Origin of the sequence: Peribacillus asahii (assembly GCF_003570725.1) — a bacterium.
GTDB classification, from domain to species: Bacteria; Bacillota; Bacilli; order Bacillales; family DSM-1321; genus Peribacillus; species Peribacillus asahii.
This window is the reverse complement of record NZ_QWVS01000016.1, coordinates 1-57,671: the sequence shown is the minus strand read 5'-3', so window position 1 is coordinate 57,671 and position 57,671 is coordinate 1. Positions and strand designations below refer to the sequence as shown.

At 37.5% G+C, this 57,671-nt stretch carries 57 protein-coding genes, 1 tRNA gene and 2 pseudogenes (1 of these 60 running past the window's edge); 25 read left to right on the top strand and 35 right to left on the bottom strand.

What is annotated here, in order from left to right; translation table 11 throughout:
* A protein-coding gene (locus D1953_RS09920) for a LysM peptidoglycan-binding domain-containing protein (RefSeq protein ID WP_245980019.1) crosses the window boundary here: on the bottom strand, positions 1 to 1,094 show its 5' portion. The gene continues 412 nt to the left of window position 1, outside the view; only the first 1,094 of its 1,506 coding nucleotides appear in the window; it begins with the start codon at positions 1,092 to 1,094; its stop codon lies off the left edge, out of view.
* Positions 1,095 to 1,254: 160 nt separating this feature from the next.
* Here D1953_RS09920 and D1953_RS09915 point away from each other — a divergent pair, with 160 nt between their 5' ends.
* Positions 1,255 to 1,419 (top strand): DUF4083 domain-containing protein, encoded by a 165-nt coding sequence (locus tag D1953_RS09915; RefSeq protein WP_119117019.1) that lies wholly within the window; start codon positions 1,255 to 1,257, stop codon positions 1,417 to 1,419.
* Positions 1,420 to 1,467: 48 nt separating this feature from the next.
* Here the strand turns inward: D1953_RS09915 and D1953_RS09910 are convergent, their stop codons facing one another.
* Together D1953_RS09910 and D1953_RS09905 are read right to left on the bottom strand one after the other, a co-directional pair.
* Complete coding sequence (locus D1953_RS09910; protein WP_110928937.1) at positions 1,468 to 1,665, bottom strand: cold-shock protein; 198 nt, start codon at positions 1,663 to 1,665, stop codon at positions 1,468 to 1,470.
* A 206-nt stretch (positions 1,666 to 1,871) separates the two neighbouring features.
* A complete protein-coding gene (locus D1953_RS09905) occupies positions 1,872 to 2,351 on the bottom strand; it encodes a hypothetical protein (protein WP_119117018.1) in 480 nt (159 codons plus the stop codon).
* 189 nt (positions 2,352 to 2,540) lie between these two features.
* On the opposite strand from D1953_RS09905, the gene spx reads away from it, so the two are divergent.
* Positions 2,541 to 2,936 (top strand): transcriptional regulator Spx, encoded by a 396-nt coding sequence (spx, locus tag D1953_RS09900; RefSeq protein ID WP_119117017.1) that lies wholly within the window; start codon positions 2,541 to 2,543, stop codon positions 2,934 to 2,936.
* A 42-nt stretch (positions 2,937 to 2,978) separates the two neighbouring features.
* Here spx and D1953_RS09895 read toward each other — a convergent pair whose 3' ends face one another.
* The 3 genes from D1953_RS09895 to D1953_RS21215 all read right to left on the bottom strand — a co-directional run bounded on the left by D1953_RS09895 (position 2,979) and on the right by D1953_RS21215 (position 5,496).
* On the bottom strand, positions 2,979 to 4,409 hold the full coding sequence (locus D1953_RS09895) for a HAMP domain-containing sensor histidine kinase (RefSeq protein ID WP_119117016.1): 1,431 nt from the start codon (positions 4,407 to 4,409) through the stop codon (positions 2,979 to 2,981).
* A complete protein-coding gene (locus D1953_RS09890) occupies positions 4,393 to 5,088 on the bottom strand; it encodes a response regulator transcription factor (RefSeq protein WP_119117178.1) in 696 nt (231 codons plus the stop codon). Before D1953_RS09890 ends, D1953_RS09895 begins: the two co-directional genes overlap by 17 nt.
* A gap of 264 nt (positions 5,089 to 5,352) precedes the next feature.
* Positions 5,353 to 5,496 (bottom strand): hypothetical protein, encoded by a 144-nt coding sequence (locus D1953_RS21215; RefSeq protein ID WP_182480563.1) that lies wholly within the window; start codon positions 5,494 to 5,496, stop codon positions 5,353 to 5,355.
* Between the two features lie 159 nt (positions 5,497 to 5,655).
* Here D1953_RS21215 and D1953_RS22180 point away from each other — a divergent pair, with 159 nt between their 5' ends.
* Positions 5,656 to 5,787, top strand: coding sequence for a YjcZ family sporulation protein (locus tag D1953_RS22180; protein WP_119117015.1), 132 nt, complete (start codon positions 5,656 to 5,658; stop codon positions 5,785 to 5,787).
* 23 nt (positions 5,788 to 5,810) lie between these two features.
* Here D1953_RS22180 and D1953_RS09880 read toward each other — a convergent pair whose 3' ends face one another.
* Entirely contained in the window at positions 5,811 to 6,407 is a 597-nt protein-coding gene (locus D1953_RS09880; RefSeq protein WP_119117014.1) for a DedA family protein, read from the bottom strand.
* Between the two features lie 303 nt (positions 6,408 to 6,710).
* Here D1953_RS09880 and D1953_RS09875 point away from each other — a divergent pair, with 303 nt between their 5' ends.
* The 3 genes and pseudogenes from D1953_RS09875 (at position 6,711) to D1953_RS09865 (ending at position 10,454) form a co-directional block, all read left to right on the top strand.
* Complete coding sequence (locus D1953_RS09875) at positions 6,711 to 8,246, top strand: spore germination protein (protein ID WP_119117013.1); 1,536 nt, start codon at positions 6,711 to 6,713, stop codon at positions 8,244 to 8,246.
* Positions 8,247 to 8,308: 62 nt separating this feature from the next.
* Positions 8,309 to 9,342, top strand: a pseudogene (locus D1953_RS09870) (GerAB/ArcD/ProY family transporter).
* The gene (locus D1953_RS09865; RefSeq protein ID WP_119117012.1) at positions 9,339 to 10,454 is read left to right on the top strand and encodes a Ger(x)C family spore germination protein; all 1,116 of its coding nucleotides are present in this window, start codon (positions 9,339 to 9,341) and stop codon (positions 10,452 to 10,454) included. The pseudogene D1953_RS09870 and the gene D1953_RS09865 overlap by 4 nt, the downstream one beginning before the upstream one ends.
* A 215-nt stretch (positions 10,455 to 10,669) precedes the next feature.
* On the opposite strand, the gene D1953_RS09860 is transcribed toward D1953_RS09865, so the two are convergent.
* From D1953_RS09860 to D1953_RS09845, 4 genes are all read right to left on the bottom strand, one after another.
* On the bottom strand, positions 10,670 to 12,052 hold the full coding sequence (locus D1953_RS09860; RefSeq protein ID WP_119117011.1) for an allantoinase: 1,383 nt from the start codon (positions 12,050 to 12,052) through the stop codon (positions 10,670 to 10,672).
* Positions 12,053 to 12,056: 4 nt separating this feature from the next.
* A complete protein-coding gene (locus D1953_RS09855) occupies positions 12,057 to 13,310 on the bottom strand; it encodes a pyridoxal-phosphate-dependent aminotransferase family protein (RefSeq protein ID WP_182480562.1) in 1,254 nt (417 codons plus the stop codon).
* A gap of 15 nt (positions 13,311 to 13,325) precedes the next feature.
* Complete coding sequence (gene allC, locus D1953_RS09850) at positions 13,326 to 14,570, bottom strand: allantoate deiminase (RefSeq protein ID WP_119117009.1); 1,245 nt, start codon at positions 14,568 to 14,570, stop codon at positions 13,326 to 13,328.
* A gap of 212 nt (positions 14,571 to 14,782) precedes the next feature.
* Positions 14,783 to 15,835, bottom strand: coding sequence for an aromatic ring-hydroxylating dioxygenase subunit alpha (locus D1953_RS09845; RefSeq protein ID WP_245980017.1), 1,053 nt, complete (start codon positions 15,833 to 15,835; stop codon positions 14,783 to 14,785).
* A 202-nt stretch (positions 15,836 to 16,037) separates the two neighbouring features.
* On the opposite strand from D1953_RS09845, the gene D1953_RS09840 reads away from it, so the two are divergent.
* The 4 genes and pseudogenes from D1953_RS09840 (at position 16,038) to uraH (ending at position 18,983) form a co-directional block, all read left to right on the top strand.
* Positions 16,038 to 17,654 (top strand): PucR family transcriptional regulator, encoded by a 1,617-nt coding sequence (locus D1953_RS09840; protein ID WP_119117008.1) that lies wholly within the window; start codon positions 16,038 to 16,040, stop codon positions 17,652 to 17,654.
* Between the two features lie 212 nt (positions 17,655 to 17,866).
* A pseudogene (locus D1953_RS09835) lies at positions 17,867 to 17,968 on the top strand (solute carrier family 23 protein); the annotation flags it as partial.
* Positions 17,969 to 18,075: 107 nt separating this feature from the next.
* Entirely contained in the window at positions 18,076 to 18,627 is a 552-nt protein-coding gene (gene uraD / locus D1953_RS09830) for a 2-oxo-4-hydroxy-4-carboxy-5-ureidoimidazoline decarboxylase (protein WP_119117007.1), read from the top strand.
* Complete coding sequence (uraH, locus tag D1953_RS09825) at positions 18,624 to 18,983, top strand: hydroxyisourate hydrolase (protein ID WP_119117006.1); 360 nt, start codon at positions 18,624 to 18,626, stop codon at positions 18,981 to 18,983. Before uraD ends, uraH begins: the two co-directional genes overlap by 4 nt.
* Before the next feature lie 67 nt (positions 18,984 to 19,050).
* On the opposite strand, the gene ggt is transcribed toward uraH, so the two are convergent.
* Positions 19,051 to 20,625 carry a gamma-glutamyltransferase gene (gene ggt, locus D1953_RS09820; RefSeq protein WP_119117005.1) on the bottom strand — a complete coding sequence of 525 codons (1,575 nt, stop codon included), beginning with the start codon at positions 20,623 to 20,625 and terminating at the stop codon, positions 19,051 to 19,053.
* A 220-nt stretch (positions 20,626 to 20,845) separates the two neighbouring features.
* Here ggt and chrB point away from each other — a divergent pair, with 220 nt between their 5' ends.
* Both chrB and chrA read left to right on the top strand, forming a co-directional pair.
* Positions 20,846 to 21,442, top strand: coding sequence for a chromate efflux transporter ChrB (chrB, locus tag D1953_RS09815; protein WP_119117004.1), 597 nt, complete (start codon positions 20,846 to 20,848; stop codon positions 21,440 to 21,442).
* Positions 21,439 to 21,978, top strand: a complete 540-nt coding sequence (chrA, locus tag D1953_RS09810; RefSeq protein WP_119117003.1) for a chromate efflux transporter ChrA — start codon at positions 21,439 to 21,441, stop codon at positions 21,976 to 21,978. Before chrB ends, chrA begins: the two co-directional genes overlap by 4 nt.
* A 65-nt stretch (positions 21,979 to 22,043) precedes the next feature.
* Here the strand turns inward: chrA and chrS are convergent, their stop codons facing one another.
* Both chrS and D1953_RS09800 read right to left on the bottom strand, forming a co-directional pair.
* Positions 22,044 to 22,517 carry a chromate efflux transcriptional regulator ChrS gene (chrS, locus tag D1953_RS09805; protein ID WP_245980016.1) on the bottom strand — a complete coding sequence of 158 codons (474 nt, stop codon included), beginning with the start codon at positions 22,515 to 22,517 and terminating at the stop codon, positions 22,044 to 22,046.
* Positions 22,518 to 22,969: 452 nt separating this feature from the next.
* Positions 22,970 to 23,914 (bottom strand): DMT family transporter, encoded by a 945-nt coding sequence (locus D1953_RS09800; RefSeq protein ID WP_245980015.1) that lies wholly within the window; start codon positions 23,912 to 23,914, stop codon positions 22,970 to 22,972.
* A gap of 125 nt (positions 23,915 to 24,039) precedes the next feature.
* Between D1953_RS09800 and D1953_RS09795 the strand changes: the two genes are divergently transcribed.
* Complete coding sequence (locus D1953_RS09795) at positions 24,040 to 24,930, top strand: LysR family transcriptional regulator (RefSeq protein WP_119117001.1); 891 nt, start codon at positions 24,040 to 24,042, stop codon at positions 24,928 to 24,930.
* 93 nt (positions 24,931 to 25,023) lie between these two features.
* Here the strand turns inward: D1953_RS09795 and D1953_RS09790 are convergent, their stop codons facing one another.
* A complete protein-coding gene (locus tag D1953_RS09790; RefSeq protein WP_119117000.1) occupies positions 25,024 to 25,821 on the bottom strand; it encodes an enoyl-CoA hydratase/isomerase family protein in 798 nt (265 codons plus the stop codon).
* Positions 25,822 to 26,219: 398 nt separating this feature from the next.
* On the opposite strand from D1953_RS09790, the gene D1953_RS09785 reads away from it, so the two are divergent.
* Complete coding sequence (locus tag D1953_RS09785) at positions 26,220 to 27,077, top strand: manganese catalase family protein (RefSeq protein ID WP_119116999.1); 858 nt, start codon at positions 26,220 to 26,222, stop codon at positions 27,075 to 27,077.
* Positions 27,078 to 27,172: 95 nt separating this feature from the next.
* Entirely contained in the window at positions 27,173 to 27,832 is a 660-nt protein-coding gene (locus D1953_RS09780; RefSeq protein WP_119116998.1) for a biosynthetic peptidoglycan transglycosylase, read from the top strand.
* A 355-nt stretch (positions 27,833 to 28,187) separates the two neighbouring features.
* Here D1953_RS09780 and D1953_RS09775 read toward each other — a convergent pair whose 3' ends face one another.
* Together D1953_RS09775 and pssA are read right to left on the bottom strand one after the other, a co-directional pair.
* Entirely contained in the window at positions 28,188 to 28,406 is a 219-nt protein-coding gene (locus tag D1953_RS09775; RefSeq protein WP_142920446.1) for a hypothetical protein, read from the bottom strand.
* A gap of 218 nt (positions 28,407 to 28,624) precedes the next feature.
* Positions 28,625 to 29,116, bottom strand: coding sequence for a CDP-diacylglycerol--serine O-phosphatidyltransferase (gene pssA / locus D1953_RS09770; protein WP_119116996.1), 492 nt, complete (start codon positions 29,114 to 29,116; stop codon positions 28,625 to 28,627).
* Positions 29,117 to 29,250: 134 nt separating this feature from the next.
* Between pssA and D1953_RS09765 the strand changes: the two genes are divergently transcribed.
* Entirely contained in the window at positions 29,251 to 29,766 is a 516-nt protein-coding gene (locus D1953_RS09765; protein WP_342769242.1) for an efflux RND transporter permease subunit, read from the top strand.
* Positions 29,767 to 29,933: 167 nt separating this feature from the next.
* On the opposite strand, the gene D1953_RS09760 is transcribed toward D1953_RS09765, so the two are convergent.
* The 3 genes from D1953_RS09760 to D1953_RS09750 form a co-directional block, all read right to left on the bottom strand.
* Complete coding sequence (locus D1953_RS09760) at positions 29,934 to 31,352, bottom strand: SpoVR family protein (protein WP_119116995.1); 1,419 nt, start codon at positions 31,350 to 31,352, stop codon at positions 29,934 to 29,936.
* Positions 31,353 to 31,433: 81 nt separating this feature from the next.
* Entirely contained in the window at positions 31,434 to 31,748 is a 315-nt protein-coding gene (locus D1953_RS09755; protein ID WP_245980014.1) for a DUF3889 domain-containing protein, read from the bottom strand.
* 48 nt (positions 31,749 to 31,796) lie between these two features.
* Positions 31,797 to 32,780 (bottom strand): M14 family zinc carboxypeptidase, encoded by a 984-nt coding sequence (locus tag D1953_RS09750; protein ID WP_119116994.1) that lies wholly within the window; start codon positions 32,778 to 32,780, stop codon positions 31,797 to 31,799.
* 132 nt (positions 32,781 to 32,912) lie between these two features.
* Here D1953_RS09750 and D1953_RS09745 point away from each other — a divergent pair, with 132 nt between their 5' ends.
* The gene (locus D1953_RS09745) at positions 32,913 to 33,158 is read left to right on the top strand and encodes a YhdB family protein (RefSeq protein ID WP_119116993.1); all 246 of its coding nucleotides are present in this window, start codon (positions 32,913 to 32,915) and stop codon (positions 33,156 to 33,158) included.
* Positions 33,159 to 33,308: 150 nt separating this feature from the next.
* Here D1953_RS09745 and D1953_RS09740 read toward each other — a convergent pair whose 3' ends face one another.
* Complete coding sequence (locus D1953_RS09740) at positions 33,309 to 33,836, bottom strand: NADPH-dependent FMN reductase (protein WP_119116992.1); 528 nt, start codon at positions 33,834 to 33,836, stop codon at positions 33,309 to 33,311.
* Positions 33,837 to 34,095: 259 nt separating this feature from the next.
* Positions 34,096 to 35,826 (bottom strand): phospho-sugar mutase, encoded by a 1,731-nt coding sequence (locus tag D1953_RS09735; protein ID WP_119116991.1) that lies wholly within the window; start codon positions 35,824 to 35,826, stop codon positions 34,096 to 34,098.
* Positions 35,827 to 36,181: 355 nt separating this feature from the next.
* Here D1953_RS09735 and D1953_RS09730 point away from each other — a divergent pair, with 355 nt between their 5' ends.
* On the top strand, positions 36,182 to 36,649 hold the full coding sequence (locus tag D1953_RS09730; protein ID WP_119116990.1) for a thioredoxin family protein: 468 nt from the start codon (positions 36,182 to 36,184) through the stop codon (positions 36,647 to 36,649).
* A gap of 138 nt (positions 36,650 to 36,787) precedes the next feature.
* Here D1953_RS09730 and D1953_RS09725 read toward each other — a convergent pair whose 3' ends face one another.
* Positions 36,788 to 37,204, bottom strand: a complete 417-nt coding sequence (locus tag D1953_RS09725) for a DUF5365 family protein (protein WP_119116989.1) — start codon at positions 37,202 to 37,204, stop codon at positions 36,788 to 36,790.
* A 230-nt stretch (positions 37,205 to 37,434) separates the two neighbouring features.
* Between D1953_RS09725 and D1953_RS09720 the strand changes: the two genes are divergently transcribed.
* A complete protein-coding gene (locus tag D1953_RS09720; protein ID WP_425454267.1) occupies positions 37,435 to 38,340 on the top strand; it encodes an RluA family pseudouridine synthase in 906 nt (301 codons plus the stop codon).
* Between the two features lie 47 nt (positions 38,341 to 38,387).
* Here the strand turns inward: D1953_RS09720 and D1953_RS09715 are convergent, their stop codons facing one another.
* On the bottom strand, positions 38,388 to 39,854 hold the full coding sequence (locus D1953_RS09715; protein WP_119116987.1) for an alanine/glycine:cation symporter family protein: 1,467 nt from the start codon (positions 39,852 to 39,854) through the stop codon (positions 38,388 to 38,390).
* A gap of 484 nt (positions 39,855 to 40,338) precedes the next feature.
* The gene (locus D1953_RS09710; RefSeq protein ID WP_119116986.1) at positions 40,339 to 41,169 is read right to left on the bottom strand and encodes an aldo/keto reductase; all 831 of its coding nucleotides are present in this window, start codon (positions 41,167 to 41,169) and stop codon (positions 40,339 to 40,341) included.
* Between the two features lie 277 nt (positions 41,170 to 41,446).
* Between D1953_RS09710 and D1953_RS09705 the strand changes: the two genes are divergently transcribed.
* The 4 genes from D1953_RS09705 to ald all read left to right on the top strand — a co-directional run bounded on the left by D1953_RS09705 (position 41,447) and on the right by ald (position 45,691).
* A complete protein-coding gene (locus D1953_RS09705; RefSeq protein ID WP_119116985.1) occupies positions 41,447 to 42,067 on the top strand; it encodes a DUF47 domain-containing protein in 621 nt (206 codons plus the stop codon).
* Between the two features lie 16 nt (positions 42,068 to 42,083).
* The gene (locus tag D1953_RS09700; RefSeq protein ID WP_119116984.1) at positions 42,084 to 43,082 is read left to right on the top strand and encodes an inorganic phosphate transporter; all 999 of its coding nucleotides are present in this window, start codon (positions 42,084 to 42,086) and stop codon (positions 43,080 to 43,082) included.
* Between the two features lie 108 nt (positions 43,083 to 43,190).
* The gene (locus tag D1953_RS09695; RefSeq protein WP_119116983.1) at positions 43,191 to 44,441 is read left to right on the top strand and encodes a PucR family transcriptional regulator; all 1,251 of its coding nucleotides are present in this window, start codon (positions 43,191 to 43,193) and stop codon (positions 44,439 to 44,441) included.
* A gap of 116 nt (positions 44,442 to 44,557) precedes the next feature.
* Positions 44,558 to 45,691: an alanine dehydrogenase gene (ald, locus tag D1953_RS09690; protein ID WP_119116982.1), complete on the top strand. Its 1,134-nt coding sequence runs from the start codon at positions 44,558 to 44,560 to the stop codon at positions 45,689 to 45,691.
* Positions 45,692 to 45,815: 124 nt separating this feature from the next.
* Here the strand turns inward: ald and proC are convergent, their stop codons facing one another.
* Positions 45,816 to 46,625: a pyrroline-5-carboxylate reductase gene (proC, locus tag D1953_RS09685; protein WP_119116981.1), complete on the bottom strand. Its 810-nt coding sequence runs from the start codon at positions 46,623 to 46,625 to the stop codon at positions 45,816 to 45,818.
* Positions 46,626 to 46,743: 118 nt separating this feature from the next.
* Between proC and D1953_RS09680 the strand changes: the two genes are divergently transcribed.
* Positions 46,744 to 47,352, top strand: a complete 609-nt coding sequence (locus tag D1953_RS09680) for a DNA-3-methyladenine glycosylase (protein WP_119116980.1) — start codon at positions 46,744 to 46,746, stop codon at positions 47,350 to 47,352.
* Positions 47,353 to 47,448: 96 nt separating this feature from the next.
* Here the strand turns inward: D1953_RS09680 and cobT are convergent, their stop codons facing one another.
* The 8 genes from cobT to queG all read right to left on the bottom strand — a co-directional run bounded on the left by cobT (position 47,449) and on the right by queG (position 56,689).
* Positions 47,449 to 48,483 (bottom strand): nicotinate-nucleotide--dimethylbenzimidazole phosphoribosyltransferase, encoded by a 1,035-nt coding sequence (gene cobT, locus D1953_RS09675; protein ID WP_119117174.1) that lies wholly within the window; start codon positions 48,481 to 48,483, stop codon positions 47,449 to 47,451.
* 224 nt (positions 48,484 to 48,707) lie between these two features.
* Positions 48,708 to 49,877, bottom strand: a complete 1,170-nt coding sequence (yhbH, locus tag D1953_RS09670; RefSeq protein ID WP_119116979.1) for a sporulation protein YhbH — start codon at positions 49,875 to 49,877, stop codon at positions 48,708 to 48,710.
* A gap of 305 nt (positions 49,878 to 50,182) precedes the next feature.
* Entirely contained in the window at positions 50,183 to 50,476 is a 294-nt protein-coding gene (locus D1953_RS09665) for an SCP2 sterol-binding domain-containing protein (RefSeq protein ID WP_245980013.1), read from the bottom strand.
* Between the two features lie 133 nt (positions 50,477 to 50,609).
* Positions 50,610 to 52,505, bottom strand: coding sequence for a PrkA family serine protein kinase (locus D1953_RS09660; protein ID WP_119116978.1), 1,896 nt, complete (start codon positions 52,503 to 52,505; stop codon positions 50,610 to 50,612).
* 382 nt (positions 52,506 to 52,887) lie between these two features.
* Positions 52,888 to 53,637: an oxygen-insensitive NADPH nitroreductase gene (nfsA, locus tag D1953_RS09655; protein ID WP_119116977.1), complete on the bottom strand. Its 750-nt coding sequence runs from the start codon at positions 53,635 to 53,637 to the stop codon at positions 52,888 to 52,890.
* Positions 53,638 to 53,922: 285 nt separating this feature from the next.
* Positions 53,923 to 54,447: a tRNA (uridine(34)/cytosine(34)/5-carboxymethylaminomethyluridine(34)-2'-O)-methyltransferase TrmL gene (gene trmL / locus D1953_RS09650; protein ID WP_119116976.1), complete on the bottom strand. Its 525-nt coding sequence runs from the start codon at positions 54,445 to 54,447 to the stop codon at positions 53,923 to 53,925.
* Between the two features lie 32 nt (positions 54,448 to 54,479).
* Positions 54,480 to 55,346, bottom strand: coding sequence for an amidase domain-containing protein (locus D1953_RS09645; RefSeq protein ID WP_119116975.1), 867 nt, complete (start codon positions 55,344 to 55,346; stop codon positions 54,480 to 54,482).
* Between the two features lie 209 nt (positions 55,347 to 55,555).
* Positions 55,556 to 56,689: a tRNA epoxyqueuosine(34) reductase QueG gene (queG, locus tag D1953_RS09640; RefSeq protein WP_119116974.1), complete on the bottom strand. Its 1,134-nt coding sequence runs from the start codon at positions 56,687 to 56,689 to the stop codon at positions 55,556 to 55,558.
* Between the two features lie 92 nt (positions 56,690 to 56,781).
* Here queG and D1953_RS09635 point away from each other — a divergent pair, with 92 nt between their 5' ends.
* Positions 56,782 to 57,450 carry a B3/B4 domain-containing protein gene (locus tag D1953_RS09635; RefSeq protein ID WP_245980011.1) on the top strand — a complete coding sequence of 223 codons (669 nt, stop codon included), beginning with the start codon at positions 56,782 to 56,784 and terminating at the stop codon, positions 57,448 to 57,450.
* Positions 57,451 to 57,596: 146 nt separating this feature from the next.
* Here the strand turns inward: D1953_RS09635 and D1953_RS09630 are convergent.
* A tRNA-Gly gene (locus D1953_RS09630) sits at positions 57,597 to 57,670 on the bottom strand.
* Between the last annotated feature and the right edge of the window lies 1 nt (position 57,671).

Here is a 57,671-nt window from a genome sequence, read left to right as displayed (position 1 = left end):
CAGTGCTCATCATATCCCATCATGATGATATAATCTGCTAGCTTGCCAAGTTCTTTCCTATCTAAACTCCCTGACCAAAAAGGGTCATCATTTGCCCGAGTGACATCCACAGATAGTTTCATTCCATGTGGTTGAAGCGACTTTTTAAGTTCTTTTATGAAAAGCACATAATCCCGCTCATTTTTTGGATCAATGTTTTCAAAATCCACATTTATTCCATCACTATTCGTTTGTACGAGTGAATCTCGCAAAGCTGAAACTAATTTTTGACGATTGGCTGCACTACCTAGTATAAAATCAGTTAAAACAGGGTCAAATTGATTACCAATTAGCGGCCAAACTTGTTTCCCTTGGCGATGAGCGTCTTGAACATACTTTTTATCCACAGAAAGGGAAACAAAATCCCCTGAATTCTTTAATGTATAAAAACGAGGAGATACTACATTTAAATTAGGTTGTTTCATGTAGTTTCCCTTCGTTCCATTATGCTTCCACCCCATAAAGATACGGGTTTGCTTTTTTTGTTTAAGAAGGGATCTCTTAATCCAGCCCTTTTTACCATCAAGCAATTGAATTTGGAAGTAATAATCAGGAAGCTTCAGTTTTTGACCAACATCAAGATTAACGGTGCGCAAATGATTTAATTTCTTTAAATCACTTATCGTTACCCCATATTTAGTAGCCACTTTCCACAATGAATCTCCTGATTTAACAGTATGTATCTGATATTTTTGTGGAATCTTTAGTTTTTGACCAATAATAATTTTCTCCGATGTTAATTTGTTTTGTTTCTTTAACTCTCTTTCTGAAACTCCATACTGCTTCGCTATTCCCGATAATGTATCTCCACGTACTACCTTATGGATAATAAGGCTTGCAGAGTCTCCTGAGGCAGAAGAAATAACAGGAAATTTCTCACCTTTTTTTAAGACTGCTACTTTAGTAGACCCTAATTTAGGAGCCTTAAAAACACTCGCCTTGTCTACTTTCACAGAACCTATGGAAAGAGTATTACTAGATGCTTGTCCACTGCTTGGAAATAGACTTATACAAAGAAAGCTGAATATAATAAGACAGCCAAATAATTTTTTCACTATTTGCTATTCCTCTCTAATTTTAACATTATAACTTTTTATAGTTTACTATGAGGCATAGCTATAAAAACAGAGGTACTTTTTAGGGGGTTTCCATAAAATACTCTCTATTATTCTATTTATTGGTATAATATATGGATGAAAGGCAGGAGATTGCAAGATGCACTTTAATGTTGGAGATATTACTTTTCAAGTAGTCTTCCTTATTTCTCTTGTAGTACCGATTGTTCTTATTGTCCTATTTATAAAATATCTTATAAAGCAACGGCAGCAAACAAATAGAATAGAAGAAAAGCTGGATCAGCTACTAAAGGACAAAAAATAACGCAAAATAAAAAGACCCCGATAAACGGAGTCTTTTCTTAGCGTTCAATTATTTTTGAACGTTAGCAGCTTGTGGTCCACGAGCGCCTTGCTCGATTTCGAAAGTCACGTCTTGACCTTCTTCAAGAGTTTTGAAACCTTCACCTTGGATAGCTGAGAAGTGTACGAATACGTCGTCTTGACCTTCAACTTCGATGAAACCGAAACCTTTTTCTGCGTTAAACCATTTTACTTTACCTTGTACCATTGTAGTGCCTCCCATTTGGAAAAAATCCATTTTATTACTATTCTTGATTCTGGATAATGTCTGAAGAGGAAACCTATAACGGTACTTCCTTCTATCAATCTTATTCCGAACAAAAATAATTATCTATAGTATATCATGCATATGCTAAAAAAAACAAGGTTATCCCTTAATAATTCAACGACAAATTCCGCCAAAATCCCACGAATTTAGCCCTTTTTTTTATGAAATCCCTCTTCCAATAAGTAACGCTCTGCTTCAATCGGTGATTCAAAACATTCTTCAAGATTCACCCCCGCATATATATTCCAGAGTAAATCTTCTTGAGCAAGCGTTAATTCTTGCTTCTCCGGCCCTATCCAAACGCCTTCAAGATCAGCAAATTCATCCACCATTTCTTCCGCTTCCTCAAAGTGAGATAAATAAGCGATACTGTCTTCTACTACTGTTCGAAGCTCTTCCTCTGAATATTCACGGATATTAACCATCCCTTTTTTATCGGTCATGCTAGGAGATAAATGACCTGCATAAACAAATCCATTACCGTTTGGATGTAAATGCTGCACTACAACTTTTCTATCATACACACTTTCTTCAAAGTGAAAATTAACACGTCCTAATGACACATCTTTTCTTTGTAGCTGTGGGAAAGATTCAATAATAGCTAATTTTTCTGCAAACGTTAACAAACACTCATCCTCATTTCCTCTAAATCATGTTGTACATTGTACCACAATCGTCTTTAGCATATTCGAAAAAAAAAAAGAATTTTATTCTTGACATACTGCTGACACATAACAAGGTTAAAGTAAATGTATCATCATCCAATACAATAACTCACTTAAATAGAAAAGAAAATATAAAGGAGTCGATGTGAAATGGTTACAATTTATACTACTCCAAGCAGTTTAGCTTGTCGTAAAGCGAAAGCCTGGCTTCAAAAAAACGACATTATTTATACAGAACGCAACTTATTCTCACAACCTCTTTCTGTTAAAGAAATTAAAGCGATTTTACAAAAAACAGAAGGTGGAACAGATGAAATCATCTCGACACGTTCTAAAAAATTTAAGAGCTTAAAAATGGATATCAATAGCATCCCTTTAAATGAACTGTGTGAATTAATCCAACAAAATCCTGACCTTCTTCGCCGCCCTATCATTTTTGATGAAAAAAACCTACATGCAGGGTACAACGAAGAAGAAATGGGCCGCTTTCTTCCTAGAAAAGCCCGCCACCTTCAATTATGGCAAGCAATCAGTCAATTAGTATAAAACAAAAAGCCTTTTCCTTATTTTTGGAAAAGGCTTTTTGTTTTATGCCTGGCTTTTTTCAATATATAAAGTGAAAGTCGTTCCTCTTTCACTGCTTTCTTTTAAAACGAGATCACCATTTTGTGCTTTAGCCAACATTTTGCTAAATGGAAGCCCTAATCCTAAACCGCGAATTTTCAATTTTTTATTTTCCCCGCGATAAAATGGTTCAAATATAAAATCCTGTTCATGTTTAGGTATCCCTCTTCCATCATCTTGAATATCAATACCGATTAAAGCTTCGTCCGCTTCATATATATGCAGGCTAATACGTCCTTTCCCCTCTATTGCTTGTTTAGCATTATTCAACAAGTTAATCATAATTTGTTGCATTCTTAATAAATCAATTCGCCCGAATAAGACCTCATCAGGAAGATGGATGGCTAATTCAATCTGTTGTTCTTCTTGTGTAACCTTCCAGCGATGGGAAATTTCCTGAATAAATTGATTCATATTTTCTTTTTCTACTTGCATTTTAAAAGAGCCTGAAGACATGGCATTATAGTCCAACAAATCTTCAATCATTCGTTGCAATCGCTGTGTTTCTTTTAAAGATATATCTAAAAATTCCTTTCTTTCCTCCCCTGTCACCACATCATCTTTTACAGCTTGAATAAGTCCACTTATAGAGGTTACGGGGGTCTTTAAATCATGGGTCACTCCAGCAAGCATCTCAGCTCGCATTTTATCGCTTTGTTTCAATCGACTTGTCATTGCCTTAAACGACTCCACTAATTCATAAATCTCTTCTTCACGGGGTTCTTCTTCTTTTAAATTAGTATCGTAATTTCCTTTGCGTACTTGAACAGCAGCATTCGCAACATTCTGAATAGGGCGTGATATTTTTCGTGAAAGAACATAAATGACACCGCACCCTAATACAAGTACTGCCCCCATCATCATCGCCAGCCAGCCGTGATCTTGGTTTACTTCCTTCAACGCTCCTTCTTCTTGAGCGATTACGACCCAGCCTTTTGTCTCATAGTCAAAATTAATTGGAGACTTAATAACATATAATTGACTGTCATCCTTTACTTCAACTCTTTGGATGCTATCCTTACTATCCATAATGACAGCCGGAAGCTGCTTGTCCTCAGGCTCAATGTATAATTGCGGCATCGTATAAATAATAGTACCGTCCACATCTACAATATAAATAATAGGCTGTTGATCCAAATGAAGGATTTTTTCCCGTTCTTCAATAATTTCAGCCAACATTGGCCCAACAACAATTTGTCCATTATCCTTAATCGCACGATCGGATGTTTCATCTGCTAAATACTTAAGCAGGCTTAAACGATATTCCAGTGCTGTTTTTTCCATCCACCATAAAGAAAAAACGGATAAAATAAGCACGCCTGTCATCAAAGTAATAATATATCTAGTCGTCCAATACCGTAATAATGTCGTCCTTTTTTTAACTTTGATAGACACTTAACTGATACCCCAATCCACGCAACGTTTTAATTTCTCCTTCTGACTCAGGCCACTCTTCAAGTGCCTTCCTTAAACGTTTAATCGCCAAGTCAACCGCTCGGTCACTTCCGACATAATCCATTCCCCAAACGTGTTCAATCAACTGCTCCCTTGTAAAAATTTGATTAGGATGCTTCGCAAAGAAAAGAAACAACGACAAATCGCGTGGGGTTAAATTGACTTCCTGATTGTCTAGCTCTACAGTATAAGCTTGAAAGTCTACACGTAATCTTCCAAACTTACGAATATGCTCTTCACTTTCCTCCGTAACAAAACGGGGTGATCGACGCAACACTGCTTGCACCCTTGCAACAACTTCATCCGCTACAAACGGTTTAGCAATATAATCATCCGCCCCCGACTGAAAGCCAGATAATCGATAATCTACATCCGTTAAGGCTGTTAACATAATTACTGGACATGCACTTTCCTCACGAATTTCACTAAGGATGTCCCACCCTTCTTTCCCCGGCAACATGACATCTAATAACACAAGATCCGGCTGAACATCCGTAAATACAGACATTGCTTTAAGCCCATCATATACTTGAATTACTTCAAACCCTGCACGCTGTAAATATGCTTTTAACACCATAGAAATGGCGATTTCATCTTCCACAACTAATATCTTTTTCATACTCATCAGATGCCCCCTCCCCCTAGATTATAATCAATTGACAAAACAAGCGCCATTGAAGGTAACAGCTCCTGACAGACATAGTTCTAGCATACTTTAGAAATGTGTCAAGAACATGTTGACTGTCCCTCCTCTAAAATAGACTTTGTTAACTAACATCATTGATTATATAATTAAGAGCATTTCATGGGGGCAGAACGAAAATGAGCCAAACATTAACAGGGCCTTAAAGTAAAAAAGAGCTTAAACAGCTCTTTTTCTCATTTACATAGAAGTTTCATCCTCAGCACGAGCCGTATCATCGACAATGGCTCTCAAGTCTTTTTCAAATAATTCATCACTGCAAACAAAACTATGCTGATCTAAGGACTCTTCCTTTTGCTGTGAAGTTAGATTCTTTTCTTTCATAAGCTAAGCCTCCGTTCTTTATTTGAGACTTATTTTATCCAAACTGTTAAATCTTATGAGAAGGATGAAAAGTCCGCCCATTTTTCTCAATACAATAAACAATCTAGCCTAGTTGGCATAGTATGAATGTATTCTAGGCTTCAAAGGAGGAATGCACAAATGGGTGGTCATGTTGATGGAGGCTGTGGTGGACACTGTGGTGGACACAGCTCTGGCTTTGCATTGCTAGTTGTTTTATTTATTTTGTTAATTATTATTGGTGCTAGTTGGGGATTTGGCGGCTGCTTCTAAGAAAACAAAAAGGTGCCTCTTTTTCAGGCACCTTTTCGTTTATTTTTTCTCGCTTTCACAATAAGCCAAACAACAAACAAGACAATCGGAATTAATAAATAGTTTGCATATTGAGAGAAAATTTCACCAGCCTGCTCCCAGCGCGGTCCAAGTTTATACCCTAAATAGACATAAACTGCGGTTACGGGCAGCATAGCAAAAAAAGTATATACAGAAAACTTCCATACACTCATCTTCATGATGCCGCATGGCAATGAAATCGCGGTCCGAATCCCTGGAACAAAGCGCCCCAAAAAGGCGATGCTTGCACCATACTTATGAAAAAAACGATCCGCTTTATCGATTTGTTCTTCCTTAATTAAAAAATACTTTCCGTACTTCTTAACAAGCGGGCGTCCTCCATATCTTCCTAACGCATAAAGCGTCAAAGGACCAAGTACTCCCCCAATGGTTCCAAATAGAATAACGACATATAAGTTCATATCGCCTTGATACACCCAGTATCCTGCAAGAGGCAGCACCAACTCAGCCGGCACAAATTCAAAACATAAAGCGAGCATAACGCCAAAATAAGATAATGATTTAAACGCTTCAATCATACTAAGAATGATGTCTTCCATATTGTTTGTCCTTTCACATACATAAAAGAAGGAGCTCCTATTTGAATATCTAGGCACGCCCCCCCCCCCCGCTTACCGTCCTTACATTCCTATTAACTCGTTATATCGTATAATATCGCAAATAGAAGAGTCAACCTTTTGTTACCTCTATTTTAACATAAGGAACTATACGATATAACACGGTTAATCAACACTATCCTTATTACGGCTATGACATGATGTGCTTTTAAAAAGAATACAAATGCATGATTTTCCACCCTAAGATACAAACTAAATCATCATAAATATTAGGTGGAATCCTTAATGCTATTTTTTCGAAGATACAATCAGAAACCCAGTTCTTCTCGACAACTTAATAATAGCCTCCATCAGGGTCTAGTAAGCTCCGAATTAATGGACAATATTGCGGAAATCCAGTCTATTTTTTGTGATACACCTGATCTCATTGTGAGGTATTTAGTAATAAAACAAACACAAAGCCAAGCAGCGCTAATCTATTTGAATGGAATAACCGATAGTAAGACAATTTTTAATCATGTGCTGAACCCACTTTTATTTGAGGATAGCAAGGATAATAGTGAGGCTGATTTAAAGGTATCACTTGGTCACATCAAAGAAACAAATACATGGCCACAAATTGAGAGTGCGATTTTAAATGGCGAATGCGTCTTATTTGTAGATAAACGTACAGAAGCCTTTATTTATGATACTTCTAATTTTCCTAAAAGGCCTATTGAAGATACAGAAATAGAATCTTCCCTAAATGGACCACATGTTGGATTTACCGAGACCGGAAATGATAATGTTGCGCTAATTCGTAACCATATTCACAACCGTGAACTGAAAATAAAGGAAATGATTGTCGGTGAAAGAGGGAAATCGAAGTTATTTATCTTGTATCTAGCAGATGTCGTGAATCCAGAAGTGTTGAAGGAGCTTGAGAATCGAATCCAGAAAATAGATGTCGATAGCATTATAAACGCGGGTGTACTTGCAGAATACATTGAGGACCATCCATACTCTCCTTTTCCTCAACTATTATTGACAGAACGTCCTGATTTTGCATCCTCAGAGATTTTACAAGGAAGAATCGTAACAGTGGTAGACAGATCACCGAATGTAATAATCGGACCTGTAACATTTGATTCCTTCTTCAAAACCACAGATGATTATAGCTCCCGCTGGATGGTCGCTTCTTTTATTCGTCTAATGAGATATTTCGGTTTTTTTATGGCCATATTTCTACCTGCTACATATATCGCAATTATTTCCTTTCATTTTGAAGTCATTCCTTTAAAGCTGCTATTGTCCTTGGGTGCATCAAGAGAACGGATTCCCTTTCCTCCTTATATTGAGGCATTTATTATGGAGCTTACTCTAGAAATGCTAAGGGAGGCTGGGATTCGACTTCCAACTAAAATTGGACAAACGGTAGGGATTGTTGGCGGTATCGTCATTGGTCAAGCAGCTGTAGATGCAGGAATTGTAAGTAATATCATGGTGATTGTTGTAGCTTTGACAGCGGTGGCCTCCTTTATTATTCCTAATTATGAAATGGGTTCAGCCATTCGAATCATCCGGTTTCCAATGATGATACTTGCTTCGTTGTTCGGATTTGTGGGACTTACGGTTGGTTTAATGATTTTACTGGGACATTTCATTGCGCTTGAATCTTTAGGAACTCCGTATGGTAGTCCAATTGCACCTTTACGATTTCCAGATTGGAAGGATGTATTTATGCGATTTCCGCAGTGGGCAATCAATAAGCGCCCTTTAAGTACAAAAGCCATTCAGATGATAAAAGCAAACTCCAATCGTCCAAAGGGTGACAAACAGTGAGGATAAACGTAAACAATAAAATTACAGTAAGGCAATTTATTTTATTGATTCACGGAGTACAAATGGGGGTTGGCGTATTAACCCTGCCACGTGAATTAGCTGAACAAGCAGGGACAGATGGCTGGATGGTCATCATTATTTCTTGGTTCCTTGCGACAATGGCTAGTTTGATCATCATCCAAATTATGAAGAAATATCCGAATGGAACAATCCTTGATCTTTTAACTCATTATTTTGGAAAATGGATTGGAAGGGTAGCTACCATCATATTTGCATTGTATTTTGCTTTATTGGCTAATGTTATTTTTATTAGAGAGGCTCTCTTTATCCAAGCATGGATTTTACCCCGTACCGAGGTATATGTATTAATTTTGCTGTTATCAATTCCTAGCTATCAAATTGCTCGGAAAAACATCAATATATTAGGCAGGTATTCTGAATTCGTTTTTTTATGACATTATGGACGATTATCATTTATTTAATTCCTTTAAAATATGCCCATTGGCTTCATTTATTTCCTGTTCTTAAGGAAGGATGGTTACCAATTCTCACCACTGTAAAAACGTCCATTTTTTCTTTTTTAGGTTTTGAAATAGCATTTTTTCTCTATCCCTTTTTACAAAAGAAGGAGAAGGCCTCTATGGGAGTTGTTATTGCTAATACACTTTCGTTGCTCGCATTCCTGATGGTAACCATAGGAGCCTTTATCTTTTATAGTCCTGATGAAATTACCATCTATAATGAACCTACAATTGAGATGTTAAAAGTTCTTGAATTTAAATTTATCGAAAGACTGGAAATTGTGTTTTTTTCTTTTTATTTATTTGTGATTTCTACAACGGTCCTGCCATTCATGTTTATGACAGTATTTTGTACAAGTCAATTGGTTGGAAAACAAGATTATAGTAAACATTTAGCCTGTTTTTTGCTAATTGAATTTGCAGTCGTTGTGTTGTTTCCTCCTAGTTTCGATGAAAATACCCACCTTCAGCAAGTAATTGAAAAAGCTGGAATAATCCTTGCCTTTGCTTTTCCTTTATGTTTATGGGGATATGTCTGGGTGCACGGACTTTTTAAAAGGAGGGCAATCAAATGAAACGCATGTGTCTTGCCATTCTTCTCGTTTTTCTTATCGCGATACTTTCAAGCTGCGGAAGACATGTCCCACTAGAGGATTTAACGATTTCCTTGATACTTGGTGTTGATCTCGATGATGAAAATAATCTAATCATTTCTGAATCAAGTCCAGTGTTTAATAAGGATGCTAAGAAAAGTGTTGAAACATATCAATTAAAGGCCAAATCAATACGGGCATCCAGGAAATATTTTGATGCTTTGGCAACCGGAGAGGTCACTGCTGCGAAAATTCAAATATTACTGTTAGGAAAACGAGTACTAGAACATGAAGACTGGTTTTCTATCCTAGATACGGTATATCGGAATCCTACCTTTTCCATAAATACAAGAGTTATTGTAGTCGATGGTCCTGTATCTGACGTTATTTTTTATAAACCAGCAGATAAACCACAATTAGCTTTGCATTTGAAGGAAGCCATCGATAAAAACAATGGGAGATCAAGAACTGTAAATAACACTCTTCAGGTGCTTCATAGACAAATGTACGAAAAGGGATTAACTCCTTCGATTTCAGAAATAAAAAAAGAAAAAAATCTTAAATTCGTTGGAGTGTCATTGTTGAATGAGAATGGAAAGTATGTTGACAGTCTCAGTATCCAAGATTCGTCACTCCTACTTATCTTAAAGGATGAACAGAAGCAAGAAGTAACCTTTACTATTCCTATGAAATCGTTGGATGACGAGGGAGGAATCTTTAATAAGAACGAGTTAAGTATAGATGTTAATAGGGTTAAATCTAAAGTAAAGACCAAATACGACCAGGATAAATTTCATTTCAACTATAAGATTCATATGACCGTAACTATTGTAGAACAATTATTTCCTGTAGGTAAGGTAAAAGAAAAAGAACTGGAAAAAATGATTGAAAAAGAATTGAACTCTCGATTTAAGGTTCTTATTAAGAAAATTCAAGAAAATAAAATTGATCCAATCGGACTCGGACTTTATGCGAGAGCCTATCAATATGAACAATATAAAAAAGTTGAGGAACATTGGGGTAAAGCCCTTGCGGAATCAAATATTGATGTTTCCGTAGACATAGACATAAAATCGATGGGTGCTATAAAGTGATTTCTTATAAGTTCAACGGTTAAGGTGTGTGATAATTAACATCGGGAACATTCATAAATTCGCTTACATAAGTATCAATGATTGTAAAATGTTCGAAGACTTTATGACAAAGTATTCTACATATGAACATTCTCCGTCTTTTAAAATACCAGCCATGTTACCTGAACTAGTGTGGCTTCGAAAGTGAAACTTCCAGCAGTTACGGAAGTTTCACTTTATTTAAAAATAGTAGCCTGATCTTCTTTTCGCTTATTCTTCATCCATTTTCCTTCATATTTATTAAAGCTTCCTCTATGATACACAACACGCCCACGATTCATTGTGGCGACGACTGTACAAGGAAATGTATGACCGTTATAAATCGTTTGCTTATGCTTCGCAAAGAATCGATCCTCTGTCACCCTAAACGGCTCCTTCAAGGAAACAATGGCAAAATCAGCATCCATTCCGACCTTTATACTCCCCTTCACACCGGATAATCCAAATCTTTTAGCAGGAGCAGCGGCAATCATTTCAGCTATTTTGAAAAAAGGAATATCATACTCGATTGCCAATTGAATGACTGCCAGCAATGAAAACTGGCCGCCGCTAATTCCTCCCCAAGCTTCAAAAAAACTATGAACAGCCGGATCCTTTAATTCATACGGACAAGGTGAATGATCAGAAGAAATCATATCAAATTTGCCTGCTTTAAATAATTCGATAAGCTTTTCTTGTTCAGATTGAGATCGTAACGGTGGGGCACATTTTGCAACTGTTCCTTTTTCTACCACTGCTGCATCATTAAATAGCAAATAATGCGGACAAGTTTCTACTGTAACATTAAGCCCTCGTTTTTTGGCCAGTTCAATTTTTTCAACAGCAGCCGCACTGCTAATGTGAACAAAATGGAGCGGACATCCCGTTAATTCTGCATACGTTAATGCCCGTTCTACAGCCTCTACTTCCGCAAGCACCGGTCTTGCAGCAGCATAGTCCTTTGCACTGACTAGCCCCGCCCGCACTTTTTCTGCCTGTAACCAGCTTGTGACGGCCTCACTTTCAGCATGCAATGCCAATACTTTTCCTAATGAAGCAATCGTCTTCATCCCGTTCAATAAGGTTAGATCGTCCACTCGTTCAAACTCTTCATTACCAGACGCCGAAAGAAAGGCTTTAAACCCTACTACTCCGGACTTCTCAAGCTCTCTTAAATCCGCAATATTTCCTGGAACAAGTCCGCCCCACAATCCAAAATCAACAGATGATTTTTGAGCAGCTATATTGGCTTTCTCAAGCAATGCTTCTTTATGGACCGTTGAAGGGATCCCATTCAGCGGCATGTCAAAATACGTTGTACAGCCTCCTGCTACCATCATTTGTGATCCAGTTTCAAATCCTTCCCAATGTGCACGTCCCGGCTCACTGAAATGAACATGAACATCAATCATCCCTGGGAAAACATATTGACCATCCGCTCGCCATTCTACTGCAGCATCTCCAACAAGATGCTCGGCAACCTCAACAATCACGCCATCTTTCACCGCAATATTCGTTCGTTTAACTTCCGTCGGTAACACAACTAAGCCATCGCGGATAATTAGATCGTATGTCTCCATACTCTTACTCCTCCTTCACAGGCTCTTTTACTTCCGCCATGTAAACATCAAGAGCGGCTTGTAATGCTTCTCCTCGCTTCACTTCAAAACCGTGACGCAATAACACCGCCTCTAAAGCACCTAACACAAACAAAACATTTTCCTTTCGACAGCTATAGCCCATCGTTCCAATTCTCCAGATCTTTCCTTGAAGCGGTCCAAAGGAAGACGCAATTTCAATTCCAAATTGATTTAATAACATACTGCGTACGGATTCCCCGTCTATGCCTGAAGGAATTTCAATACAGGTTACACAAGTCAGCTTATGTTTGCGATTTCCGAACAAGGTTAATCCCATTGCTTCTAGACCGGCAACTAATGCCGCCTCATGAAAGACGTGACGTTCAAATCTCTCTTCTAACCCTTCCTCTAAAACGAGACGTAATCCCTCTCGAAGCGCATACAACATTGAGGTTGCTTCTGTATGATGATTCAAGCGGCGCGGTCCCCAATAATCTTGCAGCATACTTAAATCAAAATAATTACTTTTAATCGGTATTCCCTTCCGAACTTGTCGCAAGTCCTCCGCTGTCGCAATCCCACGCTCTACTTTTTTTCTTTCTGACAGAATTTTCTCAATTCGATCATTATACGTAATCGGTGCCATACCAGAGGGTACCGATAAACATTTTTGAGTGCCACCGATAATGGCATCAATACACCATTCATCTACTTTAATATCCGTACCGCCAATGGAAGCAACCGCATCAACGACTAGAAGAACATCCAGCTCTCGACACGCCTGACCAATCTCCTTCAATGGCTGCATGCACCCTGTTGACGTTTCCCCATGAACTAGCGCGACAATCTTCGGTGAAACTTTTTTAATTTCCGCAATAACCTCTTCCGGTTCAAACACTTCTCCCCAAGAACATTCCATCGTGTGTACGTCAGCACCATAGCGTTCGCAAATCTCGACAAACAAATGACCAAACCGGCCGAAAATCGGTACTAATACACAATCTCCTGGTTCAATAATGCTGCAAAGAACCGCCTCATTTCCTGATCTTGATGTCCCATCTACCGGAAATGCCCAACGATTATTCGTTTGAAAAAGTTGGCGAAGCATCTCCATAACTTCATTCATGATGTGTGTAAAAGCAGGATCAAACTGTCCTAATATAGGTGTACTCATGGCTCGTAACACTCGCGGATCCACTTCAACCGGCCCCGGCGTCATAATCGTTCGTAGCGGGGTATGCAGCTCAGAGTATTTCATGATTGTCAGCTCCCTTTAATATGCTAATTTATATAATATTTCACTTAAAATCTCGATTCCTATTTCTAAATCTTCAACGCTCGTAAACTCTTTTGGAGAATGGCTAATTCCATTATGACTAGGAATAAAAATCAAGTTCGTTGGACAAAAACCTCCAAATACTTGCGAATCATGTCCAGCACCGCTTATCATATTTTGATAGGAAATTTGATTTGCATCAGCCAATTGTTGAATCACTGTATTCATTTCACAATTCAATTCAACAGGCTTCACGTCCATCCATTTCGAAATCGTAATAGTCATACCCGCTTTCTCCACTTTTTCTTCCATATATGCAAAGAGTTCTTGACAATATCGCTGTAACACTGCTTCTTGATGATGACGAATATCTAGACTAAATTCGATTTCTCCAGCAATCACATTCGGAACATTCGGCTTAACGGCTATCTTCCCAACCGTCGCTACTAAATGTGGATTGATTTCTTGTGCACGCTTTGTTAAAAAAGTAATAAGCTCCGAAGCAACGCTAACAGCATCTTTCCTAAAATACATCGGTGTTGTTCCAGCATGGTTACTTTCACCAACAATCTTAACTGTAAAACGACGTTGACCAACAATATGGCTTACAATACCTAATGATTTCTTATTCTGCTCTAACACAATCCCCTGCTCGATATGAACTTCAATAAATCGTTCAATATCCTGACGCTTAGGCGATTGATAATTCTCCGGAGGAAAACCCGCTTCCTTCATAGCGTCAAGGAATAGGACCCCTTCTGAATCCTTTACACCCCGTACTTGATCTAGACTGTATGCACCTTGAATATTTCTTGACCCCCAAAATGTTAACGGAAAACGACTTCCTTCTTCCTCACATAAGGATACGACCTCAATTGTTTTTTTCGGTTTTCCATACTTAGCTTTCAACCTTTTTACAGCTAGTAAACTGGCAATAACCCCGTAAGCCCCATCATATTTCCCACCATCGACAACTGTGTCAATATGAGAGCCTGTTAAGATTGCTTTACCATCTGATTCAGTTCCATCTAATCGACCGAATAAATTTCCCACGCTATCAAAATAAGCATCGAGTCCAATCGATTTCATTTCTGCTTTTAATGCCTGCTGCGCTTGAACCCATGCCTTCGAATATAGCAAACGAGTGACTCCTCCATTTACTGTAGCTCCAAAGGAAGCCAGCCATTCAATCATTGAGACAACATTATTTTTCTCTGAAATAGTTTCTAGCGGTATCGTCATCACAATCCTTCCTTTCAACTGTTCTGTATAGTTGACTACTATTTTACGTTTTAGCATCGAAAGCTTCATTAGCAAATCTATGCGAATTACTTTATCTTTTTATGCAATCTAACCAATATTATATAAAGCTATTAATCAACCATACGGTTTAACATAGCTAAGGTTAAAAAGAAGAGCGTGCCTACAGATTACAGACACCCTCTTCATACAGATTAACTCGTATAATTCTCCCCTAGTCCCATTTGTCTCAAAATTTGACGATAATTAATCGATGTTTTATCTGCTGCAATATGAGCCTCCGCTTGCAGGTCTAAAGGTAATTCTTCAGGCTTTTGGTTTTCCACCATTTCACGATCTTCATTAAAAATTTGCAAATTAAACTCGTACGTATCTTCAATCGGTGCATCTTTATCAAAATTTCTTGCCATTGGAGAAAACATGCGCGTTTGACGGGCAGAAACAGGACTTGCACAATTTAAAATAAACAACTTCCCATCATTCGGAAAATGAACAGTCAAACGAGCAGCAAAAGGGGGATATACATCAAACACTCTTAACCATTTAAAACCTGGCGGCTCTAAATGTTGTTGACTCTTGCCATAATTGCTAACCGTACTTACATACTCGACATGCAAACCATAATCTGTTTTATCTACTTTGTAACTTGGAACAAATGCATTATTTCGATCAGCAAAGCTTTCCGAATGAACCCAAGCAAAGTGAGCCACATCTAAAAATCCTTCCATTTGACGACCAGCCGATCCTGCAATATCAATAAACGGCGGTAAAATATTTAAATATTCTTCATCATCCCACGCCTCAAGCGGCGGAATATTCTCTTCCTCTCCAGCTAGCGAAGTCCAAACTAAGCCATAACGCTCTGCCGTTGGGTAAATGGTGATACAGAGACGCGGAGAAATTTTCGCATCAGGATGAGCTGGAATAGCTGTACAATTTCCTTCAGGCCCATAACGAAATCCATGATAAGGACAAACAATTTCATCTCCTTCAACCCAGCCCATACTAAGTGGAACACCACGATGAAGACATAAATCACGCGCGACAATAATTTTTCCATTCGCCCGATATAACACAAGATGAACATCTAATAACTTAATACCGATTGGCTTTTCCGTTACTTCTGCAACCGTCGCTACCGGATACCAATATTGAGATAAAACGGTCCAATCTTCCGGGCTAAACGTACACTGTTTCGGCATTGGAGTAATTCTTTTTTTCTTTTTTGTCGCCATCGATTCATTCATCCGTATTCACTTCCCTTCAATTCATTTTCTAAATATTAGCAAAATCCAGAATAAAAATCACCACTAAATGTAAGGTTTTATTACACTAGATATTTTTTTGTAAATTTCCACAATCGAAAAAATTCATTTTAGAAGATATGTCAAAGGAATTGTATGATAATATAAAAGAAATTTTATTTTTAGCACACTAAGGAGGTTCGTTATGAAAATCGCTGACTTATTGAAGATTCCCATTTTAAGAAACACAAATATCATCGCTGGAGCAACTGGAACGGAACGCGAAGTTTTTACCGTCAATATGATGGATGCACCTGATATCATTCCTTACCTCAAGCCAAATGAGCTACTCATCACCACAGCGTATCATTTAAAAGACCACCCGGACGCCCTTCTCGAACTTGTTGAGGCTATGGCCGAACAAAACTGTGCTGGACTTGGCATTAAAACAAAACGCTTCGTTCAAGAAGTACCCGAAAAAGTCATCGAGACAGCTAATCAATTAGCCTTCCCTATCATAGAGCTCCCATTGGAACAATCACTCGGCGAAATTGTCAATCACTCCCTCCATGCAATCCTTAATCAAAGAGCCAATGAATTAACATATGTCATGGAAACACATAAACAATTCACTAATTTAATCATGGACGGAAAAGGGATTCCGAAATTATTAGACCGTTTATCAGAAATGATTGGCTTCCCTATCGTATTAATTAACCAATACCTAAAACCAACTTCACAGCCAAACTCAAACTCCAAGACTCTTACTATCATCAAACAGTTACTAGCGGAAGGTTTTAATTTTTCCCTTTCAAAGACAACATTCTTTTCTTTTTCTGTTCTCTTTAACAAGCAAACTTATTCTGTATTTCCTATCTATACAAGCGGTAAAAATTTTGGCTATTTAACTATTCTAGGAGAAATTAAAGAGTCCGATCACCTTACTACACTAACAATCGAACAAGCTGCCAATGTCATTTCTTTTGCCCTTATGCAAGAACATACACTCAAACAACATGAACGTAGTGTTCGCAATGATTTTTTTACTCATTTTCTAGAAGATGCTTTCTCATCCCAGGAGGAAATTACAAATCGTGCGAAAGAATTTTCCATACAAGTGAACAAACCGTACATATGCTTAGTCGGCAAGTTAGATGAAACAAACACAAACACTAGTTATAGCAAACTCCAACAAAAAATAGATACGATTTTTGAATTCATTGAAGAAGAGCTATTCGATTCAACGATTTCCATTCATTTTTTCTCAAAAGGAAAGCTATGCATTCTGTTATATGAAGGAGAAGAAGTTTCAAGTGACACGATGGACTTCATTACCGAACTATTACGCGAACTTCAAACGAAGATTTCCACACACTTTGAAACAACGATTTCATTCGGAGTTAGTAACTTTAGTCAAAATTTCTTTCATATTAAAAACGCTTTTATAGAAGCAAAGAGTGCTCTAAAAGAAGGCAGCCTTTCACGAAAAACGCAATATATTAGCTTTTACCGAACGAAGGACATTATCGAATTATTACGAGCTATCCCTCAAGAAGATCTTAAAAACTTCTATACTTACACATTGCAAGGATTTACTACAGCGAATAAAGAGGAAGAGAATATTCTGCTGCAAACGATGTCTGTTTATTTAGAAACCCATTGTCAAATCTCGGAGACAGCTAAACGTCTATATGTACATCGAAATACAGTCATATACCGGTTAGAGAAATGCGAAGATTTATTAGGAAAAAGTTTAAAAGATGCCGATACAACCCTTCAAATCCGAATTGCTCTGCGAATTAAAACATTATTAAATCTGTAGGAGATGAGCGAGACTTTTCTAACTTAAAAGTCTCTCTTTTTATCCCGTTCTTAGACAAAACGCCTAGATAATTAGATGAATATTGTCTATATTGGCTAATGAATTTTTCCAAAATATTCATTAATATGTAACTACCAATAACATATCACATTAAAGAATATAACCTGTATTCAGAAAGGAGTTTTAATATCGGTAATCCAACCTGAAAAACAAAAACACTTTCACTCGGGCTTCAACATATACTCTCTATGTATGCCGATGCTGTTCTTGTCCCATTAATCGTTGGCCGAGCGCTAGGATTTAACGCACAGCAGCGATTTTAACCAATTTACTTCTCTCTAAAACAAAAAAGAAGCAGGCAGAACCTGTCTCTTAATCAATCGAATTATCATCTAAAATTTCTTAAAAGGAGATACCATATATGTTAACTCTTGAAACCGTCAATCAGGCAAGCCAGGAGGAATTCGTCCAACTGTTCGGCGATTTATTTGAGCATTCAGCTTGGATTGCTGAAAAAGCCTACGACACCAAACCATTCTCTTCTTTCCAAGAGATGCATCAGCATATGGTGAACATTGTTAAAAACGCCTCCACTAGAGAAAAACTCACACTCATCCAGGCTCACCCTAGTCTTGGCGACAAAGTACAAATGAGTCAAAATTCTATCAATGAACAGCAAGGAGCTGGATTACAAGATCTAACTCCTGCAGAATATGAAAACTTTCTTACATTAAATCAACATTATCAATCTAAATTTGGCTTTCCATTCATTATTGCTGTTCGCGGCAAAGATAAACATCAAATTTATGAAGCAATGAACACAAGAATTAACAATCCAACAGAAGTGGAATTTGAAACAGCATTATTACAAATTTACCAAATAGCCAAACTTCGGCTGCTTGAAAAAATGACCATGAAAACTGAAGCTGCAGAAGCAGCAAACAATAATCTTACTAATAAGGAGCGCTTATGACAGGTTTAACAACACATATTCTCGATTTATCCCACGGCCAACCCGCTGCTAACGTAAAAATTGAACTGTATTATTTCGAACCAGCATCAAACGAACGAAAGCTTATTCGTACAGCTGTTACGAATGAAGATGGGCGCTGCGACGCTCCCCTGCTTTCAGGTGAGGAGGTCACAGCAGGAAGCTATGAACTCCTCTTTTATATTGGTGAATATTTTAGAAATAAGGAAGTAGTTTTACCAGAGCCTCCTTTTCTAGAACAAGTCCCAGTCCGGTTTGGAATCTCCAATCCCGCGTCCCACTATCATGTCCCCTTACTTGTTTCACCTTGGGGATATCAAGTGTACCGTGGAAGCTAAACAGGTAAGAAATGTATTCATATAAATCCCTCCGCTCATACTAGACGGAGGGATTTATATCAATATTTTAAGACCCAATCGCAGCGCCATCGCCCCTAGGATCGACTCCACCTTGAAGGAAATGATGCTCATCAATTCGAATCGCTTGTGCATGTCCCATAACGCCATCAAATTCTTCAACTACTTCTACGAGATGTCCTTTGTTCTCTAGCGTTTGAATCGCATCAGCTGCTACTCGACTTTCGATTTTTAGAGCCTCACTATCTTCTCCCCACGTTCTTCCCCAAACAAAACGCGGCTCACTAATGGCCTGTTGCGGGTCCATGCCATAATCAATCATCCGAGTAATAATTGCAGTTTGTGTTTGCGGCTGTCCTTCTCCGCCTTGCGTTCCGTACAAAATACGCGGCTCTCCATTCTGACAAGCGATAGCCGGCATTAACGTATGAAACGAACGCTTAGCAGGCTCTAACGTATTTACATGATGTGGATCCAACGAAAAGAAGGAACCGCGGTTTTGCAAAAGAATACCCGTATTCCCAGCAACAACACCTGAGCCAAATTCAAAATATAAACTTTGAATAAACGATACCGCATTTCCATCACAGTCAACAACTGCAGCATAAGCTGTATCACTTCCAACAGGAGGGCTCGTCAATGGCTTCGCATCTTTTTGAATCGCATCAGCTAGTTCAGACGCATATTGCTTACTTAATAGTTTTTCGAGTGGGATATCAAAAAACTCCGGGTCTGTTAATACTTGGTTTCGATCACGGAAACCTGATTTTAAAGCTTCTACAAGCAAATGATAGTAGTCAGCTGATCCATGTTCGATCTCCTGTAACTGAAAGTTCTCAAGAATATTTAATGCCATCAAACCAACAAACCCTTGGGAGTTAGGCGGCACTTGATAAATCGTATAATCACGATAATCTGTTGAAATAGGCTCTACCCAATTGCCACGGTGTGCGGAAAAATCATCTACTGTAAGCAAGCCGCCTTGTTCTTTTAAAAAGGACACAATCTCTTCTGCTAGTTCACCTTTATAAAAAGCATCTCGCCCTTTTTGTGCGAGCAACGCTAATGTAGCAGCTAAATCCTTTTGAATAAATCGCTCACCTGCTTGTGGAACCTCTCCATTTGGTATATAAATATCCGCAGTAACTGGCGTTTTCGCAATCCATTCTTGATTCTTCTCTGTATAGACAACTTGATTTTTGGTAATGGGGAAGCCCTTTTCTGCATACTCGATTGCAGGCTGCAATACTTCAGCTAATGTCATTCTTCCATACTCTTGTAAAATAGCATCCCAGCTATCTAGCATTCCGGGAACTGTAATGGCACTGCGAACCCCGCGAAACGGAATGCTCGTCTCATTCTTATAAGCTTCTCTTGTCACGCCCATTCCAGATCTTCCGCTGCCATTATAACCGCGGATTTTTCCTTCAGTTTTCTTATAAGTTAACCAAAAAGAGTCCCCACCTAATCCTGTCATATGTGGATAGACTACGGCAAGGCAAGCACTCACTGCAATCGCAGCGTCAAAAGCATTCCCTCCTTTTTCTAATATTTGATTCCCCGCCATGGAGGCTAAATAATGAGGACTAACAACCATGCTTTTTGTACCAACAATCGATTTCATCTTCTCTCCTCCTATAATTTATTAACTATTCAGTAAATTTATTATAACTCTTTTCGATAACGATTTGTTCATTTATTTATCATTTTAATTTCTCTTTATATATATTTTTTCTATGTTTATTTCATTTCGTAACTATTTAAAAAAATTTATATACTTTTGGAAATATTTTTTGTTATTATAAATACAAATAGTTTAGAAAATTCAGTAAGGAGGAACCCATATGGGAAATCGATATAAAGAGTTAACACTGGGCATGATGCGCAGCGGAATTTTAGGATTCGGCGGCGGTCCTTCTGTTATTCCGTTAATTCGTTATGAAGCAGTTACCCGTTATCAATGGCTGGATGATGATGAATTTGGTGAAACGCTGGCGATTGCCAATACATTACCTGGACCAATCGCAACCAAAATGGCCGCTTACTTAGGCTATGTAACAAAAGGATGGACGGGAGCACTTGTAAGCGTATGTGCACATATTTTACCAACTTGTTTTGCAATGGTATTTTTAGCAGCTTTTATAAGCGTATTGAGCAGCTCTGCCGTTGTAGCAAACATGATTGCAGCCGTGATGCCCGTTGTTGCCGTAATGCTTGGACAGATGGCGTATGAGTTCGGTGAAAAAGCAGTAAAAGGGTTAGGTATCGTCCTTGGCATTTTCTTCTTTGCTCTTTCTTTTATCCTTCTTCAAGTTGTTTCTTTACACCCAGGCATTGTCATTATGATTTTCCTTGCCTATGGAACGGTTCACTTTAAGTTCAAAAGTAATTTCGCATCAAAACGCCAGTCTAATAATAAGAAGGGGGAATCTGCTTCATGATTTGGTTTCCCATCTTTTTAGCCTTTTTCATTGCCAATATTCTTGGATATGGCGGCGGTCCTGCATCGATTCCACTTATGTACGATCAAATTGTTACCCGTTATGGCTGGCTCAATAATACGGAATTTTCAAATATGCTAGCACTCGGTAATGCTCTTCCGGGACCTATCGCTACGAAAATCGCCGCCTTTGTTGGATATGAAGTATATGGATGGCCGGGACTTATTATGGCGTTAATTGGTACAGTTGTCCCTTCAGCAGTTGCACTCATTTTATTACTAAAAATCATTCGACGTTATCGTCACTCCCTTGTCTTCAAAGGAGTATCACTTCTCGCCCAACCTGTTATTGCCGTTATGATGCTTCTTATTACTGTAACGATCGCAACCGATGCTGTTCATTCAATCGGATACCTACACTCACTCATTATTGCGCTTTTTGCCTTTCTAGCATTAGGAAAGTTCAAAATCCATCCGGCATTTGTCATTCTTCTTGCCTTTATATACGGCGGAATTATTATCCCATGGACGTCATAATCCACCTTAAACAGGTGGATTATTTTTACGATTTTTAGCTTAGAAGGCTGTCCTCTGTCATTCATTTATAACTTCATGCCCATTCTACTTTTATAACGCTTAATTAAAATTTGACAATCTACACTGACAACACCCTCTACAGCGTATAACTTTTCCGTTAAAAAGCGTTCCATTTCTTGATTATCACTAAAAATGCCATGCATATGTAATTTACTAGGACCTGTCATATGATATAAGCTTGTTACAGCGGGATCTTGTTCAAGCAGCTCAGCAACAGACTCTAGAAACTTTGGTTCGACTTCTACATTAAAAAATGCCGAAACATGAATTCCAACCTTTGTTGGATTAATAACAGTCGTGAACTTTTCAATCACACCCTTTTCCAGCAAATTATTAATTCGTGTTTGTACAGCGACACGGGATACCCCTACTTTTTTTCCTAAATCCGTATAAGAAATCCGTCCATCTTCATGTAAGATAGAAAGAATTTTTTTATCTAATTCATCGATTTTTAAATTCGGAATTTGATACTCCTCCATTTTTTTCATCACCCGCTTTCTTTTCTTTTATTATCTCAAAAAAGGTCCTGAACTTAAAATATTTCTGGACCTTTCCTTGTGATATGTTCACTGTATCTCCTTCTTTCTCATTCATCTGCCTAGTTTTATTAGCACAAAAAAACGGCTCATCCGCAAGCCGTTTTTTTAGTGCTCCTTCACTTGATATGTCTCAACAATATATTTATATTCCGCCTCATTAAAAATTCCGAGCTTTTTAAACAAAAGTGAATAGCCTATAATTTTATGTTGGATACGGTTTGAACAAATCATCTGAACCAACTCCTTTTTATATTCTATTCATAAATCCCCAAAAGTTTCCTTTATGCAACATATTTGTCATCACGAATACCTACCTTATTTATCACCATACAACAAAAAACCACTAAGAGAACTTAATGGCTCAATGTCTCAATACACACCCTATTCTACAGCTAAGCTTCAGAACCTTCAGCTGTTTTGCTGTATTTTTTTCTCATTAGGGTTTTATTAAAATCTATCTTGGAAATTAAGATACCTACTAAGACCAGACTTGCTCCTAGGTACCCTCTTTCTGCCAATACTTCGCCTGCGAAAATAAAAGCAAATAATGCTGCAAAAACGGGTTCTAATGAAAATATAAGACCTGTGTGCGTTGGTGTCGTATATTTTTGAGCTACGGTTTGACCAATAAATCCAAATGCACTGCAAATTATGCCTAATATCAAAATAGAAACCCATGATTCCGTTGAGGCAGGAAGATGCGGAGTTTCAAAAATAGACGAAAATAGCAGCCCCCACGCCCCCGTAAAGCCAAGTTGTAAGACTCCAAGCATAATAGAATCTAAATTTTTCGTTACCTTATCTGTAACAATGATGTAAACGGCATACAATAATGCACCTAAAATGATGAGGAAATCTCCAGAGCTAATTGTTAATCCATTATTTAAAGTTAAAAGAGCGATACCTATTATAGAAAAGCCTACGCCAAAAACAATTCTTTTCTCAAGCTTTTCTCTAAACAAACCGGCTAATAACAAGGGAACAAAGACCACTGTAAGACTGAATAAAAAGCCTGCATTTGAAGCAGACGTGGATTTTACCCCTATGGTCACAACTGAAATCGCTGAGAACAAGATGGTCCCTAATAAAAAGCCATATTTTATAGTACGAAAATCCACACGCATAAAGCGTTTATAGAATATGATTCCAGCTAAAATAAAGGCTATTCCAAACCGTAATGCGACCAAGTTAAACCCTTGAATAGATTCCAGTCCCATCTTCATAAATAAATAGGATGAACCCCAAAACATCGTGACTATCAACATGGTGAAATCTGCCTTCAATTGAGCACTTTCACCCACGCCCTTTGTTGCACCGAACATTTTAATGCCATTCATTTTTTACCACCTGACCTAATTCTTATGTATTGATTATTAATTAGTATAAAAGTAAAATTTAAATAAGAAAAATGAATGTTTTAAGTAATTCGATGAAAAAAATTCATGTAAGTGGAGTGAGGAATTTGTCGCTTGCTAAGTTTGAAATTTTTAGTACAGTGGTAGAATTAGGGAGTCTTACAAAGGCAGGAGAAACTCTTGGTTTAACCCAATCCGCGGTCAGTCATGCTATTGCCAGTCTTGAATCGGAATGGGGATTTTCACTTCTTAATAGAGGACGATCAGGTATTAATTTGACAAACAACGGGGAGCATGTCTTAAAATACATACGGGAAATTTTAAAATGGAACGAGGAAATGCTTCAAGAAATAGCTAATATCAATGGTCTAACAACCGGTAAGGTACGTATTGGAACATTTTCAAGTGTATCAGCTCAGTGGCTGCCGGAAATTTTGAAAGATTTTCATGAATATTACCCTTCTATAGAAATTAAATTGTTAGAAGGAAATTATGATGATATTGAGTATTGGATATCAAATGGTATCGTTGATTTTGGTTTTGTGTCTTTACCAACTTTGCATCGCTTTGAAGTGATTCCTTTAAAAAAAGATAGAATGCTTTGCCTCCTCTATGATGAACACCCTCTTGTTCACCAAAAGGAGCTTAGTTTTGAAATGATTAAAGAAGAGCCATTAATCATGTCAAAGAAAGGGAGCGATAATGATTTAAGACGCCTCTTAGAAGAAAATAACATAACACCTAATATAAAATTTGAGCTGGCAGATGATCAAGCCATATTTTCTATGGTTCAACATGGTATAGGAATCGCTATTCTTCCTGAAATGGCTTTGTATCGTATTCCAAAGAACATTCGTATTCTTAACTTTGAACAAGAGAATTACCGTACTATCGGCATTGCTGCTACATCTTTTAAAAACCTTGCTCCAGCTACGAAAAAATTCATTGAATATTTGAAATCATGGTTAAATGAGCCTGCACACCCCAATACACTTTGAAGTGCTAGCTGTTGAACGAAAGGAGGCTGACCCACAAATTGTGGGTCAGCCTCCTGGTTTTGTACGAATAAGCAATTGCTTATTCCATCCATATTATTCTTTATTAAACTTCAAATAGTCAGCCTCTCGTTTTTCCAAAAATGCAGAAATCCCTTCTCTTCCCTCTTCGCTAGTTGCTCTTTCTGCCAATGATTGTGTTTCTAAACTCATTTGAGATTCTAGAGTTTCCTGCAAAGACTGATAAAACAATTTCTTAGTTGCACCATATGCTTCCATTGGCCCGCTCGCAAGCTTCTCTGCTAGTTCATAAACAACACTCATTAATTCTTCTTCAGGGACAACTTGGTTAACGATCCCCCACTCGTACGCTTCTTTAGCATCCAACATACGATTTGTATACATCAACTCTAACGCGCGTCTTACTCCAACAATTTTCGGTAGGAAATAACTTCCTGAACCATCAGGAGTTAATCCGATTTTGTTATACGCCATCACAAACTTTGATTTCTCTGAAGTATATGCAATATCACATGCACAAGCAAGACTCATCCCTGCACCCGCAGCTACTCCATTGATCGCTCCAATAAATGGCTTATTCATTCTAGCAAAGTAGGAAATAGCTTGATGTAAATAGGCAGTAACGCTTTTTAAATGGGAACCAATTTGACTCCCTTCGTTAGCAAAACTTTTCAAGTCGCCGCCTACTGAAAATTTATTTCCAGCTCCAGTGATGACAACTGCTCTAATTTCATTACTTTCTGAACAATGGATAGCTACTTCCATCAACTCTTTAGCCATCGCTAGATTCAAAGCATTACCAACTTCTGGACGATTCAGAGTAATTACGCCTACATGGTTTTGAACTGATAAAAGCACAAATTTATGATCCATATGTATTTCCCCTTCATATTAAAATAGCATTTCTTTACATTTATTCGCTAATTGTATGAAACTATCCTGCTTCGTTCAGTACAATTAGTTTTACAAAAATAAGTGTTAATCCAAATAGGATTAACGCACCAGTTACTCTAAGTCTACTTTGATTTTTTTAGTGATAAGACATTCGTGAAAATTTTTAGTTTATCTAAATAACGAAAGCAATGAAATAGAGGATAGTTATATCTTTGAAAGATGGACAATGGATACATACTTTTTAAAAATAGACTTGCGGCAGTCACAAGTCTATTTTGTTATTGTCCTTGTTCAACCCGTAAGTTTAGTTCCTATAGCATATATAAAGTTAGGCTGGATAATCTATATAAGTACCTTTAACAAAGGAGGATAATAACATGTATTTTTACAAAGAAGATTTAATTAATATGATTGTCCCAGATAAACCCGATCCACATGCAGCTAAAGTTCTTCAAGAAGCACTCGGAGGACAATTTGGCGAGATGCGCACAATGATGCAGTTCTCCTTTCAAAGTGCAAACTTTAGAGGAAAAGCAAAGAAATATCGCGACCTTATTAGAGGTGTATTCTTAGAAGAACTCAGCCATGTAGAACTTGTTCAATCAACAATTAACCAACTCTTAAATGAGTCTGGTGGAGATATGCCTGGTAATCAGGCTGCGGATAGCGCCCCTTTAAATGGTGTAATACAAAATGGCGCAAATCCCCATCATTACATCATAGGAGCTAAAGCATCCCTACCCGTTGACGCTGGAGGCAACCCATGGAATGGATCTTGGGTTTATGACCATGGTAACTTAGCAGCTAATTTACTTAATAATGTTGTCTTAGAATCGACTGGCGTACTCCAAAAATCTAGAATTTATGAAATGAGTAACAATAAGGCTCTTCGAGAAACCATTGCTTTTTTAATAGTGAGAGATAATGCTCATCAAAATGCATTCGCAAAAGCTCTTGAAACATTAGGCGTAGATTGGGGAAAACTTTTTCCAATCCCTAATTATGATTTAAATAAATACCCTGAGTGTCGTAAATATGTCGACATGGGCTTCCATAATGCTCAATTCAATTTTAGACTTGACGATACTTTAATAGGTGAAATTTTCACTGGTACAACACCTAGCAGGAATGGTGGAGAGCTTAAGGTAACAGAACCGCCAAAAGGATATCCAGTACCAGAGCTGCCTGATATGCCAAATGAACATGCACCTGGACTATATGACCTAAACAATTAAGAGCCTGCATAGGCTCTTTCTTTTTGATGTTTCCTTATACTTTTTCCTCTATTCCATATACTAAAACTATAAGTCGAAATACAAGAGGTAAGTTCATGATTAGATTGATAAAAAAACTAATAAAATTAGGATTAATCATTGCCCTCCTTGTCGGTTCAATTATTGGGTTGCTTGGCTATTTAAAATATAAAGAAGCCGTTACAGAGATTTCGCTTAACGAGAAGGTTGCCTCTATTAGGGCAGGTGAAAATTTCGTGCCTTTAGAGGAAATCACTCCTGATTTCACGGATGCTGTTGTCGCCATCGAGGATCATCGCTTTTACAAACATGGAGCCTTCGATTTTATTTCACTCACCAGGGCAACTTTCGTCGATTTAACAGCGAAGGAGGTCGCACAAGGCGGCAGCACATTAACCCAACAAGCTGCTAAAAATCTTTATTTCAGCAATGACCGAACCTTTATCCGAAAAGTTGCAGAACTATTTGTTGCCTTCGACCTTGAAAGACTCTATAACAAAGACGATATTTTAGAACTCTATGTCAATATCATTTATTATGGAGCCGGTAATTATGGCATTAAAGAAGCTAGCGAGAATTATTTTGGTAAAACACCTGCTGAACTAAGCTACGATGAAGCAACTCTCTTAGCAGGCCTACCGCAGGCACCTAGCGCTTATGCTTTAAATTCAAATAATGACCGAGCGAAACAAAGACAATCCGAAGTTATAAAAGCATTAACTGAGTATCGAAAATAATGTGGACCTGTACTTATTTTTATCATGTTGTTACTTTAGATTGAACTTCCCCATCTCCTTCCACTACGCTGTGCCAAGGCAGGGGACGTTCTCACCTATTTTTTTGATAAAGAAAACAACAACATAAAAGCCATCCCCTAAGTGGATTTTCCCACTACAAGACGGCCTCTTAACATTAGTATGGTTATGAATTAAAAAACACCTATTATTGCATTTATAATAAGTTTGGTTTCACTTTTAGGGCTTGGCGTTATAGCTCTTCTTATTAGCCAACATACAATTATTACTTTAGACAGAACCCTCATTTCCATTGCTAATTGGTAAAAGCAATGCTACATTCGTCCCTAATCCTTCTTTACTTTTTATGTTTAAGTTGTTTTAAAATGCTTTCGCATGTCGATACCAAATCAACTTCATTTATTTCTAATACATTTTCTTTCTCCAAGTTAGCTAGGTCTAGAAAAGGTTCGGTTATTTTTTGAATTCTAGTTGCTTCTGAATGAATTGCTTGGATTGCTTCTTCAGCCATTTCATTAAACTGAGCAAATTCATTATATAAATAGTCTTGAGCCATTCCCAGCATCAAAGTCACCATACCGATTAAAACTAAAGTGAGAAAAATTAATCCTTCAACTTTAGATTTAATTACAATTTAGCACGATAAATGAATTCATTTTCTATGTTAATGAATTCTTGATCTTGTATTAAGGGAATAAAAAGGTTTATGGATAAAATAAAAAAGCTGTACCCTTTCTAAAAAGGTTCCTAGCTTTTTTACAAAGGATAATAAAATTAAAGTTTTTTTACCCTTATTGGACTTACCATTAAGAGAGCGAGTATTAAGGTAATCCACGCATTGCTATATAAAAAGAATCCCATACCAGCCAATGGTAATCCAGCAGCTGGAATAGGTAATCCTTTAAAATACCCAATGGTTGGTTTAACACTAAACTTGGCTAATCTTAATGCTCCCATCGTTGGGAAAAGGATAAATGCCAAAGACGTTAAAATCGATGGTGCTGCTATAGAATGAAATAAAAGTGCAGGAGCAACTCCAAAACTAACAATATCAGCCAAGGAATCCAATTCCACGCCAAATTCACTGTTCAATTTTAATTTTCTCGCAATCCTTCCATCCAGAAGATCCAAAACAGCCGAAAAGAAAATAAAAACGGAGGCTACTTCCAAAAAGCCACTCATATTATAGGTAATTGAAAGAACACCGCACAACAAATTTCCAATTGTAAATAAATTAGGTACAGCTTTTCCTATCTGATTGAACAAGTTAGTCCCCCCTGACATCGAACAATCTCCCCATTTATATAGCATTTTCTATATATTTATCCGCTATTCTTAAATATTAAAAGAAAAACTATCACTGTGCCCCACACAGCACTAAATACAGAAGCCTATTACTAATCACTTCTTCTATTTTCAAAGGATGGAAAGCACCATTATCTGTACTTTTAAGCATTCCTCTTGCTTTAAGTGGTGTAGTCATTGCACTCGTTCTATCCCACGGAGAATGGAATTTAGCAGCATTAATTGGTATTCTGATGCTTACTGGTATTGTTGTAACAAACGGTATTGTTTTAGTTGATAAAATTGAAAGAAATCGAAAAGAAGGAATGCCTATTAAAGAAGCTGTTTTAAGTGGTAGTCTTTCAAGAATCAGACCGATTTTAATGACGGCAGCTGCAACAATCCTTACGTTATTACCACTTGCATTTTCTCATAATACGGATACGGTTATTTCTCAAACACTCGGTATTGTGGTAATTGGCGGCATGGTTACATCAACCATTAACAGCTTTATTATCATCCCGATTATTTATGAGTGGTTGCATAAAAAAACAACTACAAAAAAACATGAGTATACCAAAAGAAAACAGTATAAGCTAAGGGTAACTGTTGAGGGTTTTAATTTAAAGTGAACACAAAATAATCATAATTAAACGGTATTGATTACAAAAAACACCAATCTTATTTCGGTGTTTTTGTATTTTTTACTTAAATATCATAAAAAAGAATCCATCCCAACACATAAAAGCCATCTCATAAGTGGATTTTCCCACTACGAGACAGCCTTTTAACATTACACTTATAAATATTTTCGATGAAGTCCCTTTCCATCATATGAAAACAACATCGTTTTGTTTTCCATAATTGATTCCATGTGAACTGGACGTCCCCAAAGCTGATAAATGTATGGCAACACTTTCTCCAAATACTTCAGATCGAGCTCAATTCCTTCGTACCAATGCTTTAAATACAGCTCGCCATTTCGCATATAGTCACCATCGTTTACCGTAATATATGGGAACCCTCCATTTACACGCATGCTGACAAGCTGATCGCGTACTTGCTCCCACGCTTTATCCACAATTTTATAGTCTTTCCCTTGTTTCTGAAATAAGTACATATCTTCCCGCATGACAAGATCTTTTGTCAAGTAATTTCGGATAAACGAAATATCCGATTCAATTTCACGTACTTCAAACAGCTTTTCTCTTCCAGACCCGGGCCTCACGCCTCTCCTTTTCATCTCATCTGTCGGATTATTGTATCTTTCTTCAATATCTTCAAGCACCTTTAAGCCGAGATAATAGGGATTAATACTTGTTCGAGAAGGTTGAACGACGCCCGCATTGAGTTTAGCAAATTCAATTGCTTCTCCTGAACTTAAATCCATCTCACGAATAATTCTTTGATGCCAGTAAGAAGCCCAGCCTTCATTCATAATTTTCGTTTCTAATTGCGGCCAGAAATAAAGCATTTCTTCACGAATCATCGTCATAATATCGCGCTGCCAATCCGTCAATTCACGACTGTAGTGTTCAATAAATAACATGACATCTTTTTCTGGCTTTGGCGGGATTTTCTTACGCCTTTTCACAGGTAATTTTTTCGGCCTATTAGCCCCATCCAATGACCATAGCTCATCATACGGAGTTGGAGACGGCTTAATTTCTTCCTCTTCTTCGTCCTCATCATCGATTGACCAAGAAAGTTTAGGTCTCATGAGCGATGGATCAATATGCTCTTCAATAGCCAGTACCGCATCAAGAAACGTCTCAACCTCTTTTTTGCCATGAAGAATTTCATATTCACGAATACGGTCAGCAGTCGCGGCCATGCTTTCTACCATATCGCGCTTTGTATTTTGAAAACGAATATTATTTTTAAAAAAATCACAATGAGCAAGTACGTGTGCCACAATTAATTTGTTTTGAATGAGTGAATTCGAGTCTAATAAAAAGGCATAGCATGGGTTTGAATTAATCACGAGTTCATAAATTTTACTTAACCCAAAATCATACTGAAGCTTCATTTTATGAAATTGTTTTCCGAAGCTCCAATGAGAAAATCGAGTAGGCATCCCATATGCCCCAAACGTATAAATAATTTCCGATGGACAAATTTCATAACGCATCGGGTAAAAATCAAGTCCAAACCCTTTAGCAATCTCCGTTATTTCACTAATCGCATATTCTAGAGCTTTTTGCTCCGTCTGATTCATGCAGATCCTCCTCGTCTTTTCGCCTTACCATAATGTATGACCAAATAGTAGGAAAATGACGAGAATCCTTACATAAGATATCTATCGCACCTCTTCAACTGTTAAATTCAATAGCTTATCACTCGATAAACTATGCTTAATTTTGACCCGTATCTTAATTTCTTTCCCCTGCTCCTTCACTAAAAATAGAAAACGATCTTCTACCGTTCCATTTTCCAGAACTTTTCGTCCTTCATATTGATAATCCGTTACCTCATCACTCGGATAATCCGCTTGCACGACCGCTATAGCAATCCTTCCATATTTCTCATAATCGTTACCTTGTTGAACAGATATAAAACCTGCCTGAGTCAGCATCATAAACATTAACACAATAAACGACCATTTTTTTAGCACTGTACTTCCTCCCTTTAGTTTACTTACGGATAGTATGGGAAGTGTTCACTATTTTATTCCACTGACCGCTTCCTTAACGAGCATCATTCCTACCAATCGATTGCGTTTCCATTCTTCCGGAAAAACCGATAACGGCGGATTCGTTTCCTCCACTAAATAACTTAGCTCAACGGTCATAGCTGGCCGTTCAAATTCGGTTATAAACCAATCAGTAAAACCGCTTCCAACAGCATGCTTCTCAGGCTTTGAAAGCTTATATCCGGTCAATTCCGCCGTTTTTTTTGCCAATTCATAATCTCTTGCCATATGCTCCTGTTTATTATGGTAATGCCAAAAGATTTCACGCCCCGATGTATGATAACTGACTGCGATAAGTGGTTCTATATGCTTGGTGAATTTCGCTAGAACCTGAACTTCGACTGCTTCAAATGGTTTTTTCCCTTTATAAAATTGATAAAATGGCTTAGAGATATCTGTCTTCACTTCATCCCATCCAGCTGGATATTGGCGATTTAAATCGATTCCCTTTGCATTAGCTTTCCATCTCGACCAATCGATACTGTAATTATTTCGCTGCCACGTTACTATTTTTTCATAATGAGAAAAACAGGATAAATTACCTTGTTGAATCGATACACCATCGGGATTTATCATCGGTATGAACCAAATGCTTATTTCATCTAATAATTTTGTTGAATACCCTCCAAATTGTTTCCCTTTTTCATAAGCCATCCCATATTGTTCAAGCATTTTCACTAATAGATGTGTCGTTAGCCATTCTCGACCATGATGAGCACCTACCAGCAAAATAGATTTCTTCCCTTTCCCAAGCTTTACTGCCCAAATATCTCTTCCTTTTTCGGACTTTCCAATTGAATGCACCTCAATAGGAAGCGTTTGCTGCAGCCTCGTTAAATCCGCTTCCATCATTTCGAAGCTATATACATTTTTTTCTTCCTTCACGACTTTTGCCATTGTATGAAACGGGAAAGCAAACAAGCTAACCAAACATATTAAGATGATTCTTCTCATATCCTCACCGTATCTTTTTATTCAGGTAAATACAAACAAGCCTATCTTTACCGTATCACCACATTTTGTCTGAAAAATTTTTATCCGGAATGAACAACATACGAATAGCTCCTTATTAAGGAGGAACTTTTAATGACAACTTCTAGTTACGATACAGCTTTATTTTATATCCATCGCTCAGACTGGGATCAACTGCTCATTTTGATGGTCCGGACCGAGGATCAGTTCTTGTCAAAGAAAATTGAACATTTTTTACACGCTTATCATTTCGAACACGATTATCAAATTATTGAAGCAAAATTGTACGCCTTATTGCGCTACCTGGATCATGCATCAGAAAAAACGATGTCCCACTATTTGCATGAACTTCCTATCTAAAATTCATCAATAGTGTTTACAAAACAGGGCATTTTATACAATAGGGACTTTACTATGGCTGGTAACCCTTATAGCGAAATAAGAAGGGGCAAACACATGTATGTGTCTGCCCCTTCTTTTTATGAACTGATTATAGTTAAATAAATCCTGTTATTTTGTTACAGCCTGAAACGCTTTGGCATATAGGTTAAGCTCGTCAATTAATTCAGCAACAGATTTTGCAGCTGCCTCATTTAGTCCATCATGTTCATAGTCGAACTGATCTGGGTCTAATGCCAATTGTTTTGGAATAACATTCGCATACACGCCGCGTCCAACAGTTCTCATGGAATTAAGTGCATTAATTCCGCCTTTTCCGCCACCCGCTACTGCTAGTAAAGCAACCGGTTTATTTGTAAACTGTTCAGCACTTAAAAAGTCTAATGCATTTTTCAAAGCACCGCTCATAGAATTATGATATTCAGGAGTGGCTAAAATCACGCCATCTGCTTCTTTGATTGCTTGTTGTAGTTGTACAACCTCTTCTAATTGATATTGCTCCGCTTCACCTTTATATAATGGTAATGAAGATGTGCTTAAATCAATAAGCTCTGCTCCGTATGTTCTTGAGATAAAACGAGATGCAATACCTGTACGTCCTTGTTTACGTGGTGATCCATTAATGATAACTAATTTCATATCCAAACCCCTCCAACTTAGCCATTGCATGAACAAATTTTATGCAACCATTCATATAAATTTTACTGAGATGAAGAATCATATTTCCTCACCCATTACAATTCTCTTACTTCATAAAGTATAAACAAACAAGTTTATATCTCAAAATAATATGCTTACTAAAAATAAGTAAAAATATTCAGATAATAGAAAAAAGACGAAGAATGTATCACCCTTCGTCTTTTCTTGAACAATAGGCTCTATTAACAAAGCCTGCTATTTAAATAAGTTCTTCAATATTTTTCATGAAAATAGTGGTAACCTTCGAAAGCTTTTCTTTAACTTCTTCCATCGACTTTCCTTGAATGCCGAAGTAAAATTTAATTTTCGGTTCCGTGCCGGATGGGCGCAGACAAACCCATGTACCGTCTTCCAAAATATACTTTAGTACATTGGAATTCGGAAGTTCAATCGTTTCTTCCGTTTTTGTTTCCATTGATACTCTTTTTCCACTCTTATAATCCTCTTGAATAGACACCTTTTGTCCAGCAATCTCAGTCGGAGGATTTTTACGGAAATGTTCGAGAATCCCCTGGATTTTCCTTCCTCCTTCAATGCCTTTCAACGTAAGCGAGCGCAATCCTTCTAAATAAAATCCATATTTCTTAAAAATATGTATTAACCCTTCATAAAGTGTCATTCCTTGCTTTTTGTAATAAGCACACACTTCAACAGCCAATACAGCCGCTTGAATGGCATCTTTATCACGCGCAAAATCTTTAATTAAATAGCCATAACTTTCTTCATATCCAAATAAGAAAGTATTAGAACCATTTTCCTCATATTCATGAATCTTCTCAGCAATAAATTTAAACCCTGTTAACACGTCAACCGTATTCAAACCGTATGTAGCCGCAATTGCTCGACCAATTTCTGATGTAACAATTGTTTTCAATACAACTCCATTTTTAGGAATTGCCTCTTTTGCTTGCTTTTGTGTGAGTAAGTAATCCAAAAATAACGCTCCTGTTTGGTTCCCCGTTAAAACTACATATTCCCCGTTTTCATTTTTCACTGCAATTCCAAGACGGTCAGCATCCGGGTCCGTTGCAATTAATAAGTCCGCATCCACTTCATTCCCTACTTCAATTGCTTTTTCAAACGCTGCATGTTCTTCAGGGTTCGGAGATTTCACCGTTGAGAAATTCGCATCAGGCAGCTCTTGTTCTTTAACAATATGAACATTTTGATAGCCTAAATCATGTAATGCACGACGAACCGATTTATTGGCTGTACCGTGAAGCGGAGTGAATACAAGCTTCACATCTACTTCCTGGGCAAGCTGCGGATTTTCTGGCACTGTTAATAGCTGCTGATTGTACGCTCGGTCAAGCTCTTCTCCAATGGTTTCAATAAGCCCTTGCTGTTTAAGTTCTTCAACTTCTTTCACTTCAATAGCAAGCTCATTTGCAATCGCATCTACATAGTGAATAACTCGATCAGCAGCCGTTGGCGGCAGCTGCGCCCCGTCTGGTCCATACACTTTATATCCATTATATTCAGGAGGATTATGACTTGCAGTAATAACAATACCCGCAAAAGCCTTCAGCTCACGAACAGCAAATGAAAGTTGCGGCGTTGGGCGCAATTCATCGAATACATACGCTTTAATCCCTTCTGTTGCTAACGTTTTAGCTGCTTCAAACGCAAACTCCGGCGATTTATGACGTGAATCATATGCAATCACAACACCGCGCTTCTTTGCCTCCTCTCCAAACGATTGAATATAGTCAGCTAAACCTTTTGTTGCTTTGCGGACGGTATACACATTCATTCGATTTGTTCCAACACCAATTTCTCCTCGCATACCGCCTGTACCAAACTCTAAGTTTTTATAAAAAGCTTCCTCTAATTTTGCTTCATCGTGTTTGATTGCTTCTAATGCATTTCGTAATTCCTTATCCAGATTTGAAGCACTTACCCACTTTTCAAATGTTGATTTCCATGTCATCTACCAACAAGCCCCTCTCTTATGCCTTTAGTATTAATTCTCTTACACCTAAAATTATCATAATATTTCCAGTAAATGAAGTGAATACCCTTTAAAGGCTTTATTATATTATTATAATTTTTTCGTTTTTTGATTTCACTTTCATTATAGAGACAAATCTTAGTTCATAAAAGTACATATATTTTACACAAGCACTTTAAACATACTATAATTTCAACAGAAAAGAATAAAACAAAAACATAAAAGAGGGTCTTTTATACTGAGCTATATAGTAACTTCCATTTCTAGTTCTAACGGCATTTTTCATCCTCTATCTTTATATCATTTGGAACAAATCTAAGGAGGCCAAAGCTTCATGAAAAAAATGCTGATTCTTTCAACGGCTCTGTTTGCCTTTACCGCCGTTATCTTAATTACAAATACAAAACAAGAAGAACAATTCAATGGCAATCCGTATGGTAAAAAAGAACTTCATCCTGCGACTATTAAGCAATTAACAGATCCTAATTATCAAAATTTAATTTTACCAGATGAATTAGCAGCAGATCTTCGCAACAAAAAAAACAAGACCGTCTATTTCTATAGCCCTAAAGATTCTCGGTCTCAACACACAACACCGATTGTCGCTCCACTAGCCGAGAAAATGGGAATTGATTTAGTTCAATTTAATCTATTAGAATTTAAAGAAAGTCAAGACGACTATCATATAGATATACTGCCAACAATCGTGTATTTTAAAAACGGAGTTGAAGTGGAACGTATAGTAGGCTCTAACGAGGAAGCCACCTTTCGAAAGTGGTTTGAAAAAAATGAAGTCAATTAAAATCCAGGGTTTGTTAACGATTATAGTTAATAACACGTTTTCACACAAATGAGCCCTAATCTAATACAGAAAGAGCCAGCTTATATGAAAGAAGGACAAACCTTGCCCATTCATATAAACTAGCTCTTTCTTTAACATTTAAATTAAAAATTCGTTATCTGGCTGAGTGTACATCATATTTGTATTTTCAGAACTTTCCTTTTGAATACGATTAAAATGTTTATAATAAAAAGGAAAGAAAATCCCGTATTCATTCAAAAGTGTAATATTTTGCTCAAATTGTTTAACTAACTCAGAATTAACCGAAGAAGCATCCTGTTCTTTTTTCTCAAGAATAACAATCATTACTTGCAAACATGTGATAACTTGAAAAGCAGCTCTTAGCGTACCGCTATACGGAAAATCACTCTTATTCACTTGTAGTACACCAATCTCTTGAAAGTGTCGAATCTCTTCTTCTGTAAAAAATTTAGGAAACACAGAATTATAGAAATACGAGACAAGGTTAGCAATTTCTTGTTCCTGTTCTACCGTTGAAGAAAGTACAATCTTCATAAAAACACCACCTTCTTTAACACATTAGACCTATAGCCATATGTATAGATAATCTGTGTAACAATGCTTTCTCTAGAATAACATAATAACTGTAAAAAAACTGTGGGAATTATCCCCACAATTAAAAGAACAATAGGTCTAACGATAGAACAAAAATCCTTATATTGTTATCGTTGTACCTGCATTCACCAAGCTATCCATATTATATTTTGAAAGTAGGAAGAAAATTGATTCATACTAGTAAAAAAGCCAACCACTTACTTATAGAGGTCCCGGAAAAATGGAGTAAACTTACAATCGAAGATCTCTTTAAACAATACTGGCAAGCCCCCAAAAAACTTATACATGAGTGGAGAATGAGTAAAGAAGTAACGATAAACAATGAACAAATGCCTTGGTCAACGAAGCTTGTAAAAGGAGACGAATTGAGCATCCCTCTTTTTACAGATAATGCAACAGAAAAGGTTCCCCCTACAAATTTACATATCTCTATTTTATATGAAGATGATCATATTTTAATTGCTAATAAACCCGCGCAAATGGATACTCATCCTTCTCAAGAACATGATCATAAAACATTGATTAACGGTGTTGCTTATTATCTGCAACAAACAGGCCAAAACTGTATGATCAAGCATATCCATCGTCTAGATAAAGACACAACAGGAGCAGTTCTTTTTGCCAAAAATCGTCTCTCCGGATCCATGTTGGATAAAATGCTGGAGGAACGGAAAATCAAACGAACGTATTATGCTTTAGTAGAAGGAATTATGAAGTTAAACCAAGGAACCATTCAGGAGAAAATCGGCCGTGATCGCCATCACGCTACAAGACGCAGAGTTTCACCTACAGGTCAAACTGCCCGAACAAACTATCAAGTGTTACAGCGTTACCCAGATCAAAATAGAACACTCGTTAGCTGTACATTAGAAAGCGGAAGAACACATCAAATTCGCGTCCATTTCAGTCATATTCATCACCCTTTAGCAGGTGATACATTATACGGCGGAAAACGAACATTCCCCCGCCAAGCTTTACATGCAAGAAAAATTGAATTGATCCACCCTATTACAGAAGAAAAAATCGTATGCATAGCTCCTTTTTTAGACAAACCAGCTATTTTTCCACATATATAAAGATAAAAGGAAGAGCATCCGCCAATGAAGCGGATGCTCTTCTTCCATTATGATACGTGATCCTTTTTCTTTTCTGGATGTTTATAACCATCCGCCCAGAAATCAGCGTTCTTAATACCAAGTTCCGTCGAGTTAAAAGTAGGATCCAATCCTTGCTTCTTCTGTTTCTCATAGTCTCTTAATGCAATAAACGCCGGTTTAGCCAATAGAACACAGGCAATTAAGTTCAACCATACCATAATTCCAAGTCCAATATCCCCTAATGTCCATGCTAGGGCAGCTTCTTTTACAGTTCCATAGAAAACAGCTGCTAAGAAAACAATTTTTAATACTACTGAAGCTATCTTGCTACTTTTTCCTTTTAATAAATAAGCTACATTGGTTTCCGCAATATAGTAATAAGCCATAATTGTTGTAAAAGCAAAGAATAGTAAAGCGACGGCTACAAACCCAGATCCAAAGCCTGGCATAATTGTTTCAATAGCTGCTTGTGTATAACCAGGTCCTTCTTCTACACCTTCAATATTCTGAACAATATATTCTCCAGATTTTTCATCAATCGTATTGTACATGCCTGTAAATAAAATCATAAAGGCAGTTGCTGTACAGATTAAGAATACATCTAGATAAATTGAGAAAGCTTGTACTAAACCTTGTTTAGCCGGATGAGATACTTCAGCTGCCGCCGCTGGGTGAGCACCTGTACCTTGCCCAGCTTCATTAGCATAAATACCGCGTTTTACTCCCCAAGCAATGGCAGAACCAATAATACCACCAAACAACGAATCTGCTCCAAAGGCACTGCTAAAAATAAGACCAAAAACAGCTGGAATTTGAGAGAAATTCATAATAACAACAATAATGGCTACAAGAACGTAAGCACCAGCCATAAACGGAACAACATATTGTGCAACATTAACAATCCTTTTTACTCCACCAAAAATAATAAGAGCTAATATAACAATAATGACAATACCTACCCAAAGTTTATTGATATGAAAGGCATTGTCAATAGCTACAGCAATCGAATTAGATTGCACCCCAGGCATTAAAACCGCCATCGCAATTGTAATCGCAATTGCCATAATTATAGCAAACCATTTCAAACCTAATCCTTTTTCAATATAATACGCAGGGCCACCACGATACTCTCCATCTTGCTTCTCTTTATAGATTTGAGCTAGAGTCGACTCAACAAACGCTGTCGCTGCACCTAAGAATGTAATCAGCCACATCCAAAACACAGCCCCCGGTCCACCGAACGCAATCGCTGTTGCTGTACCTGAGATATTCCCTACCCCAATACGGCCAGATAGTGCTAGCGCCAATGCTTGGAAAGATGAAACACCGGCATCAGAACTTTTCCCTACAACTAATAACGGTACCATATCTTTTACATGGCGAATTTGTAGAAAACCAGAACGTACACTAAAATACAATCCCACTAACACACAGAAGATAATGAGTGGCGGGCTCCATAAAACCTCACTAATTTTCGTTACTAATTCTTCCAAAGAAATCCCTCCCTTAGCCTATTCATTTTTTATTTTTTATTTATAAAACCAAGTATAAAGTATATTATTATATTGATTCAATATATTTTTTCTAAATTTAACAAATTTTCTGAAATTTAATCTCCTAAAATCTACCTCCCCCCCCTGTATAAACGAACATTCTTAATTAATAAAAGGTGAATATTCGCTAAAATTTAGATGCCATTCAATATAAAGTAAGTGAACTTTGTTAAATATGGATAAATAATTCTTATATCATATCATTAACGCTTTCCGTGATCCTTGTTTAATCAAAAACAACTAATTTTTTTACTTAAATACTAAAAAAGCAGATAAATTAATATATAATCAATCTATTTATGAGATTATTATTTTAAAAATAGTTTTTCAGCTAAAAAACCTCTTTTAAAGAAGGCGATTATAAACACATTCGGCTCCCTTCAATAATGCTGAAGGGAGCCAAAATGTTCACTCATATCATCCGTTAAAAAAGCAGTTCATCCGGATTGCTTCCAACCCGTTCATTCGCATGTAATCCATCGATTTCCTTCATCTCTTCAACACTTAACTCAAAATCAAATACTTGAGCATTTTCTTCGATTCTTGCAAGTGTTACAGATTTTGGAATCACGACAATTCCATGCTGAAGATGCCATCTAATAATAACTTGAGCTGAAGTTTTGCCATGTTTCTTTGCAATCCCACCAATCGTTGGATTATCTAATAAAACTCCGCGTCCTAAAGGAGACCAAGCTTCTACTTGAATATCATGCTTTTGGCAAAACTCACGAATTTCCACTTGAGTTAAACGTGGATGAAGCTCAATTTGATTAATAACCGGTTTCACTTCACTAGACTTCAACAAGTTCTCTAAATGATGAATATGAAAATTACTCACACCAATCGCTCTTACTTTTCCCTCTTTATATAGCGTCTCTAACGCTCTCCATGTGTCTACATATTTATCTTTACCCGGCCAATGAATTAAGTATAAATCTAAGTAGTCTAGCCCTAATCGTTTTAGACTAGCGTCAAAAGCGGCTAATGTCGATTCATATCCTTGATCGGTATTCCATACTTTAGACGTTACAAAAATGTCTTCACGTGGAATGCCGCTCTCCCGAATCGCTTGTCCTACTCCTTCTTCATTTTGATAAATCGCAGCTGTATCAATAGAACGATATCCTACCTCTAAAGCTTTTTTCACAGATTGTACCGTCTGACTTCCATTCTCTACTTTAAATACTCCAAAACCGAGCTGCGGAATTTTTACTCCATTATGTAAGGTGATTGTTTCTTTTATATTAGAAATCATTCGAATACCTCCTCCTTTTATTTTCCAAGTATATCATAAAAGGTCCTTTATATCCCAACTATCTAACTTGGTATTAATGACTTATCTCCATTTTTGTTGTTTTTTACAAATAATATTTATTCACTTTTTATTTTTTGTAAAGTTTTATTAAGATTTTGTAAAGGTTTTTAAAAATCTCTTCATATTAGATGATGTATTCGCTACAATGATTTAGCAAATACTATTTATACATAGCATCTTGCCTGTATGTTTGACTAATTTTAGGGGGCTTTTAAACATGGCTTTTAAATCGAAAAAAGATAAGTTTGCGGTAATGCTGCTAGATATTGCACAGAATATTAAAGAAGGAGCAGACTATTTCGCAGATTATAAACTAACGAAAATTAGTGATTTAAAGGTATTCTCAGAAAAAATGAAAGAGTATGAACATAAAGGGGACTCTATGGTTCACACTGTTATTAAAGAGTTAAATAACGCCTTTATTACACCAATTGAACGAGAAGATATTCTTGAATTAACAATGAGAATGGACGATGTATTAGATGGTCTTGAACATTGTGCTGCGCTATTCGAAATGTACTCGATTATAAATGCAGACGAATACATGATAAAGTTTGTTGATGCAATTAAACAATGTGGTGCTGAAATTGAAGTAGCTGTCGATAAGCTTTCAACGAAAAAGCTAGCAGCGATTCGTGAAAATGCGATCAAAATTAAAGATTTGGAATCAGTTTGTGACGGTGTTCAACGTCAATCGATTAAAAGTTTATTTACAAATGAAAAAGATCCGATTCGCATTATTCAATATAAAGAAATTTATGAAAGTCTTGAAGACATCGCGGATGATTGCCAAGCCGTTGCCAACACATTAGAAACAATCATCATGAAAAATGCGTAAGGGGTCTTCCTAAAACATGGATACTTTATTAATTTTAACTATACTTATTGTCTTCTTTGCTTTGGCATTTGACTTTATTAATGGATTTCACGATACAGCAAACTCAATTGCTACTGCCGTTTCAACAAAAGCGTTAAAACCGCGTCATGCAATTATTTTAGCAGCTGGAATGAACTTTGTCGGTGCAATGACATTCACTGGTGTAGCAAAAACGATTACGAAGGATATTGTGGATCCATTTACTCTACCTAATGGTTCATATGTTATTCTCGCCGCCCTAATTGCGGCAATTGCCTGGAATTTAATTACTTGGTATTACGGCATTCCAAGTAGTTCTTCACATGCCTTAATCGGTTCTATTGCAGGTGCAGCTATCGCAGCAGCGGGCTTCGGTTCAATTAAATGGGAAGGATTTCTCAAAATTGTTCAAGCCTTAATTCTTTCACCATTACTTGCTTTCGCTGTCGGTTTTATTATATATAGCATTTTTAAAGTGGTCTTTAAAAACAACAATTTAGCAAAAACGAATAAAAATTTCCGTATTCTGCAAATCGCAACAGCCGCTTTACAATCGTATACACATGGTACGAATGATGCTCAAAAAGCGATGGGGATTATTACAATGGCCCTTATTACTAATGGATACACTACAACAACAGATATTCAACTTTGGGTTCAAGTGTCCTGTGCGCTAGCTATGGGGCTTGGTACATCTGTTGGTGGTTGGAAAATCATTAAAACGGTTGGCGGTAAAATTATGAAACTCCGTCCTGTTAACGGAGTTGCTGCTGATTTAACTGGAGCAAGTGTTATTTTCGGAGCAACAGCTATGGGAGTACCAGTAAGTACAACCCATGTTATTTCATCTTCTATTCTTGGGGTAGGTTCCGCTCACCGTGTAAAAGGGGTTAAATGGGGCACTGCACAAAGAATGATTATCACATGGTTTATTACATTACCAATTTCCGCTACTATATCAGGACTGATATATCTCATCATTAATTTCTTATTTTAAGTAAAAATCCTTTCTAAGTCTTTTTAGAAAGGATTTTTTTATAGGCATAAATATGGTAAAATCGACTAAATTTAACTTCATATTCTAGAACGCGAGGGGCAAAAACGTATGGATAATAGACATATTTTTAAAGATTTATATGGAGATTTAATGGAATTTGCTGACCGAATTAGTTCCGTTTTAGGCTGCCCTATTACAATAGAAGATAACAATCATCGTTTACTTGCCTACAGTACTCACGAAGACACAACTGACCAAGCACGAATTTCTACCATTATCGGTCGACGCGTCCCTGAAAAGGTCATTAATAACTTATGGAAGGATGGCATTATTCCCGCCCTTTTAAAGAACGATACACCAATAAAAATCGCAGCAATTCACGAGGTCGGACTTGGCAATCGTGCAGCCGTCTCTATTCGAAAAAATAACGATATCCTGGGATTTATCTGGGCATTAGAGGTTAAGAAACCATTCAGTGAAGAGGATTTGAATTTCCTGCAATTTGCTGCAAAAGAAGCGAAAAACCAGCTTCAGCAACTACAATTAAAGAAAAGAAGAACTGAAGCTAGTCAACAAGAATTTTTATGGCGTTTAATCACTGGACATTACCAAGATGAAGCAGAAATTACCGCTAACTTCAAGAAACTTTCGCTTCCTACTCCATTAGAGTTCGCTATTATCGTCTTTGAGTTCCCACAGGATATTACAAGAGAAGGAGAACGCTACATTTCCTATATGCTAACAACTTCTCAAACAATAAAAACATTTCTATTTACGGTAGATCAAAACAAACTTATTATTTTAACAGGCACAGAGCGAGTTAATGACTCTTCGCTTTTTTCATCTATTTATGAGTTTATCCCATTTTTCATTTTAGAAATGAAAAAACGCTTCGGTGTAGAACATATTCTCGGTGCATCGGGTCGTTGCTATCAACAGATGGAAAACGTTATGCTCAGTTATAAGGATGCGCTGTATACGTTACAATTAAAACGTATTTTCCCCCTAGAATTAGCTTCGGTTCTTCATTACGAAGACTTAGGAATTTTTCAATTACTCGAAAAACTAAGCAGTGATCATAAGCATCTCCCTCACCCATCTATTCGCAAATTACAGGAATATGATCAAAAAAATCAAACATCCTTATTACATACTCTCACCGTCTATTTAGAAACAGATGGAAATCCTAATGAGGCAGCCAAACAGCTTCATATACATGTCAATACCCTTACTTATCGTTTAAAACGCATAACTGAAATTGGGAATGTAAGATTAAAAGATCCTCTCCAAAAGATGTCGATTTTTTTAGACCTAAAGCTTATCCAGTATCGCCAAACCATGAAGAAAGAGCATTTGTGAAATTCCACAAATGCTCTTTCTTCTATTCTCTTTTTTCCACAAACAACTTCTCCCCATTTCCAGATTATACTATATATATTAAGAATATTCAGAACAATAGGGGGGGACTGAAAAATATGCGTATAGGTATTCCAAAAGAAATCAAAAATAATGAAAATCGTGTAGCTATCACTCCAGCCGGTGTCATCGCATTAGTCAGTGCCGGTCATGAAGTATTCATTGAACAAAATGCTGGACTAAGTAGTAGTTTTACAAATGAAGCTTACCAACAAGCAGGAGCTGTACTTGTTGACGATGCGTCTAGTGTTTGGGCAAGCTCCGATATGGTTTTAAAGGTAAAAGAACCAATTGCAGAAGAATATAAATATTTCCGCAAAGATTTAATTCTATTTACGTACCTGCATCTAGCGGCTGATCCAGCGTTAACGCAAGCATTAAAGAACAGCGGCGTCATTGCCATTGCCTATGAAACAGTATCTGTTAATCGTACCCTTCCTCTATTAACGCCAATGAGTGAAGTAGCAGGACGAATGGCTGCACAAATCGGTGCTCAATTCCTGGAAAAGCCAAAAGGCGGAAAAGGAATTCTTCTCGGAGGAGTGCCCGGTGTCAAACGTGGAAAAGTCACGATTATCGGCGGGGGGGTCGTTGGAACAAATGCAGCGAAAATCGCTATCGGCTTAGGAGCTGACGTCACGATTCTTGATTTAAGCCCAGAGCGTCTTCGCCAACTGGATGATATATTCGGAAACCAACTGACTACTTTAATCTCTAATCCTTATAATATTAGCGAAGCGGTAAAAGAAGCTGACTTAGTTATTGGCGCCGTGTTAATTCCAGGAGCAAAAGCACCAAAGCTTGTCACAGAAGAGATGGTTCAATCAATGTCACCAGGTTCTGTCATTATCGATGTAGCGGTTGACCAAGGAGGCATTTTTGAAACGGTTGACCATGTTACAACACATGATTATCCAACGTATGTCAAACATGGTGTTGTCCATTATGCAGTGGCGAATATGCCTGGTGCAGTTCCGCAAACTTCCACAACTGCATTAGCGAATGTCACAATCCCTTACGCCCTGCAAATTGCTAATAAAGGTGTCATAAAGGCCATTCTTGAAAATGACGCACTTGCACAAGGAGTAAACGTAGCGAATGGCGAAATCACCTTTGCTGCCGTCGCACATGATCTCGGTTATACGTATATCCCTGTTCAAGATGCATTAAACCCGAAAAATATTAGTGCTTAATAAGTGCTTAATAAGCAAGGAATCCCCACTGCAATCTATCTCAGTGGGGGTTTCTGTTGTTTTATTTGATTAATTATCTTCAACATACATTGTGTATCAGTAAGAAGCCGTTAAACAGGAAAAATCAACGATCCTTTAAACCTTTTGTCTTGCTTGTGCATACCTTCATCGCTTCTAAAACTGAAGCTCTAAATCGATTGCCTTCTAACGAAGCGACCGCTTGAATAGTTGAGCCGCCTGGCGTGCATACATCATCCTTTAACATACCAGGATGTTTCTCCGTTTCTAATACCATTTTAGCCGCGCCTAGTACTGCTTGTGCTGCCATGCGATACGCTTGTTGTCGTGGAATCCCATCACGAACTCCCCCGTCCGCTAACGCTTCAATAAACATATAGACATAGGCTGGCGAAGAACCGCTAATTGCAGGTACAGCATCCATTAATGATTCTTGAATTAACTCTGTTTTACCAAAACTATTAAATAAGCGTTCTACTTCTACTAATTCTTTTTTCGTCATTTCCTCATTTACACTCATTGCCGTCATCCCTTCTCCAACTAACGAAGGTGTATTCGGCATTGTCCGAACAACTTTCACTTTCCTGCCTATCTCTTTTTCAATTTGTTCAATAGTTACCCCAGCTGCCATTGTAATTATGACAACGTCTTCTTTTAGAACAGGCTTTATTTCCTTCAATATTTCCTGATGAAGAGCCGGTTGAATCGCTAAAAAAAGGTAATCAGCGAACCCGGCCACCTCTTGATTATTCAAACTTCCTTTTATCCTATATCTTTGTTCAACTTTTTTAAGAGTAGAAGCTGTTGAGGCACTTACTTTTATATCAGCCAGCTGTATAACCTCTGCTTTTAACATCCCTTCTAGCATGGCACTTCCCATTTTTCCACAGCCAATAAACCCAATCTTCTTGTCCATTATATTCACGTCCATTCTTTCCTTATCTCAACCTTCATTATATCCAAACAAAGCTGAATTTTAGAACTGATTCCCTTTTTGTTAAAATACAGTTGAGACATCCAAATAGGAGGATACTATGAATTATACTCAAGGTCTACCTGCTGACTTTTTTCAACAACCAACCCTACAGCTTGCTCAATCATTACTTGGCTGTCTTCTCGTGAAAGAAACAGCAGAAGGAACAGCTTCCGGCTTTATCGTTGAAACAGAAGCCTATATGGGACCAGAAGACCGTGCCGCACATAGCTATAACAATCGACGGACAAAACGAACAGAGGTGATGTTTGGAGAAGCAGGATTGATTTATACATACAAGATGCATACCCATACATTGGTGAATGTTGTCAGCGGCCCACTTGAAAAACCAGAAGCAATCTTAATTCGAGCCGTCGAACCTTATATGGGAATTGACTTAATGCAAAAAAGACGTGGTACAGACAATCTAAAAAACTTAACGAGTGGACCGGGCAAACTAACGAAAGCATTAGGCATCACGATGGAAGATTACGGACATTCTTTTTCAGCCCCTCCCCTAGTTATTGTCCAAGGGAAAATTCCAGATGAGGTTTCTTCTGGAGCCCGTATCGGAATTGACAATACAGGGGAAGCGAAGGAATATCCTTGGCGTTTTTGGGTTACTAATAACCCCTTTGTATCACGTCATCGAAAAGGCACCTCTAAATAGATTTTTTTCATTTTTTCTTACCTATCTAATCTAGCTAAAATAAAAAACGTACCTGAACTAGTTACTGATTGTAACCATTCAGATACGTTTTTATCATTAATTTGAAGACACGCCTGCATCTGCAAAAGTTGCCATTTCTTTAAGGGCAAGCGTCGCTGCTTGCAAAATCGGAAAAGCAACAGCGGCTCCTGTTCCTTCACCTAATCGCATACCTAAATCTACAAGCGGTTTCTTGCCTAGCAATTCAGCTGCCGCTTTGTGCCCTGGCTCAACTGATTGATGACCAACAAACATATAATTAGAAGCACCTTCTGCAATCATATTAGCTATTAAAGCAGAAACAGTAGCAATAAATCCATCAACAAGAATTGGTACACGATGACTAGCTGCCGCAAGCATCGCTCCAGCCATTCCTGCAATTTCTAAACCGCCAATTTTTGATAAAAGATCAATTGGATCTTCTGCATTCGGTTGTCTATTATGAATCGCTTCTGTAATGACTTTTTGCTTATGTAAAACACTCTCACTTACAAGCCCTGTCCCAAAGCCAACAAGCTTCTCCATATCTTGTCCGCTTAAAACAGCTGTAATCGCACTGCTTGGCGTTGTATTACCGATTCCCATCTCACCAAGAATGAAGCACTTCACTCCTTTGGCCAGCATTTTTTCGCCTTCTTCATAACCAACTTTCAGAGCTTGAACTGCTTCTTCACGCGTCATCGCTTCTTCTCTATAAAAGTTGCCTGTACCACGGCGTACTTTTTTTGATGTTAAGCCTTCTGCTTCTATATCTGAGTCAATCCCGATATCCACAATCGCAAACTCAGCACCAATCGCTCGGCTAAATACATTAATCGCCGCTCCGCCATTTAGAAAATTTCGCACCATTTGCTCGGTTACTTCTTTTGGAAATGCCGACACACCTTCTGCAGTAATCCCGTGATCTGCGGCAAATACAATCACACCCGGTTTTGTTACTTGTGGAAAAGCTTCCCCTGTCATTTTTCCAAGCTCAATCACTAATTCTTCTAACCTTCCTAAACTTCCCGGCGGTTTTGTTAAAGTATCTAAATATTTCGTTACCTGTTCCCCCATTGCTTCATCAAGCGGTGGAACCTTAATCTCTGACACAAATTCTTCCGTCAATTTTATATCCCCCTATGCCAAATTCCAAATACCTTCAAAACATTTTTATGTACAATCACACTTTATTTTATCATGACTCGTCCATAACGATAAATATCTTTTACTATATACATATTGTGCATCTCGCTGCCCGTTAATTGTGGAATAAACAAAAAAAGATCCGGAGAAATTCGGACCTTTTTTCTATCCATACTTGTGTACATGCTCATTTACACATATTCTTTATTGTCCTGTTTCTTAAAAAAGTTCTTCATTGCATGAAAAACATCCGATTTTTGCTTTAAAATATAATAGTAAAACTTCTCATTATTAATATTTTTATAGGCAGTCATTAAGGTAGAATGGCGATTATACTGATTTACTTCCCCGTATCCGAACATATTCGAAACCTTCATTAACTCTTCAACAAGCTTCACGCAACGAACATTATCTGAAGTCAAATTATCTCCATCGGAAAAATGAAACGGATAAATATTATATTTAGCTGGGTCATACTTATCTTCTATGAGTTCCAAAGCTTTACGATAAACCGAGGAGCAAATGGTTCCTCCACTTTCACCTTTTGTAAAGAAATCATCTTGTGATACTACTTTCGCTTCCGTATGATGCGCAATAAATTCAATTTCCACTGTTTCATACTTTGTCCGCAAGAAACGGGTCATCCAAAAGAAGAAACTACGTGCCATATACTTCTCCCAAAGTCCCATGGAGCCTGACGTATCCATCATCGCTAACACAACAGCTTTAGAGTCTGGTTTTTGAATCTCATTCCACGTTTTAAATTTAAAATCTTCTTTATAAATCGGATGAAAACCTGGTTTACCGCTTAACGCATTGCGTTTAAAAGCAGAAATCATCGTTTTCTTCTTATCAATGTTCCCCATTAAGCCTGTTTTACGAATATCATTAAATTCAATATGCTCCAATGTATGTTCTGCCTGTTCTTTTTTCTGAAGGTTTGGCAGCTCTAGTTGTTTAAATAAAGCCTCTTCTAATTCCATCATAGATACTTCAGCTTCGTAATAATCTTCACCGGCTTGATCTCCTGCTCCTTTTCCTTTTCCGGGGCCGCTTTCAGATGGAGAGCCATCACGTGCAACGACATCCCCTACTTTGCTGTCCCCGCCACCTTGACCTACATGCTTATTTTTATCATAATTATAGCGGATCTTATATTCATCGAGAGAACGGATTGGAATCTTTACAACATCGCGACCATTAGACATAATAATGCTTTCTTCAGAAATTAAATCCGGTAAATTGTTCTTGATTGCCTCCTGCACCTTTTCTTGATGACGCTGCTGATCATCATAGCCTTTTCGATGGAGGGACCAATCTTCCTTAGAAATTGCAAATTGATGGTTATTTTCTTCCTTCATCTTCTTCCCCCTCAAAAACATTATGCACCTTTTTTTGCATTCCCTCATAAGATAGGTTAGTGTGATATGAATACAATCTTTCATTTTTGCCCATGATTTCTCTTGCTCTTTCACCGTAATAAAAGAAAAGTATTACTCTATCCTATGCAATAAAATCAATAAATTTACACTATTTTTCAATATTAGACGATTGCCTATGCTCAAATATTAACTAAACGTGAATGAATAAACATATAAGCCCTTTAAGCAAGAAATCACTCGACCCTACAGCCGAGTGACGTTTAGTTTATTAATATTTTGCAACTTTAGGTGAAGTCCACCTTACCATCTACTTTTAAACGGCCAGCCTTAAGGGCTTCTGTGGTACTTGAATCGTCGTTTAGCAATTTGAATAGATTCTCATCTGATAGTTGTAGAGTTATTTCAGGATGATAAGGCGTCCCCTCTAGCACTTTCACTTTACCGTCTTTAATCAACAATTGAAATGAACCACTTTCTTCTAAATCAAACTGATACACACGTGCACGATTGCCAAAAGTGCGCTCTCCACTATTATTTAGTTTCTCCGCTAATTTGTTTAACTCATCTAGTATACTCATGCCGGCCCTCCCTTATTGGATTCCAACTCCATAGGTAAGGAAACTGTTTTACTCCTAAGCAGGCACGCTTATTTAACATACGTTTAAATAAGAAATAGTCCCCCACCTCAATTCGGCAGGGGAACATCTTCTGTTAGCGATTTAACAAGCTGCCTACATATCTCAATAACTCATTAGCAGAAGTTGAGTTATAGCCATGCTCTTCAATTAATCTAGCAATCACTTCATTTACTTTCTTCAATTGGCGTTCATCCGGTGTTTTTGTTGACGTTGTAATCTTCACAACATCTTTTAAGTCAGCGAACAACTTTTTCTGAATCGCTTCACGAAGACGGTCATGCGAGCTATAATCAAATCGTTTTCCTTTACGAGCATAAGCCGAAATACGAATTAAAATTTCTTCCCGGAACGCTTTTTTCGCATTTTCTGAAATGCCAATTTGTTCTTCAATAGAACGCATCAGCTTTTCATCTGGATTAATCTCTTCTCCTGTTAATGGATCGCGCAATCTTGTTTTATTGCAGTAGGCCTCAACATTGTCGAGATAATTATCCATAAGAATTTTGGCAGACTCTTCATATGAATAAACAAAAGCCTTTTGAACTTCATTTTTGGCAATTGCATCATATTCCTTACGCGCAAGTGAAATAAAGTTTAAATAACGCTCCCTAAGCTCGTTCGTAATCGAAGGATGCTGATCAAGTCCATCTTTTAAGGACATCAATACATCCAGTGCATTAATCGATGGATTTTCCTTTCTTATAATCGTCGAAGAAATGCGGTTAATAACATAACGCGGATCGATTCCGCTCATTCCCTCATCTTGATGTTCTTTTTTCAATTCACGAATATCCGCTGAATTAAACCCTTCTACATTTTCCCCATCATATAGACGCATTTTCTTCACTAAATCAATATCGCCTTTTTTAGGATCCTTCAGACGTGTTAAAATACTAAACATCGCTGCAATCTTTAACGTATGCGGTGCAATATGAACATTGGCAACATCGCTCTCACGAATCATTTTTTCATAAATTTTTTCTTCTTCCGACACTTTTAAGTTATACGGAATCGGCATCACAATAATCCGTGAATGAAGGGCCTCGTTTTTCTTATTAGAAATAAATGACTTATACTCTGTTTCATTCGTATGGGCAACAATTAATTCATCCGCTGAAATTAACGCAAAGCGGCCTGCTTTAAAATTTCCTTCCTGTGTAAGAGACAATAGGTGCCATAGGAATTTCTCATCACATTTCAACATTTCCTGGAACTCCATCATTCCACGATTTGCTTTATTTAACTCCCCGTCAAAACGATAGGCGCGCGGGTCAGATTCTGAACCAAACTCTGCAATTGTGGAAAAGTCAATACTTCCTGTTAAATCAGCAATGTCTTGTGATTTAGGATCAGACGGACTAAATGTACCAATCCCTACTCGACGGTCTTCCGAAAGAAAAATTCGTTCAACCATAACATCTTCAATACGATTTCCATACTCTTTCTCCAGCCTCATTAAGTTCAATGGAGATAAGTTTCCTTCAATTCGAATACCATACTCTTCATAGAAATCATCACGTAAGTATTGTGGAATCAAATGTAGAGGATCCTCATGCATTGGGCAGCCTTTAATCGCATAAATAGCACCTTGCTCCTTTAAGGAATATGACTCCAGCCCTCTCTTTAATAAAGAAACAAGCGTCGATTTCCCACCTGAAACAGGACCCATCAACAACAAAATCCGCTTACGAACATCTAGTCGCTTTGCCGCTGGATGAAAATATTCTTCAATCAAGCGCTCCAATGAATCTTCTAAACCAAATAATTGACCACTAAAGAAGTTATATCGTTTCACACCATTGACTTCTTCTATCCCAGCATCTTTAATCATGTTATATACACGCGAATGTGCAGACTGTGCAACCCAAGGCTTTTCTTTAAGGATCTCTAAGTATTCTGCAAAAGTCCCTTCCCACTTCAGCTTCTGTTCATCTTCTCTAAACTTTTCAATTTTTCTTAAAATGTCCATTACTGGAGCCTCCCCCTATCCCTTTATAGAGAATACTTAAATCTATGCGCCAACTTTGACAAACATGTGCATAGTTTCAAAAGAGGTTGTTTAAACTACGATTGAATTACGATAAAATCAGTAAATATTCTCTAACAAATTATACAAGCAATGGCAATAAATAATTCACATTTTTTGGTAACTGAGGTATACTACATGTATAAATTTGGACAATTCAGTTTAAAGGAGGACTGCGATAATGGGCGCAGGTACAATTATCATTCTTGCTGTAATTGTGACATTTTTATCCGCTATCTTTACTGCAGGTTATAACGACAAACCGAGTGTTTAATAAAAAAAGCTGAGTTGCTTATCTTTAGCAACTCAGCTTTTTTTACTTTCTTTAACGCTTTTTCAATCCTTTTCCTTCCACGTACTCTTTCATATACATACGGCTTTTCTTCCCTAACGTATTAGCCATTTGCTCTGTCCATGTATCTTTACGCTTTCCTTTTGTTCTTCTATCATAATAACTGGAGATTGTTTCATTATATGCTTGTAACTGTTCAATGAATACTTGTTGGTCCGCTTGGTAGCCATTTTCATGATACACGTTAGCAAGCGGTAAACGCGGCTTCTTCTCAGAGCGATTTTTCGGATGACCGATAATAAGCGCAAATAACGGAAGCACACGATGTGGAATATTTAAAATTTCACTAACTGCATGTAAATTATTACGAATACCACCAATATAACATATACCAAGATCCATCGATTCCGCAGCGATTGCAGCATTTTGTGCAGCAAGAGCAGCATCTATGCAACCGACCATAAACTGCTCTGTACTTTCAATCGACTCGGATAAATCTCGTCCTTCCATCTCGGCAACAATATCATGACGGTGTAAATCAACACAAAAAACAAACACGTGCGCACTTTTCTCTACATAGGTTTGCGGCCCAGCAAGTTCAGCCAGCTGTGCTTTCTTCTCCGGATTCGATACCCCAATAATAGAATATGCTTGAATATAGCTTGAAGTGGATGCTGCTTGAGCACACTCTACGATTGTACGAATTTGTTCCTCTGTTACCGGCTTGTCCTCAAATGAACGAATAGAACGGTGATCTAGTATTTTTTCGATAATCTGATTCATCTTTAATCCCCCTGTACATTATGTATAAAAAACTGTAAGACGCCATAATTGGCGACAAACATAAAGCGGGTACTTCTGAAGGCGCTTTCTTCCTTTAGAAATACTTAGCGAACCACTGACATCCTAGAGCTATCTAAACACATATCAAAAGCGCTTGACGCTATTGACTTCTAGCTCTCATCTTAGCGCTTTCTCTAAATATTTATAGAGAAAGCGCCCGCCGTCAACATAGTTAAAACGTGTGTGAACCCCGATTTCACACCTACGAGCGAAAAATGAATGATGTCAGCCTTCTCTTATAATATCTAAATCACGATAATTTTGCTGTCTTAATGCTTCATATATTAAAATAGCTGCCGTATTTGATAAATTTAACGAACGCACCTTATCCGTCATCGGAACGCGTAAACAACGATCCATATTCTCCTGAATTAAATCTTTCGGAAGCCCCGTTGTTTCTCTACCGAAAATAAAGAAGATTTCTTTATCTTGATCACTATAATCAAATGTCGTATGAGGCTTTTCACCAAATTTAGATAAATAGTAAAAATCCCCACCAGCATTTTTCTCAAAGAATTCATCCATAGAATCATAATAATGAATCTTTACATGCTCCCAATAATCAAGACCCGCACGCTTTAAAGATTTGTCATCTGTTGAAAATCCAAGTGGACGAATTAAATGTAACGTTGTATTTGTTGCCGCACAGCTTCTTGCAATGTTTCCTGTATTCGCCGGGATTTCAGGTTGATATAAAACTACATGTATGGCCAATTCATGTTCACCTCTAGTATGAATGTCTCCCTTCATTATAACATTAATCAAACCGACGAAAAAACGTTTCACCTTCCATCTAAAATTCTAAAAAACTTATATACAATATTGGGAGTATAACGAGTAGAATCCTCATACGTCCAATAACGCCTGCGGCTGTTTACCGTATGAGCATTCACAAGCGGCATACCGTATATATCTTTTGCTGTTACAATGAGCGAGTGATCAAAACGGCCATCTCCTTCAAAGTCAATGCATATAATGTCCCCAAGATTTAACTCTTGTGCATACGTCACTGCTTGCGTTCGAATACCTCTACCGCTTGCCAAAAGCATATAGAAACCATGCGCAGTCGTCCAACTATAACTCCAGCTTTTTCCGCTCATCCACCAACCTTTATTTCGGTTTGGACTTCCCCACATTGGAATATTTCCCGCATGTAAGCATTGTGATATATAATTTGTACAATTATCCGCAAATTTATTATAAGCGGGATTAAACTCATTCCACCATCTCTCTGCATATTGAACCGCTTTTCTTCGATCGTACGTATACGTAATTCTTTGCGTATCCTCTACTCTTTGTTCAGGCAAAAAAGTATCTTCTGAAAGTAGCTCTACCTCATAATCATTCACAATGAGACCATTTTGAAACCTCGCCTCACGTTCTTCTATCTCTTCTTCAATAAAAAAAGTATCTCCTTGTTTAATTAAACATTGCAAATGAACTTGATAGGCCAGTACTGTATCTTTTCGGTCATAAAACAAAGAATGGACTTTACCTGCTGCATGAACTCGAACAATATCGGCCTCTCGCTTTTCTAACAATTGATTCTTTCGTAACGGCTTCTCATCCATTTGTTCCGCCCGTCTCTCATCACTCGATATATACTGTTCGATGCGTGTCTGTAATAATTCCTTTAATTGTTCCCTCAAGCTTAAGCCCTCCTTTATCACTCCTACTCAATATGTATGAAAGAGGGCTTGATTAAAAATACAAAAACTACATCAAGGTTTCTGATTTACTAACGGTGTCTACAATCTAATTGTATAAAAAAAATCACTCTGAATAATACGAGTGATTTCCTCTACTTAATCCAACGCTTAACGAACAGTAAGCTCCCACTAATCGAAATTTCACTTTATCAATATGCCGCTAGCATTAATCCCTTCTTTATTTCCGCTAACACGTCTTCATCTTTCTCTTTATCTAATGCACGTTGTAAAATGCCTTCTGCTTCTCCTCCACCAATCTTTCCGATTGCCCAAGCAGCTGTACCGCGAATGACAGGGCGAGGATCTTCTTCCATTACCTGAATTAATTCAGGCAAAGCCGTTTCATCTTTAAAATGTGCCAACGCCAAAATTACATTTCGTTGAATCGGCTTTTTTCCACGCCATGATCCAGATACATGACCGTACTTCTCTTTAAATTCCTTATTCGAAATCGTCAATAAAGGCTTTAACAACGGTTTTGCAATGTCTGGGTCCGGCTCCATTTCTGCATGAATATGAAAATCAATGCCTTTATTTTTTGGACAAACGGTCTGACATGTATCACATCCATACAAACGATTCCCAATTTTAGAACGAAATTCGTCTGGCAAGAAGCCTTTTGTTTGAGTTAAAAAAGCGATACAACGCTTTGCATTTAACTGGCCGCCTTGTACAAGTGCTCCCGTTGGACAAACATCTACACATTTATTACACGTCCCACATTGATCTTCCATCGGTTGATCGGGTTCAAACGGTACATTCGTAATCAAATCACCTAAATATACATACGATCCAAACTCTGGAGTAATGATCATCGTATTTTTCCCACTCCATCCAATGCCAGCACGCTCAGCTACTGCTCGATCGGACAATTCCCCTGTATCAACCATTGTTTTCGTCAATGCATTCGGTACTTTCTCTTTAATAAACGATTCAAGTAATTGTAACTTCTCTCTCAACACAACATGGTAATCCGTCCCCCAAGAAGCGCGACAAAAAATACCACGTCGTTCTCCTTTTGTACTTAATGGAGCGTCCTTCATTTTAGAAGGATAGGCTAACGCAATGGAAATAATCGATTGCGGATGTTCTATAATTAACTCTGGCCTTACTCGCTTTTCAATATTTGGCTCCTCAAATCCAGACTGATAATCTAGTGTTTGCTGCTCTAATAAACGATTCCTTAACGAATCAAACGTCGAAGCCGTCGTAAAACCGATTTTATCGATACCAATTTCTTGACTATAAGCAATTAACTCTTTCTTCAATTCTTTCATATACATCTCTATTCACCTTCGTACGTAAAAGTCTGTATTATGTTCAACCATTTCCATCTATGTTAAACTATTTTCAATCATTTTTGGAGGTGAAACACTTGGAAACAACCATTGCTGACAATCTTAAAGAAAGAATTCCACACTTTAAAGTCGGAATCATTACATACAACGATATCGAAGTCGGACCATCCCCTCAAATGTTAAAAGGAAGATTACAACTATTTCAAGAATCTTTATACTTTGATCTTCAAGAAAAAGAATGGACGGATTTCAACAAAATTCAGGAATGGAGAAATGTATTTAAATTAACAGGAACAAACCCGTCAAGATATCGCCCATCTGCAGAAGCACTGTACCGCCGCATCCAAAAACAAAATTATTTATCACCTGTGCATTCAGCCATCGATTTAAATAACTTCTTCTCCCTTTTATTCGAAGTACCTATTGGCATCTATGACCGTGCCAAGCTTAAAGGAGATATAACGATTAAAATTGGTGAACATGGCGATACATATATGGGGCTTAACGGTCGAATGAACTCTATGGAACATATGATTACATCCGTTGATCAAGAAGGGCCTTTCGGCAGTCCATTTGTAGATTCTGAGCGTACAAAAGTAACGGAAGAAACAAAACAAGCCTTACAAATTATTTATTTCACTCCTTCTACTTCAATAGAAGAAACCGATAAGCAAACAAAATCTTTACTAGATATGTTTCTGCAAATTCATGGAGGAAAAGGGCATTACTCGATTTCAACTAATTAAATAAAAAAGCGTATCTCCCAAATCAATGATAAGGCGATACGCTTTCCCCACTATAAATATAGCAGTTTTTTACATCTATAAAATTTAAAAAACGCAAAGCTTCGTTCTCTCTGTGTAACGAAACTCTGCGTTATCAACGTATGTAATGGAGCGGGTGAAGGGAATCGAACCCTCATCATCAGCTTGGAAGGCTGAGGTTTTACCACTAAACTACACCCGCA

Excerpts from the sequence above, each read along its gene's own strand:
- D1953_RS09915 (WP_119117019.1), top strand. The coding sequence starts at position 1,255 with ATGCACTTTAATGTTGGAGATATTACTTTTCAAGTAGTCTTCCTTATT.
- D1953_RS09910 (WP_110928937.1), bottom strand. The coding sequence starts at position 1,665 with ATGGTACAAGGTAAAGTAAAATGGTTTAACGCAGAAAAAGGTTTCGGT.
- spx (WP_119117017.1), top strand. The coding sequence starts at position 2,541 with ATGGTTACAATTTATACTACTCCAAGCAGTTTAGCTTGTCGTAAAGCG.
- D1953_RS09890 (WP_119117178.1), bottom strand. The coding sequence starts at position 5,088 with ATGAAAAAGATATTAGTTGTGGAAGATGAAATCGCCATTTCTATGGTG.
- D1953_RS21215 (WP_182480563.1), bottom strand. The coding sequence starts at position 5,496 with ATGAAAGAAAAGAATCTAACTTCACAGCAAAAGGAAGAGTCCTTAGAT.
- D1953_RS22180 (WP_119117015.1), top strand. The coding sequence starts at position 5,656 with ATGGGTGGTCATGTTGATGGAGGCTGTGGTGGACACTGTGGTGGACAC.
- D1953_RS09880 (WP_119117014.1), bottom strand. The coding sequence starts at position 6,407 with ATGGAAGACATCATTCTTAGTATGATTGAAGCGTTTAAATCATTATCT.
- D1953_RS09875 (WP_119117013.1), top strand. The coding sequence starts at position 6,711 with ATGCTATTTTTTCGAAGATACAATCAGAAACCCAGTTCTTCTCGACAA.
- D1953_RS09865 (WP_119117012.1), top strand. The coding sequence starts at position 9,339 with ATGAAACGCATGTGTCTTGCCATTCTTCTCGTTTTTCTTATCGCGATA.
- D1953_RS09860 (WP_119117011.1), bottom strand. The coding sequence starts at position 12,052 with ATGGAGACATACGATCTAATTATCCGCGATGGCTTAGTTGTGTTACCG.
- D1953_RS09855 (WP_182480562.1), bottom strand. The coding sequence starts at position 13,310 with ATGAAATACTCTGAGCTGCATACCCCGCTACGAACGATTATGACGCCG.
- allC (WP_119117009.1), bottom strand. The coding sequence starts at position 14,570 with ATGACGATACCGCTAGAAACTATTTCAGAGAAAAATAATGTTGTCTCA.
- D1953_RS09845 (WP_245980017.1), bottom strand. The coding sequence starts at position 15,835 with ATGAATGAATCGATGGCGACAAAAAAGAAAAAAAGAATTACTCCAATG.
- D1953_RS09840 (WP_119117008.1), top strand. The coding sequence starts at position 16,038 with ATGAAAATCGCTGACTTATTGAAGATTCCCATTTTAAGAAACACAAAT.
- uraD (WP_119117007.1), top strand. The coding sequence starts at position 18,076 with ATGTTAACTCTTGAAACCGTCAATCAGGCAAGCCAGGAGGAATTCGTC.
- uraH (WP_119117006.1), top strand. The coding sequence starts at position 18,624 with ATGACAGGTTTAACAACACATATTCTCGATTTATCCCACGGCCAACCC.
- ggt (WP_119117005.1), bottom strand. The coding sequence starts at position 20,625 with ATGAAATCGATTGTTGGTACAAAAAGCATGGTTGTTAGTCCTCATTAT.
- chrB (WP_119117004.1), top strand. The coding sequence starts at position 20,846 with ATGGGAAATCGATATAAAGAGTTAACACTGGGCATGATGCGCAGCGGA.
- chrA (WP_119117003.1), top strand. The coding sequence starts at position 21,439 with ATGATTTGGTTTCCCATCTTTTTAGCCTTTTTCATTGCCAATATTCTT.
- chrS (WP_245980016.1), bottom strand. The coding sequence starts at position 22,517 with ATGGAGGAGTATCAAATTCCGAATTTAAAAATCGATGAATTAGATAAA.
- D1953_RS09800 (WP_245980015.1), bottom strand. The coding sequence starts at position 23,914 with ATGAATGGCATTAAAATGTTCGGTGCAACAAAGGGCGTGGGTGAAAGT.
- D1953_RS09790 (WP_119117000.1), bottom strand. The coding sequence starts at position 25,821 with ATGGATCATAAATTTGTGCTTTTATCAGTTCAAAACCATGTAGGCGTA.
- D1953_RS09785 (WP_119116999.1), top strand. The coding sequence starts at position 26,220 with ATGTATTTTTACAAAGAAGATTTAATTAATATGATTGTCCCAGATAAA.
- D1953_RS09780 (WP_119116998.1), top strand. The coding sequence starts at position 27,173 with ATGATTAGATTGATAAAAAAACTAATAAAATTAGGATTAATCATTGCC.
- D1953_RS09775 (WP_142920446.1), bottom strand. The coding sequence starts at position 28,406 with ATGGCTCAAGACTATTTATATAATGAATTTGCTCAGTTTAATGAAATG.
- D1953_RS09760 (WP_119116995.1), bottom strand. The coding sequence starts at position 31,352 with ATGAATCAGACGGAGCAAAAAGCTCTAGAATATGCGATTAGTGAAATA.
- D1953_RS09750 (WP_119116994.1), bottom strand. The coding sequence starts at position 32,780 with ATGAGAAGAATCATCTTAATATGTTTGGTTAGCTTGTTTGCTTTCCCG.
- D1953_RS09745 (WP_119116993.1), top strand. The coding sequence starts at position 32,913 with ATGACAACTTCTAGTTACGATACAGCTTTATTTTATATCCATCGCTCA.
- D1953_RS09740 (WP_119116992.1), bottom strand. The coding sequence starts at position 33,836 with ATGAAATTAGTTATCATTAATGGATCACCACGTAAACAAGGACGTACA.
- D1953_RS09735 (WP_119116991.1), bottom strand. The coding sequence starts at position 35,826 with ATGACATGGAAATCAACATTTGAAAAGTGGGTAAGTGCTTCAAATCTG.
- D1953_RS09730 (WP_119116990.1), top strand. The coding sequence starts at position 36,182 with ATGAAAAAAATGCTGATTCTTTCAACGGCTCTGTTTGCCTTTACCGCC.
- D1953_RS09725 (WP_119116989.1), bottom strand. The coding sequence starts at position 37,204 with ATGAAGATTGTACTTTCTTCAACGGTAGAACAGGAACAAGAAATTGCT.
- D1953_RS09710 (WP_119116986.1), bottom strand. The coding sequence starts at position 41,169 with ATGATTTCTAATATAAAAGAAACAATCACCTTACATAATGGAGTAAAA.
- D1953_RS09705 (WP_119116985.1), top strand. The coding sequence starts at position 41,447 with ATGGCTTTTAAATCGAAAAAAGATAAGTTTGCGGTAATGCTGCTAGAT.
- D1953_RS09700 (WP_119116984.1), top strand. The coding sequence starts at position 42,084 with ATGGATACTTTATTAATTTTAACTATACTTATTGTCTTCTTTGCTTTG.
- D1953_RS09695 (WP_119116983.1), top strand. The coding sequence starts at position 43,191 with ATGGATAATAGACATATTTTTAAAGATTTATATGGAGATTTAATGGAA.
- ald (WP_119116982.1), top strand. The coding sequence starts at position 44,558 with ATGCGTATAGGTATTCCAAAAGAAATCAAAAATAATGAAAATCGTGTA.
- proC (WP_119116981.1), bottom strand. The coding sequence starts at position 46,625 with ATGGACAAGAAGATTGGGTTTATTGGCTGTGGAAAAATGGGAAGTGCC.
- D1953_RS09680 (WP_119116980.1), top strand. The coding sequence starts at position 46,744 with ATGAATTATACTCAAGGTCTACCTGCTGACTTTTTTCAACAACCAACC.
- yhbH (WP_119116979.1), bottom strand. The coding sequence starts at position 49,877 with ATGAAGGAAGAAAATAACCATCAATTTGCAATTTCTAAGGAAGATTGG.
- D1953_RS09665 (WP_245980013.1), bottom strand. The coding sequence starts at position 50,476 with ATGAGTATACTAGATGAGTTAAACAAATTAGCGGAGAAACTAAATAAT.
- D1953_RS09660 (WP_119116978.1), bottom strand. The coding sequence starts at position 52,505 with ATGGACATTTTAAGAAAAATTGAAAAGTTTAGAGAAGATGAACAGAAG.
- nfsA (WP_119116977.1), bottom strand. The coding sequence starts at position 53,637 with ATGAATCAGATTATCGAAAAAATACTAGATCACCGTTCTATTCGTTCA.
- trmL (WP_119116976.1), bottom strand. The coding sequence starts at position 54,447 with ATGAAGGGAGACATTCATACTAGAGGTGAACATGAATTGGCCATACAT.
- queG (WP_119116974.1), bottom strand. The coding sequence starts at position 56,689 with ATGTATATGAAAGAATTGAAGAAAGAGTTAATTGCTTATAGTCAAGAA.